Origin of the sequence: Gracilibacillus caseinilyticus, assembly GCF_022919115.1 — a bacterium.
In the GTDB taxonomy this organism is placed as follows: domain Bacteria; phylum Bacillota; class Bacilli; order Bacillales; family Amphibacillaceae; genus Gracilibacillus; species Gracilibacillus caseinilyticus.
On record NZ_CP095072.1, the window covers coordinates 2,247,770 to 2,305,440 of the forward strand.

At 40.2% G+C, this 57,671-nt stretch carries 45 protein-coding genes (2 of these 45 running past the window's edge); 29 read left to right on the plus strand and 16 right to left on the minus strand.

Going from position 1 to position 57,671, the window contains the following annotated elements; genetic code table 11:
* The 5 genes from MUN88_RS10625 to MUN88_RS10645 all read left to right on the plus strand — a co-directional run.
* On the plus strand, positions 1-493 hold the 3' end of the coding sequence (locus MUN88_RS10625; protein ID WP_244724226.1) for a peptide ABC transporter substrate-binding protein. Its footprint begins 1,211 nt before the window's first position; 493 of the gene's 1,704 nt are visible here — the last part of the coding sequence; the start codon falls outside the window, past its left edge; it ends in the stop codon at positions 491-493.
* Positions 494-783: 290 nt separating this feature from the next.
* Positions 784-1,719, plus strand: a complete 936-nt coding sequence (locus tag MUN88_RS10630; RefSeq protein ID WP_244724228.1) for an ABC transporter permease — start codon at positions 784-786, stop codon at positions 1,717-1,719.
* Positions 1,719-2,642 (plus strand): ABC transporter permease, encoded by a 924-nt coding sequence (locus MUN88_RS10635; protein ID WP_244724230.1) that lies wholly within the window; start codon positions 1,719-1,721, stop codon positions 2,640-2,642. Before MUN88_RS10630 ends, MUN88_RS10635 begins: the two co-directional genes overlap by 1 nt.
* Before the next feature lie 16 nt (positions 2,643-2,658).
* Positions 2,659-3,678, plus strand: a complete 1,020-nt coding sequence (locus MUN88_RS10640) for an ABC transporter ATP-binding protein (RefSeq protein ID WP_244724232.1) — start codon at positions 2,659-2,661, stop codon at positions 3,676-3,678.
* A complete protein-coding gene (locus MUN88_RS10645; RefSeq protein WP_244724235.1) occupies positions 3,671-4,654 on the plus strand; it encodes an ABC transporter ATP-binding protein in 984 nt (327 codons plus the stop codon). Before MUN88_RS10640 ends, MUN88_RS10645 begins: the two co-directional genes overlap by 8 nt.
* 384 nt (positions 4,655-5,038) lie before the next feature.
* Here MUN88_RS10645 and MUN88_RS10650 read toward each other — a convergent pair whose 3' ends face one another.
* The gene (locus MUN88_RS10650) at positions 5,039-5,905 is read right to left on the minus strand and encodes an AraC family transcriptional regulator (RefSeq protein WP_244724237.1); all 867 of its coding nucleotides are present in this window, start codon (positions 5,903-5,905) and stop codon (positions 5,039-5,041) included.
* 214 nt (positions 5,906-6,119) lie between these two features.
* Between MUN88_RS10650 and MUN88_RS10655 the strand changes: the two genes are divergently transcribed.
* The 6 genes from MUN88_RS10655 (at position 6,120) to MUN88_RS10680 (ending at position 12,856) form a co-directional block, all read left to right on the plus strand.
* Positions 6,120-7,262, plus strand: coding sequence for a DUF2264 domain-containing protein (locus MUN88_RS10655; protein WP_244724240.1), 1,143 nt, complete (start codon positions 6,120-6,122; stop codon positions 7,260-7,262).
* A gap of 81 nt (positions 7,263-7,343) precedes the next feature.
* A complete protein-coding gene (locus MUN88_RS10660; protein ID WP_244714825.1) occupies positions 7,344-8,255 on the plus strand; it encodes an AraC family transcriptional regulator in 912 nt (303 codons plus the stop codon).
* 228 nt (positions 8,256-8,483) lie between these two features.
* Positions 8,484-9,404: a carbohydrate ABC transporter permease gene (locus MUN88_RS10665; protein ID WP_244714826.1), complete on the plus strand. Its 921-nt coding sequence runs from the start codon at positions 8,484-8,486 to the stop codon at positions 9,402-9,404.
* A gap of 18 nt (positions 9,405-9,422) precedes the next feature.
* The gene (locus MUN88_RS10670; protein WP_244714828.1) at positions 9,423-10,277 is read left to right on the plus strand and encodes a carbohydrate ABC transporter permease; all 855 of its coding nucleotides are present in this window, start codon (positions 9,423-9,425) and stop codon (positions 10,275-10,277) included.
* Between the two features lie 67 nt (positions 10,278-10,344).
* Positions 10,345-11,742 carry an extracellular solute-binding protein gene (locus tag MUN88_RS10675; RefSeq protein ID WP_244714829.1) on the plus strand — a complete coding sequence of 466 codons (1,398 nt, stop codon included), beginning with the start codon at positions 10,345-10,347 and terminating at the stop codon, positions 11,740-11,742.
* Positions 11,743-11,857: 115 nt separating this feature from the next.
* Positions 11,858-12,856, plus strand: a complete 999-nt coding sequence (locus MUN88_RS10680) for a hydroxyacid dehydrogenase (protein WP_244714831.1) — start codon at positions 11,858-11,860, stop codon at positions 12,854-12,856.
* A gap of 465 nt (positions 12,857-13,321) precedes the next feature.
* Here the strand turns inward: MUN88_RS10680 and MUN88_RS10685 are convergent, their stop codons facing one another.
* The 9 genes from MUN88_RS10685 to MUN88_RS10725 all read right to left on the minus strand — a co-directional run bounded on the left by MUN88_RS10685 (position 13,322) and on the right by MUN88_RS10725 (position 24,252).
* A complete protein-coding gene (locus MUN88_RS10685; protein ID WP_244714832.1) occupies positions 13,322-14,779 on the minus strand; it encodes an APC family permease in 1,458 nt (485 codons plus the stop codon).
* 297 nt (positions 14,780-15,076) lie between these two features.
* On the minus strand, positions 15,077-16,681 hold the full coding sequence (locus MUN88_RS10690; RefSeq protein WP_244714834.1) for an amidohydrolase: 1,605 nt from the start codon (positions 16,679-16,681) through the stop codon (positions 15,077-15,079).
* Between the two features lie 521 nt (positions 16,682-17,202).
* Positions 17,203-17,412 carry a hypothetical protein gene (locus tag MUN88_RS10695; protein ID WP_244714835.1) on the minus strand — a complete coding sequence of 70 codons (210 nt, stop codon included), beginning with the start codon at positions 17,410-17,412 and terminating at the stop codon, positions 17,203-17,205.
* 344 nt (positions 17,413-17,756) lie between these two features.
* Positions 17,757-19,424: a glycoside hydrolase family 13 protein gene (locus tag MUN88_RS10700; protein ID WP_244714837.1), complete on the minus strand. Its 1,668-nt coding sequence runs from the start codon at positions 19,422-19,424 to the stop codon at positions 17,757-17,759.
* A gap of 32 nt (positions 19,425-19,456) precedes the next feature.
* Positions 19,457-20,116, minus strand: coding sequence for a YesL family protein (locus tag MUN88_RS10705; protein ID WP_244714838.1), 660 nt, complete (start codon positions 20,114-20,116; stop codon positions 19,457-19,459).
* A gap of 24 nt (positions 20,117-20,140) precedes the next feature.
* Positions 20,141-21,169, minus strand: coding sequence for a LacI family DNA-binding transcriptional regulator (locus MUN88_RS10710; protein WP_244714839.1), 1,029 nt, complete (start codon positions 21,167-21,169; stop codon positions 20,141-20,143).
* Between the two features lie 24 nt (positions 21,170-21,193).
* Positions 21,194-22,009: a carbohydrate ABC transporter permease gene (locus MUN88_RS10715; protein ID WP_244714841.1), complete on the minus strand. Its 816-nt coding sequence runs from the start codon at positions 22,007-22,009 to the stop codon at positions 21,194-21,196.
* A complete protein-coding gene (locus MUN88_RS10720) occupies positions 22,009-22,869 on the minus strand; it encodes a carbohydrate ABC transporter permease (RefSeq protein WP_244714843.1) in 861 nt (286 codons plus the stop codon). The genes MUN88_RS10715 and MUN88_RS10720 overlap by 1 nt, the downstream gene beginning before the upstream one ends.
* A 78-nt stretch (positions 22,870-22,947) precedes the next feature.
* Positions 22,948-24,252: an ABC transporter substrate-binding protein gene (locus tag MUN88_RS10725; RefSeq protein ID WP_244714845.1), complete on the minus strand. Its 1,305-nt coding sequence runs from the start codon at positions 24,250-24,252 to the stop codon at positions 22,948-22,950.
* Between the two features lie 796 nt (positions 24,253-25,048).
* On the opposite strand from MUN88_RS10725, the gene MUN88_RS10730 reads away from it, so the two are divergent.
* Positions 25,049-25,264 carry an SGNH hydrolase domain-containing protein gene (locus MUN88_RS10730; protein WP_244714847.1) on the plus strand — a complete coding sequence of 72 codons (216 nt, stop codon included), beginning with the start codon at positions 25,049-25,051 and terminating at the stop codon, positions 25,262-25,264.
* Between the two features lie 133 nt (positions 25,265-25,397).
* Here the strand turns inward: MUN88_RS10730 and MUN88_RS10735 are convergent, their stop codons facing one another.
* From MUN88_RS10735 to MUN88_RS10755, 5 genes are all read right to left on the minus strand, one after another.
* Positions 25,398-26,486, minus strand: a complete 1,089-nt coding sequence (locus MUN88_RS10735) for a GntR family transcriptional regulator (protein WP_244714849.1) — start codon at positions 26,484-26,486, stop codon at positions 25,398-25,400.
* Between the two features lie 159 nt (positions 26,487-26,645).
* Positions 26,646-29,759, minus strand: coding sequence for an alpha-mannosidase (locus MUN88_RS10740; RefSeq protein WP_244714851.1), 3,114 nt, complete (start codon positions 29,757-29,759; stop codon positions 26,646-26,648).
* Between the two features lie 30 nt (positions 29,760-29,789).
* Positions 29,790-30,614, minus strand: a complete 825-nt coding sequence (locus tag MUN88_RS10745; RefSeq protein ID WP_244714853.1) for a carbohydrate ABC transporter permease — start codon at positions 30,612-30,614, stop codon at positions 29,790-29,792.
* A gap of 14 nt (positions 30,615-30,628) precedes the next feature.
* Positions 30,629-31,507 carry a carbohydrate ABC transporter permease gene (locus MUN88_RS10750; protein WP_244714855.1) on the minus strand — a complete coding sequence of 293 codons (879 nt, stop codon included), beginning with the start codon at positions 31,505-31,507 and terminating at the stop codon, positions 30,629-30,631.
* Positions 31,508-31,577: 70 nt separating this feature from the next.
* Positions 31,578-32,966, minus strand: coding sequence for an extracellular solute-binding protein (locus tag MUN88_RS10755; protein ID WP_244714857.1), 1,389 nt, complete (start codon positions 32,964-32,966; stop codon positions 31,578-31,580).
* A gap of 433 nt (positions 32,967-33,399) precedes the next feature.
* Between MUN88_RS10755 and MUN88_RS10760 the strand changes: the two genes are divergently transcribed.
* From MUN88_RS10760 to MUN88_RS10810, 11 genes are all read left to right on the plus strand, one after another.
* Entirely contained in the window at positions 33,400-38,184 is a 4,785-nt protein-coding gene (locus MUN88_RS10760; RefSeq protein WP_244714859.1) for a hypothetical protein, read from the plus strand.
* Positions 38,185-39,089: 905 nt separating this feature from the next.
* The gene (locus MUN88_RS10765) at positions 39,090-40,013 is read left to right on the plus strand and encodes an ArsR/SmtB family transcription factor (protein ID WP_244714861.1); all 924 of its coding nucleotides are present in this window, start codon (positions 39,090-39,092) and stop codon (positions 40,011-40,013) included.
* A gap of 229 nt (positions 40,014-40,242) precedes the next feature.
* The gene (locus MUN88_RS10770) at positions 40,243-41,550 is read left to right on the plus strand and encodes an extracellular solute-binding protein (protein WP_244714863.1); all 1,308 of its coding nucleotides are present in this window, start codon (positions 40,243-40,245) and stop codon (positions 41,548-41,550) included.
* 220 nt (positions 41,551-41,770) lie between these two features.
* Positions 41,771-42,646: a carbohydrate ABC transporter permease gene (locus tag MUN88_RS10775; RefSeq protein ID WP_244714865.1), complete on the plus strand. Its 876-nt coding sequence runs from the start codon at positions 41,771-41,773 to the stop codon at positions 42,644-42,646.
* Positions 42,647-43,546, plus strand: a complete 900-nt coding sequence (locus tag MUN88_RS10780; protein ID WP_244714867.1) for a carbohydrate ABC transporter permease — start codon at positions 42,647-42,649, stop codon at positions 43,544-43,546. It abuts the gene before it with no gap.
* Positions 43,547-43,563: 17 nt separating this feature from the next.
* Positions 43,564-45,348, plus strand: coding sequence for a glycoside hydrolase family 2 protein (locus tag MUN88_RS10785; RefSeq protein ID WP_244714869.1), 1,785 nt, complete (start codon positions 43,564-43,566; stop codon positions 45,346-45,348).
* Positions 45,349-45,480: 132 nt separating this feature from the next.
* Positions 45,481-47,634 carry a family 43 glycosylhydrolase gene (locus tag MUN88_RS10790; RefSeq protein ID WP_244714871.1) on the plus strand — a complete coding sequence of 718 codons (2,154 nt, stop codon included), beginning with the start codon at positions 45,481-45,483 and terminating at the stop codon, positions 47,632-47,634.
* Positions 47,635-47,779: 145 nt separating this feature from the next.
* On the plus strand, positions 47,780-48,724 hold the full coding sequence (locus MUN88_RS10795) for a hypothetical protein (protein ID WP_244714873.1): 945 nt from the start codon (positions 47,780-47,782) through the stop codon (positions 48,722-48,724).
* A 163-nt stretch (positions 48,725-48,887) separates the two neighbouring features.
* On the plus strand, positions 48,888-49,526 hold the full coding sequence (locus MUN88_RS10800; protein ID WP_244714875.1) for a nuclease-related domain-containing protein: 639 nt from the start codon (positions 48,888-48,890) through the stop codon (positions 49,524-49,526).
* 287 nt (positions 49,527-49,813) lie between these two features.
* A complete protein-coding gene (locus MUN88_RS10805; RefSeq protein WP_244714877.1) occupies positions 49,814-49,981 on the plus strand; it encodes a hypothetical protein in 168 nt (55 codons plus the stop codon).
* A 228-nt stretch (positions 49,982-50,209) separates the two neighbouring features.
* The gene (locus tag MUN88_RS10810) at positions 50,210-50,800 is read left to right on the plus strand and encodes a thioredoxin family protein (protein WP_244714879.1); all 591 of its coding nucleotides are present in this window, start codon (positions 50,210-50,212) and stop codon (positions 50,798-50,800) included.
* 35 nt (positions 50,801-50,835) lie between these two features.
* Here MUN88_RS10810 and MUN88_RS10815 read toward each other — a convergent pair whose 3' ends face one another.
* A complete protein-coding gene (locus MUN88_RS10815; protein WP_244714882.1) occupies positions 50,836-51,576 on the minus strand; it encodes an SDR family NAD(P)-dependent oxidoreductase in 741 nt (246 codons plus the stop codon).
* Between the two features lie 407 nt (positions 51,577-51,983).
* Between MUN88_RS10815 and MUN88_RS10820 the strand changes: the two genes are divergently transcribed.
* The 6 genes from MUN88_RS10820 to MUN88_RS10845 all read left to right on the plus strand — a co-directional run.
* The gene (locus MUN88_RS10820) at positions 51,984-52,763 is read left to right on the plus strand and encodes an ABC transporter ATP-binding protein (protein WP_244714884.1); all 780 of its coding nucleotides are present in this window, start codon (positions 51,984-51,986) and stop codon (positions 52,761-52,763) included.
* Positions 52,763-53,620 (plus strand): ABC transporter permease, encoded by an 858-nt coding sequence (locus tag MUN88_RS10825; RefSeq protein WP_244714886.1) that lies wholly within the window; start codon positions 52,763-52,765, stop codon positions 53,618-53,620. Before MUN88_RS10820 ends, MUN88_RS10825 begins: the two co-directional genes overlap by 1 nt.
* 22 nt (positions 53,621-53,642) lie before the next feature.
* Entirely contained in the window at positions 53,643-54,692 is a 1,050-nt protein-coding gene (locus MUN88_RS10830) for an ABC transporter substrate-binding protein (RefSeq protein ID WP_244714888.1), read from the plus strand.
* A 50-nt stretch (positions 54,693-54,742) separates the two neighbouring features.
* The gene (locus MUN88_RS10835) at positions 54,743-55,903 is read left to right on the plus strand and encodes an amidohydrolase family protein (RefSeq protein ID WP_244714890.1); all 1,161 of its coding nucleotides are present in this window, start codon (positions 54,743-54,745) and stop codon (positions 55,901-55,903) included.
* A gap of 134 nt (positions 55,904-56,037) precedes the next feature.
* Positions 56,038-56,742 carry a FadR/GntR family transcriptional regulator gene (locus MUN88_RS10840; protein ID WP_244714892.1) on the plus strand — a complete coding sequence of 235 codons (705 nt, stop codon included), beginning with the start codon at positions 56,038-56,040 and terminating at the stop codon, positions 56,740-56,742.
* Positions 56,743-56,801: 59 nt separating this feature from the next.
* Positions 56,802-57,671: the 5' portion of an amidohydrolase family protein gene (locus MUN88_RS10845; RefSeq protein WP_244714894.1), read on the plus strand. 354 nt of this gene lie beyond the right edge of the window; only the first 870 of its 1,224 coding nucleotides appear in the window; its start codon is at positions 56,802-56,804; its stop codon lies beyond the right edge, outside the window.

The following is a 57,671-nucleotide window of genomic DNA, read 5'->3' on the forward strand; positions in this document are numbered from 1 at the left end:
GGGATTAGAGGAATTGCCAGCAGTTGAGCTTTCTTATAACACAAGTGAAGCGCATGCAGCGATCGCGCAGGCGATTCAAGATATGTGGCGGGAAAATCTTGGTGTGGAAGTGACGCTTCGAAATGAAGAGTGGAATGTCTACCTTGACAGCATGGGCAGCGGTGATTTCCATGTCGGCCGTATGGGTTGGCTAGGCGACTTTAATGATGCGATTAACTTCCTGGAAATCTTCCGTGCAAAAGGTGGCAACAACTATACGAATTGGGAAGATCCTGAATATCAGGACTTGCTGGAGCAGTCCAGAACAGCGACAGATGAAGCAGAAAGAAAAGAAATTTTGCGTGAAGCAGAAGCGATCTTTATGGAAGACATGCCGATTGCGCCGATTTATTTCTACACAAGCGCTTGGTTAAACAAGGATTATGTTAGAGGTGTGGAAGTATCTGGATTAGGTGGCGTCCAGTTTAAGTGGGGTTATCTGACAGAAGAATAAGCATCTATATTTTTTCAATAGAAGGTATATGGGAAAACTGTATACCTTCTATTGATTCATCTTAATGACAGATAAGACTCCTAAGATAGAAAGAGGTGATAGGGAATTAGGAGTGATAGTCATTCACTTCTTTTTTTTACGGTAGGAAAGTATAAAATTTTAGCAATGAAGATGCACGAACCAGTGAAAATTTAGAATGTACCAAGTATAAGAAAAACTTCGGCACTCGCTAATAGATGAGGCGAATGCCGAGTTGTTCTAACGTAACCACGGTTTTTGGAGGTGTGAAGTTGATTACGTATATAGTAAAACGATTGGGATATATCATTCTATCTTTGTATTTCATTATTACGATTACCTTTTTTCTGATGCATGCTGCACCTGGTGGACCATTTGCGTCGGAACGGGCATTGACTCCTGCTATTGAGGAGCAGATGAACGAAGCGTATGGGTTAAATGATCCGATATTGGTGCAATATTTCGATTATCTGGTCAATGCTTTTACTTTTGATTTCGGTCCTTCGTTTAAATATGTCGGTCAAGAGGTGAACGATATTATTATCAGAGGACTCCCTTATTCACTGGTTTTAGGGTTGGAATCGATGTTTATTGCCCTTGCTGTAGGTGTCCTGCTGGGTGTGATTGCGGCAGTGAAACATAATAAATTCGGTGATTATACGGCAATGGTGATTGCGGTATTAGGGATTTCGGTACCAAGCTTTATTATGGCAGCTGGTTTGCAGTATATTTTTTCGATTCAGATGCAAGTATTACCGATTGCCAGATTCACCTCTTTTGCCCATACGATCTTACCAGCAATCGCCCTTGCTTCCACACCGCTCGCGTTTATCGCGCGGTTGATGCGGTCCAGTATGCTTGACGTATTAAGTATGGATTATATTAAGACGGCGAAAGCGAAAGGGATTGGTCAGCGAGTAGTGACCTATCGACATGGGCTCCGGAATGCAATTCTTCCGGTAATTTCATATATTGGCCCCTTAATTGCATCGATTTTGACAGGAAGTTTTGTCATTGAAAAAATATTTGGCATTCCCGGGTTAGGGAACGAATTCGTCGTCAGTGTGACCAATCGGGATTATACCGTAATTATGGGCACGACAGTATTTTACAGTGTACTGTTACTCGTATCGATTTTAATAGTGGATCTGATCTACGGTTTCGTGGATCCGAGGATTAAGCTAGGCACTAAAGGAGGCAATGGCTAATGGCACAACCACAACTAACACAGGAAGATTTCGAACCGCTTACGATGGAGCCTTCTGAGTCAGAAAAGGTGTCTGGCAAAAGTACGTCTTACTGGAAAGATGCCTTCAGGAGGTTTCGTAAAAATAAATTGGCGATCGCAGGCATTGTTGTCATCGTATTCCTCGCGATTATGGCAGGAATTGGTGGACCGATTTCCGGACAGAATTACTTCCAGAATGATTTGATGAATGCCAATAAAGCAGCGTCTTCTGAGCATTGGTTCGGAACGGATAATCTTGGACGTGATGTCTTCGCGCGAACTTGGTATGGGGCACAGATCTCCTTATTTATTGGACTGATGGCAGCTTTAATCGATATCGTGATTGGCGTGATTTGGGGCGCCATTGCCGGTTATTTCGGTGGAAAAGTAGACGAAATTATGATGCGTATTGCTGACATTTTATATGGATTGCCTTATTTACTTGTCGTCATTTTATTGCTTGTGGTTTTACCGCAAAAGCTTTTTACACTGATTATTGCGATGACGATAACTGGCTGGATTAATATGGCTCGTATTGTACGTGGTCAGGTGATGCAGCTGAAATCGCAGGAATTTATTATGGCGTCTAAATCACTAGGGGCAAGTAATAGTCGATTGCTAACCAAGCATCTGATTCCGAACACGATCGGTCAGATTCTCGTGACATTGACACTGACGATTCCGACGGCGATTTTCACCGAATCGTTTCTAAGTTTTATCGGCATCGGGGTGCAGGCTCCGCTCGCAAGTTGGGGAACGATGGCCAATGATGGTTTGCCTGCCTTGCAATATTACCCGTATCAGCTTTTCTTCCCGGCAATATTTATCTGTATCACGATGCTAGCCTTCAACGTAATTGGTGACGGAATGAGAGATGCATTGGATCCGAAAGAGCGCAGATAATGGGGAGGGAAATGAAATGCGTAAATTACTTGAAGTGAAAGATTTAACTATTTCATTTGATAGCTATGGTAAAGAAGTACAGGCTGTGAGAGGGGTGAGCTTTGACCTTGATAAAAAGGAGATACTGGCGATTGTAGGTGAATCTGGTTCTGGAAAAAGTGTGACCGCACAGTCCGTGATGCGGTTAATCGAGATGCCCCCGGGGAAATTTGTTGATGGATCGATCTTGTTTAATGGTGATGATTTGGTACAGAAGTCGGAAAAACAGATGGAGAGCATCCGCGGAAGGGAAATCGGGATGATTTTTCAAGATCCGATGACATCGTTGAATCCGACGATGACGATTGGTAAGCAAATTGCAGAAGGATTAAGGAAGCATCGCAAAATGTCTAAAAAGGAAGCCCATCATAAAGGGATTGAATTGTTACGGCTAGTGGGAATTCCGACGGCAGAAGTGCGAATCAGTCAATATCCTCATCAGTATTCCGGCGGGATGCGGCAGCGTGCGATGATTGCTGTTGCGTTAGCCTGTAATCCGAAGTTGTTAATTGCGGATGAGCCAACGACTGCTTTGGATGTTACCATACAAGCGCAAATTCTTGATCTAATGCGCGGTCTGCAGGAGGAAACAGGTACGGCGATCATGATGATTACCCATGACTTAGGTGTTGTGGCCAATATGGCGAGCCGGGTAGCTGTTATGTATGGTGGGAAAATTGTTGAAACAGGTACCGTTGATGAACTTTTTGAAAATCCGAAGCATCCTTACACCTGGGGGTTGTTAGGATCGATGCCGAAGCTTGATAGTGAAGAGGGAGAATTGCAGGTGATTGCAGGTTCGCCCCCTGATTTAGCTGATCCACCGCCAGGATGTCCGTTCGCTCCTCGCTGTCCATATGCAATGAAGGCTTGTCAGAAACAGATGCCTGCCTATACAAAGATTTCTGCAACGCAGCAAACGGCGTGCTGGTTATTGGATGAACGAGCGCCAGGAGTAGAGGTGCCAATAGAGGGAGGCGAAAGAATTAATGCTTAAAGAAAAATTGGTCGAAGTAAGGGATTTAAAGAAGCATTTTAAATTAGATCGAAAACATATCTTAAAGGCAGTCGACGGCATCACGTTCGATATCTATCGTGGGGAAACATTTGGATTAGTCGGTGAATCCGGATGCGGCAAGTCGACGGCTGGAAGAACGATTATGCGGATGTATGATGCGACAGATGGTGAGGTCGATTACGCAGGTGAAAATATCCATCAGCATTACTCGAAGGCAGATCTGATGCGGTTTAATAAGTCAATCCAGATGATTTTTCAAGACCCTTATGCCTCTCTAAATCCTCGAATGACGGTGAAGGATATCATTGCAGAAGGAGTCGACATCCATGGTCTGATCAAAACGCGAGCAGAGCGAATGGAGCGTGTTTATGAATTGTTGGATCTGGTCGGCTTAAACAAGGATCATGCATCACGATTTCCTCATGAATTCAGTGGTGGACAACGCCAGCGGATCGGAATTGCCCGTGCATTAGCCGTTAATCCCGATTTCATCGTAGCGGATGAACCGATCTCGGCACTTGATGTATCGATTCAGGCACAGATCGTCAACCTTTTGAAAAAATTGCAGCGTGAGCAGGGGTTAACTTACCTTTTTATCGCACATGATCTGTCGATGGTGAAGCATATCAGTGATCGCGTCGGTGTGATGTATTTAGGCAAAATGGTTGAAATCGCAAAGAGTGATGAGATGTATCGTGAACCGTTACATCCCTATACACAGGCATTGATCAGTGCGATTCCCGTACCAAATCCTTCAAGGGAACGAACGAGAGAGCGGATCATTCTCGAAGGAGACGTCCCAAGCCCGGTAGATCCCCCGAGCGGCTGCAGCTTCCGGACACGTTGCCCATTGGCGATGGATGTCTGTGTGGAAGTGGTACCGGAGTGGCGGGAGCATAAGGAGGATCATTGGGTGGCTTGTCATTTGTATGATGAGCGGTATCGTGAGGTGTAGTAATGATGGGAGCGGACTCTTCTTTTGAGAGAGTTCGCTTTTTGTTTAATGGGTGCATCACAATTACTTGTGAATAGCTTATCAATTAATCTGAAAGTCTAGTGACAACTATAACCGATAGAGTTAGTTACTAAACAAGTAACTTCGGGCGTAAGCTATTTGGAAAGGCGTTCAAACGCCTAAAGTAGGAGCAACTTTAGGAGTAAATGAGTTCCAGAAGAAGTTAAACGCATGAAGCAAGGTCAACTTCAAGCGCAAGCGAGTTCGAGAAGCGTTCAAATGTCTGAAGTAGGGACAACTTCAAGCGTAAGCAACTCCGAGAAAAGTTGAAACACTTGAAGTAAGCAAGATCCGATTTTACCACAAAAGTGAGTCTGATAGGTGCTAGTGTATGTTTTGATAGGAAAGTCTATATTGATGGGGGGTTGTACCTATCATTTTTTTGAATATTTGGATGAAATATGATACACTTCCAAATCCTACACTCTCGCCAATTAATTCAATAGATTGATGTGTCATCTGCAATAATTGACAGGCTTCCTTAATTCTCCGAATAGTAAGATATTCCGTTAAACTACTTCCGGTTTCTTGTTTGAATATTCTTGATACATATGACTTTGATAAATGAAGTTCATTTGATAATCGTTCCAAGTCAAATGGCTCCATATAATGTGCTTCTACCCATTGCATAATCCTCTCGGAATAATAGAGTGAACGGAATGCTTTATTAGCTGATGTATGGAGTTCTGCATGGTGAATATTAGATCGGATAGAAGAGAGCAATTGCATAAGAAAAAGCTGGCTGTCCTCCTCCCAATTATTTGTCTGTAACGATTGATTAAAAACTTCACATACCTCGAATATGTAGTGAAAAGATTTTTCTAAATCAAATGCTTGAGGTTCATTGACTCCATGTTGTAATTGTTTGAGCAGGTGTCTAAGTCCAGGAAATAAACGTAAATTTTTCTCGAGAGTTAGTGGATCGAAGTGCATAACGCTTCGCTCATATGGTGTGTCGGGCGATACTTCAACATTTACTCGATGCAACTGAAAAGGCTGAAAAAAGAAGAGCATTCCCTTTTTAATTTCGTAAGTCTGCTGGTTTACAATGACACGCCCCTTTCCTTCATATACAAATAATAATTCACAGCCTTGATGCCAGTGATAAAACCCTTGGAAATTATCTTCAGAAACTCTACGATAAATCCAACAAAACGGATCTAGATCAATTTGTTCAAATAGATTATCCATTCGATCACCTCCAGGAGTTATTAAATGAACATTTTATGCTGAAAAAACTCAACACACCATTTATTGGAAATTATGCAAAACAACAGAGCAATATTTTTAGTTATTATACAACAACTTTTAGGATATTTCCCAAGTTATAATATATTCACGAAGAGGAGTTTTCAAGCCAGTTTGATTCTAAGAATAACATAAAGTGGAATGAAGGAGTGAGCGTATGGTAACGACCAACGATCGAGAATATTGGCTAAAGGTGATGCTTAAGATTGCTGATCCAGTACTTACTTCCCTATCTAATCAACAATTAAAGCAACACATGCCTATAGAAAGCACGGGGGAAGATAGACACGATTACAGTCATTTGGAAGCGTTCTCCAGATTGGCAAGTGGTATGGCGCCATGGATTGAAAATGGACCAATTAAGGGAGAAGAAGGAAAGTTAAGAGAGCAATATGCGGAATATATCAGAACTGGCATAAAAGAGGCAACAGATCCGGAATCCCCGGATTATATGAATTTTTCCAATGGTTTACAACCTATTGTGGATACTGCCTTTCTTGCGCATGCATTAGTACGTGCGCCTAAGGAACTGATAGGAAAACTAGAACCATATGTGAAAAGGCAAGTTATTGCAGCATTTAAAGCAACACGTAACCGGAAGCCAATTTTCAGCAACTGGTTATTATTTTCTGCCATGATTGAAACAGCCTTATGTTTATTGGATGAGGATTGGGATCAAATGAGGATTGATTTTGCATTAAAGCAACATGATCAGTGGTATGTAGGTGATGGCGTATATGGAGATGGACCTGCTTACCATGCGGATTATTATAACAGCTTTGTTATCCAGCCGATGATTGTAGATATTATTGATCATGTAGCACACCATAATCCAGACTGGATGGATTTGAAGTCAAAAATTCATGAACGAGCTGTTAGATATGCTGTAATTTTAGAAAGAAGTATTTCGCCGGAGGGCACCTTTCCTGTTGTAGGAAGGTCCATAGCCTATCGATTTGGAGCATTCCAGCATTTAGCACAAATGGCACTTCAGCACAGATTAGATGATAGCCTTAAGCCAGCACAGGTTCGGTGTGCATTGACGGCTGTTATTCGAAGGTTAATAGAGATGCCAAATACCTTTGATGATGAGGGATGGCTACAAATAGGTCTATGTGGTCACCAACCGAATTTAGGAGAACCTTATATTTCGACCGGAAGTTTATATTTGTGTGCCACCGTGTTTCTTCCATTAGGTTTACCGTTGACTGACTCATTTTGGCAGGGGGAAGAAGAATGGACAACAAAAAAAGCTTGGTCAGGGAAGTTTATTTCCATTGATTCTGCTCTGAATGGATGATGCTGAAAGCTCCTGAGGTAAATTTCACACTGCGCGACAACTAAAAATGACTTATATCACATAAATAGGAGGGTAATCTCAATGTGTGAGAAAATTAGTTCCCATTATCGATATGTTGATGAAGTTCATTCCACCCAGTTTCTTGACTATCATTCACATGAAAGGTATGAGATATATTTGTTTCATAGCGGTAGTTGTCAGTTTATTATAGGTGATCATATTTATGACCTGCAAGAAAACGATATGATTATCATGAATGGGTTAACACTTCATCGTCCGTACCCAAAAAAAGGTACTTTATATGAAAGAAGTGTCATTGAGTTTTCTTCTGAATGGTTAAAACCAATCTTAAACAGGCTAAATGTAGCTGAATTGCTTGATCCATTTAATCTTTTATCCAATACATTATTCAGAGGTGTTGATCAAGAGGGATTAGCGGAAATAAAGGAATTGATGAGGAAGATAGATGTAGTTGATATCAAACTAACAGAAAGTAGCAAAAAATCTGTTGAAAATCGGTTGGAGGGGGAAGTTACCACGCTTCTCATCCAACTCTTATTTAAAATTTATGAAATTACCAAAATGAAACAAGTAGATATACCTCTAGTGAAGTCGGAGAAAGATATCCACGTGAATCGTATCATTTCATGGATTGATAATCATTTTGATAACAATCTTAATCTGGATTCGATTGCCAATGAGCTAAACATAAGTAAATATTATATGTCCAGAATTTTTAAAGATATTACAGGATACACGATTATGCAATATATGATGAGTTGTCGTATTAATCGAGCAAAATATTTATTGGAGGTTTATCCAGATAAAACCATTCTTGAGGTAGCACTTGAGTCAGGGTTCGAAAATTCATCACATTTTAGTCGTTTTTTTCGAAAACAAGTAAGTGTTACCCCGACAGAATACCGAAATAGCAGGGTCTTAACGCATACCCAGCATAGAGGTGACTGTCAATCATCCATACAATTAAATTAGAAGAGAGCAAGTATAGTCAAATTTTGTACAAAAGAACACAATCTCAAGCATGAGAACATATGAAGAATCTAATATGCTTAAGTTAGTCTTTTAAGTGGATAGTGAAGCAATAAGATGGGTATGGCTTTTTTAGATGAACCTACTAAACGAGTGAAATCATCATTATTCTATTTTTGAAATCGCTATCATTCTTAGTAAGGTTACTCTATTACAAGAAAGGAGAATAATATGGCTAAAAACAACATGGAAATAAATGCAACTTTGGGTTCTGTTTCGATTAAGCAAAAGAAAAAAACTTCCCAATGGACCTGGTACATTTTTTTGATTCCCAGTTTTTTAGGGATAATATTATTTATGGTGTACCCAATATTTGAATCGTTGAGGTTAAGCTTCTATCAATCAAATGGGACCATTGAGAACTTCATTGGTCTTGACAACTTTAAGACGGTTTTGACATCGGGTCCGTTTTGGAATTCAGTTTGGAACACTTTCTATATTGGGATATTCCAAATTTTGATCACCATTCCATTGGGTTTTATTTTTGCATCCTTAATAAACTCAACAGCGAGAGGGCAGAATTTTTTTAAAGTGATCTACTTTTTACCTAACGTTACATCTATTGTTGCTGCAGCAATGATATTTGCATTTGTATTACATCCTGAAATGGGGATTGTAAACTATGCCCTGGAAGCAATAGGATTACCAGCTCCAAAGTGGTTAGCAGATCCATCAACTTCCAAGTGGGCAGTAATATTGCTAGCAGTCTGGCATTGGATAGGTTTTGTTATTATTATTTGTCTCGCGAATTTGCAAGCAATATCTGCAGAGATGTACGAAGCTGCAAAGATTGATGGGGCTAGTGGTCTTCAGCAATGGCTGTTTATTACCATTCCAAATATGGGTGGAACATTCGCTTTCTTGTTAATAACTGGTTGGATTGGAGCTTTACAGCGGTTTAATGAAGTATATGTTCTCGGAGGGCCAAATGGGAGTCCTGCTAGATCGATTCAAACAATGGGCGCTTTTATTTATGAACGTGGCTTTACTGGTTTTGAATTTGGTGTTGCTTCAGCTGCGACGTACATTATGTTTATGATTATTCTTGTATTTACGTTTGTCAATTTAAAAGTTTCCAATATGAAGCTGTAAACGAAGGGAGGGGTAAAAATGATTAGTACTATGTCCCATAAGAAAGCTGATAAAATTACGACGTCCGTTAAATTTGTCATTTTGTTAATCTTCGGGGTGGTCCTGATGGCGCCGTTTGTCTGGATGGTTAGTGTTGGTTTTGATCGCACTGCAAACATATCGATGCCATTTCCGCCACGATTGATTCCTGAAGAACTATCGGGGTTTAACTATGGTATCGTTTTTGAGAATGGAAGATTAATACAATCCTACATTAATTCAGCGATCGTAACGATAACATCAGTAGCAATAGGTGTATCCTCTTCTCTTTTAGCAGGGTACGCATTTTCTAAAGGTAGATTCAAAGGAAAGAAACTATTATTTATCGTTGTACTTTGTACCTTGATGATTCCGATGGAACCTCGATTAATTCCATTGTACAAACTTTTTAATAGTGTAGATTTATTGAATACATTTTGGCCATTGATATTACCGCCACTTATTAATGGAATGTTGATCTTTCTATGTAAGCAGTTTTTTGACCAATTACCAGATTCCTTAAGAGAAGCAGCACAAATTGATGGAGCAGGAGAATTTAAGATTTTCTTTAGCGTTTACTTCCCTCTTGCTGGCCCAATTGCTGCTACGATGGTTATTTTAGCATTTATCTGGAGTTGGAATGATTTTCTGTGGCCATTAGTAGTTTTGAACAATCAGGACTTGCACACTGTACCGCTTTATTTAGCTAGTTTCTCCTTAGAGAATGGTACTAGTCTGGGGGGTCTTACAATGGCTCTAGCTACCGTAAGTGTCCTACCGATTATTGTTGTCTACTTATTTTTACAAAGGTATATTATCCAAAGTATTGCCCTTAGTGGTGTGAAAGGGGAATAGTGGAAATTTTAAGCATTTGCGTGGAAGCGGATTATTTATGTCATTTTAAATAATAGGGGGTAGTAGTATGAAAAAAGGATTATTTAATAAACACGCTTTTATTCTGTCTGGGTTATTATTGCTGTTAATCGCAGTGCTTGTAGCATGTAGTAACTCTAGCGATACTTCCAGTTCTGGTCAGGATTCTGGAAGCGATGGAGGAGAGACTGCAGAAGGTAGTAAATGGGACGGCAAAACACTTAAAGTGCAGTTAATAGGTGATTTTTCTATGGAGGATTCAACAGACCCGATTACAGGAGAAAAAACACCTGGGTTAGATACGTTAAAAGAAGAATTTGAAAAACAACATCCGGGTGCAACTGTCGAATTTATCCTTATGCCTTGGGAAGGGTATACAGAAAAAACACAGGCGATGTTAACTTCAGGTGAAGCAGATGTTTATCAAATGCCTGGTATTGCTGACTTTGCTGCACAAGGTTTATTAGAACCATTGCAGCCGTATATTGAAGAAGATAGTGAGTTTAGTACAGATATTTTTATAGATCAGCAAGTTGAGGGATGGAAAGCCTTAGGCCCTGACAGTGATGAATTAGAAATTTACGGTTTGCCATTCTTTGGTGATGCTCGTTTCATTACTTATGATAAGAAGTTATTTGATGATTGGGGAGTAGAATATCTTTCGGATCATCCAACAATGGAAGAAATAAAGGAGAAAGCTGAGAAGATGACTGGGACGAACCCGGTAACTGGTGAACAAAACTATGGTGTTTGGTTCCGAGGAGATTGGTCTTCAGCATTTACTCTACTGAATGCGGCTGAAGGTATTAATGGAAAGTGGGGGACAGGTTTTGCCTGGGATGAGGTTGAATTTGAATTTAATTCTCCTGAAATGGTTGAGGGTTTGAACTGGATGCTTGATATGCAAGAATTTGCTCCAGAAGGTATCGTAAGTAACCAAGGAAATGAGAAATGGATGACAAAAGATAACAATATTGCCATTATGTTAAACACAGGTCCTGCAAATTTGGTACAACAAACCTATGCGCAAGGCTTAGAAGATCGTATTGCAATTGCGCAAGAATTTAAGAACGATGAAGGTAAAGGTGGTTTGTTTGCGGGTAGTCCTATCACAATTGGTAAAGCAAGTGAAAATAAAGATTTGGCATGGGAATGGCTGAAGTTTGCAACAAGTGATTTTGCTCAGAAATATTTTTACGAAACTGGTGCATTTCCATCCATAAAATCAGCGCTTGAGTGGGAAAGTGTAAAGGAATATGAACATTTATTAGGGCCAGTTTTTGAAGCAATGAGCACTCCATACATGCCTAGGTATCATTGGGCAGCGGCACAACCACGTTTCATTTTAACTTCTGAAATTGAGGCTGCATTAACAGGTAAACGGAATGCTCAGGAAGCATTGGATAAGGCCCAAAAAGAAAGTACAGAGTGGTTAGAAAATAGATAAAAAAGATTGTTATTAAACAAATAGAAGGTGGATATTTATCCTCCTTCTTCTTCATTTAGCAAGTTAATTGGAAATAGGGTTTTAAAGAAAAAGCCCTTATTGGTGGAGAGTGATAATGATGGTAAAAGGATTGTATATTATGAATCAAGATACGTTTGAATTAGTATATCCAGAAAGCGTGAGAAGGGAAATTGGGGCATTAGCAGACATTTATCGGTCGCCTATGACAAGTCAGCAAATGAAGGAGGACCTTTCCGTTTTAAATGAAGCAGAAGTGATTTTTTCTGGATGGGGTGGACCAAGGCTTGACCACTCATTAATTCAAGCGGCACCAAATCTAAAAGCGTTTTTTTATGCTGCGGGATCTTTAAAAAATATTGCTACAGATGCATCTTGGGAACATGAAATGATCATTACGAATGCGGTTAAAGCAAATGCTGTGCCTGTTGCTGAATTTACGCTATCTCAAATTTTGTTTTGCTTGAAGAAAGGATGGGCGTTTACCAGAAGAATAAGAAACACAAAGCAATTCCCCGAAAAGCCATTTGATATTCCGGGAGCTTTTGGAAGTACAGTTGGGATCGTTTCTCTAAGTACAGTAGGAAGGATGGTATGTGAGCTTCTTAAGCCATTTGATATTCATGTAATTGGCTATGATCCGTACATAAACGAAGAAGAAGCAAAAAAGTTAGGGGTGGAGTTATGTAGTCTTGATGAATTATTTAGAAATGCTGATGTCGTTTCTTTACATACACCTTTATTAGAGGAGACGAAAGGCATGATCAGATACGAGCACTTTGCTCAAATGCCTGCTAACTCAAGTTTTATCAATACATCAAGAGGAGCTATCGTAAGAGAATCAGAAATGATTGAGGCGTTGAAGAAGAGGTCAGATATAACAGCTGTCTTAGATGTAACATTTCCTGAACCACCGAATCAAGACTCGCTTCTTTATCAGTTAGAAAATGTTGTATTAACACCACACTTGGCAGGAAGTGAGGGGCAGGAATGTGGCAGGATGGGCTATTATATGCTGGAAGAGTTCAAACGGTACGTAAATGGAGAATCGCTGCGATGGCAGGTTAAGAAAGAATACTTTGATATTTTAGCGTAGTGCAGGTCAACAGCACTACTTGTTTTTATATAATTGTTCCATTTGATTATCAGCTCTCCCGGCCACAACTAGACAGCAATAGATCACGAATGTATTAAATGAAAGTACGCCACCGACAATCCACCACATGCTGTTCGCTCCTTTTTAAATGTATTCGTGTTCTATTATTTACCTGAAATGAAAATTCATACCTAGTGACAGCTTTCAGTATACCTTAGCGAATATTTTTATTTTGGAATAAGATAATTGAAAAATCAATGAAAAAGGAAAATGACTTATTTCAGAGGGGGCATTAATGGATTTTCATCTGGTAAAAAGGTGTTTTTTTATAGTGTGTTATATATGGAAATGATTTTTTGGTAATTAGACGTTTACGATACTTCTTGCTATGATATGCACATCACGGATGAAGGTTCATCCCCAAGAAATGCAAAGAATCCCCACAATCATTTGTGGGGATCCAATCTAATCCTGCTTCAGCTTAATCTCCTTTGAACCAGTGATTAAATAATTTAATTCTTCTTCTGGTATTTTATTATACTCTTTTCGCTTGGCTAGGTAGAAAATTAAACCTAAGATGACCCATGCGGCCAATGCGATTCGAGATTCCAGTCCAAGGAATGCTGGTGAGCCTGGGAATAGCAGTAACACTAAGAAGGTAAGACTCGCTAACATGCCGAGAATAGAAATGACTTTCTTCACAGGTGAGTATAATTGTTTTCCGTTTCCTAAGCGGTTATCTGGCTGGAAAGTGAACATGGAAAACGCTGCATAGCATGTATAGAAATAAGCGATCGTTACACCAATGGATGACATGTCAACTACCCATAACAGTGCTTCGCGACCGAACCATGGTGAGAACATGGCTACGATCACTGTAAAAATAACGCCCCAGTATGGTGTGTTATATTTTGGGTGCAGCTTCGAGAATCCTTCTGGAATAATTTTTGCTCTGGACATTGCGAATAAAAGACGGCTGGAAGAAATAACGAAGCCGTTCAGCCCAGTAAAAATCCCCATCGTTAAGGCGATGACGAGTATAAGTAATCCGGCTGTGCCAAGTAGATCCTGCACAACTTGTCCCGTTCCCCAGATGTAGTTAGCATCTACGACACCTTGCCACGGTCGAATCATGGACGTGGTAATGATCATGAAACTGTAAAGAATGGCAGCTACTAAAATCGCAAAAACAATGAGTTTAAAGGCTTTATTTGAAGAAAAATCAAATTCTTCGGCCGTTTGCGGGATGTTATCGAACCCGACATATGCCCAAGGTGCGATGGCGACGATCGAGATGATTGCAGCAATCGCGTTCGTATCTGTCGGAAAGTACGGTTTGACGTTCGCTAAACCAGCTTCTGGCTGGATGCCGACCATCATCGTTAGTAATAGGATAGCCCCTACCATAACGAGACAAAAGATAAATTGAATTCTTCCTGAGATACTGCTTCCTCTAACATTAAAAAAGCCAAACACTATTAATACTAGTGAGGCAACGATAATTTCCGGTACGTATACTTCCCAGCCGGCAACATTATATAAATGCAAGTTTTCGATGAATTGTGGAAATACGAATTTAAACATCAATGCAAAGGCGGATGCGTTCAAGGCGACTATACATATATAGCCTAGTGTTAAGAACCACCCGGAAATAAATGCATGCGTTCTTCCGAGGCTGATGTAGGTATAAGCAAATTCCCCTCCTGATACCGGGAAACTCTTAATTAAGAAGCCATAGCTGACGGCGATTAAAATCATTAATAATGCACCAATAAAGAAGCCTGAAATAACTCCTAATGGACCTGCCGTAGCCATCCAATTAACAGGTTGTACAAATGCTCCCCAGCCAATTGCTGAGCCTAGAGCAATCGCCCATACCCAATGGGGCTTCAATGTTTTCTTCAATGTTGTACGTTTCTCCATCTGTTCTTCTCCTTTAGACACCATGATTCACGTTAACAAAATCAACATGGTTAAAATGTCCGTATCCGTTAGGTTATTATAATTAGCGTTTAATAGCAAATTTTTTAAAAAAACACGACATTCGCCTCGTCTTTTAGCGAGTAGTGAACGAATTTTTACTTGTGTATTTTTTGCTATTACGAGTTACTTCATCGCTAAAATGTAAAAAAGGATACATGTCCGTATACCCGTTTTACAATATAGCTAAACATACAATTAGCATAACCAAAAGCGGGAGTTAAAACCCCCGCTTCGGCTCTATTGCTGATATAATGTTTCTCCTTCCTTCATCGTCGCTAACACTTGAATGTCTTTGATTGATTGTTGATCTATTTTTAGTGGATTTTGATCCAGGAGTACTAGATCTGCTAGTTTTCCAGGGACGATACTTCCTTTCTTATCTTCTTCAAAATATTGATAAGCAGCATTTATTGTCACTGCTTGCAATGCTTCATATACGGTGACTTTTTCGGATTCTCCGATTATTTCACCGCTTCTTGTTTCGCGATTAACTGCACACCAGACAGCATGCAGCATATCTGGCTTAACAACAGGGGAGTCCTGGTGGAAATTCACCTTCAAGTCTTTGTCAAAAGCGGTTCTGGCAGGACTGATTCTACTGCCGCGTTCTTTGCCTAGATTTTTCAAATGTACATCTCCCCAATAATAGGTATGTACATTGAAAATGGAAGGAATCATTGATAAATCTGCCATTTTTTCTAACTGATCATCCCGTACCGTTTGACAGTGAATCATGACGGGACGTAGCTGATGTTTATTCGGATTCATCGATTCATCCAATGCTGTTTCGTAGCAACGCAGTAATTGTTCGGAAGCGGCATCGCCATTGCTGTGTATCAGCAATTGGACATCATTGTTAATCGCCGTTCTTGCAAATTGCGTCACTTGTTCATCATTAAACCAAGGATATCCGCGGTATTCTGCTTCCCCTTCATATGGTTCTGATAGCCAGGCGGTTTTTCCTTGTGGAGAACCATCGAGAAACAGTTTGAATCCGCCGAGCTTGAAGCGATTGTGATACATTTTGGCGTACTGTTTGTATTCGTTTAACAGTTTTGTCGGTGTTTCCATCACAAGTGGATAAGCAACAATATCCAACATTAGCTTGTCCTGTTCCGCTAAGGTGTGCAGAAGCTGCATGATTTCCTTGCTTGTTGCTCCGTCCTGGCATGTTGTGATGCCGTGCTCTAGGTAGATTTGCTGCCCTTTTTGCATCAATGCAGCATAATCAGTTTCCGTGTCACGGGTCAGCTGTTCACGAATTGCCATGATATTGGCTTCTTCCAAGTAGCCATTCGGTTCCATCGAGCCATCCACTCTACCGATTTTTCCGCCTTCAAGGTCCTCTGTGTTCTCGTCAATACCGGCTGCTTGCAATGCAGCATCGTTGACACATCCCATATGAGCAGATGTGTGCATGACAGCAACAATTCGGTCTGTTGATACTTTGTTTAATATTTCTTTGGTCGGATGCTTTTCTTCTTTTAATACATTATGGTCATAACCGAATCCAATCACGGGATCGGTATCGTTCAATTGATTTTTAACTATATAAGCTTTCAATGTTTCTACAATATTGTTAAAATCATCACAGTCACTAAGATCGCACAATGAGGCGACAGGCCCCACCATTGATACATGGCTATGTGGATCAATAAAGGCAGGCATTAACGTATGCCCTTCTAAATGTTCTTTTTGAGTATTTTCGTCATGTAACAAGGATACGAATTTGGATAAAGGACCAACGTCTGCAATGACGCCATTCTCCACCAATACGGCTTCCACATATTCGTTCTGTTCATCCATGGTGATAATTTCCCCGCCATAGTATAGCTTTTTCATTTATATCCCATCCTTTCGACACCACCTCGTTCATAGAAAAGAAGCGACGGTGTATTAACGTAAAATGATACGTATTTGGTTAGTAAATGAAAGAAAAAAAGGGGACAATTCTTCTGTGTCATTTACTAATTCCATTTTATGGCTCTTAGATAGTTGGCAGATGCTGAAACAGCAACGGTTAAACATGTGAGATGTTGTATCTTAATGGGCGATAGTTCTATTTTCAGAATCGTAATTAATCTAAAATGTAGTAACCAACAATGTATAGATTTTAGTGTATCCATCAACCTGATATATAGAGCATAGAGATGGTTCTTGTGTTCAGATTTTTATGAGTGATTATCCGTTTGAGTAAAGAATGTGTGAAATAGTATTTTCACAGCAAAGTCATCCAACTAGATGGATAGCTAAATAAAAGTAATCACACAACAGTGGGACAGGAGAACCATCCCACTGTTTACTTCATTCATTGCCGTTCTACCTTTGATGTCTTTTATCCATTTTTTATGGATATAAATCTGCTAGTCTTCCATATGTGAATCAATAAAGGCAGGCATGATAGTCTGCCCTTCTAAATGCTGTTTTTCGGTGTTTTTGTCATGTAACAAGGATACAAATTTGGATAACGGACCAACGTCTGCAATGACGCCATTTTCTACCAATACGGCTTCGACATATTTGTTGTGTTCATCCATGGTGATAATTTTTCCGCCATAGTAAAGCTTTCTCATTGGTATTTCCCATCCTTTCCATACCACCCTGTTCAAAGAAAAGAAGCACGATGGATTAACGTATATTGAATCATATCTGATGAGCTAATGAAAGGGAAAAGGGGGGACAAGCTATTTTTACTTATGTTATGAATGAACTCATAAGCGTTGGGAGATCTGGGTGTGTGGAGGTTTGTTAACAAATGTGTTTTTTTTGTGTAATGGGAAATAAAGCGCTACATTCAAGTTTTTTTATAATTTTCAGCGGAGATATTCACCAACATGGAATGACTATTCTGATGAAAATTTAATGCTTTTCTAACGTAAAAAAAGATCAGCCTCATTCAAAGGCTGATCCTGTATCATCACAACAACTGATAAACGCGTGCCTCATACGGTCGTAATGTTCCGCTAGAAAGCTGCTCATTCGATTCAACTTCATAGTTGCTTAAGCACAACGTTGATGAGAGCTTTTGCAACGATTCTGGTAATTCGTATGCTGCTTCATCCTCAAATAAATTGGTGATGATCAGCATGGTTACTTCGTCCAGTGTTCTGGTATAAGCATAGATCTCATTATGCCCCTCAAGAATTAATTCGTAATCACCATATAAGAGTGCGGTGTTACTTTTTCTTAAATCGATCAATTTTTTGTAATAATGATAGATGGAATCATGGTCATGGACAGATTGAGCGACGTTGATTTGCTGATAATTCGGATTGACTCCCAGCCACGATGTCCCTGAGGTGAACCCGGCCTGCGCATCTGTGTTCCACTGCATGGGAGTTCTGGAATTGTCGCGGCCGTTTTTCCAGATGATCTCCATCATTTCTTCATGTGACTTACCTGCTTCGATGCCTTCACGATAGCGGTTCTTGATTGCGATATCATTATAGTCATCAATCGAATCAAACTGGACATTCGTCATGCCAATTTCCTGTCCCTGGTAGATAAAAGGTGTTCCTTGCATCAAAAAGTATAAGGTTGCCAGGCATTTTGCCGATTTGTCCCGATAGGGGCCGTCATTTCCCCATGTCGAAACGGAACGGGGCTGATCATGATTCTCTAGGAATAAGGCATTCCATCCTTTTTCATGAAGGCCAGTTTGCCATTTCGTAAACGTGTCTTTCAAGGCGTGGATGTCGATACCGCCGCTTGCACTGGTGCCCCAGAGATCGAGGTGTTCGAACTGGAATATCATATCAAATTTGCCTTGATCCTCGCTGACCCATTCATCTGCCTGATCGACTGATACCCCATTAGCTTCTCCAACGGTCATGATATCATAGTGATCGAAGGTTTCCTGTTTCAATTCTTCTAAGAAAACTTGAATGCCATCACGATTCATATGGCCGTCAAAGGATGGTACATATTTTTTGTGATCGGGGTTTGGTAAGTCAGGAAATCCGGGTGTTTTCTTAATGTGCGAAATCGCATCAATCCGAAAACCATCAATTCCTTTGTCAAGCCACCAATTGACCATCTCATATAATTTTTCTCGTACTCGAGGATTTTCCCAATTTAAATCTGGCTGTTTGCGGGAAAAGACATGCATGTAATATTCGCCCGATTGCTTGTCATATTCCCATGCTGATCCTCCAAAAATGGATTCCCAATTGTTCGGTTCCTTACCATTGTTACCGGGGTGCCAGATGTAGAAATCGCGGTAGGGGTTATCAATAGAAGAGCTTGACTCCAAAAACCAAGGATGCTCATCCGAAGTGTGATTGATCACTAAATCCATAATTAATTTCATGCCACGTTCATGTACTTCGGTCAGCAGCTGGTCGAAATCTTCCATCGTACCAAAGTCATCCATGATCGCCTGGTAGTCGCTAATATCATACCCGTTATCGTCATTCGGAGATTCATAGATTGGCGAAACCCAAATGACGTCAATGCCTAAGTCTTGCAGATAATCTAATTTTTCGATAATGCCTGGAATATCTCCAATGCCGTCACCGTTCGAATCGTTAAAACTTCGTGGATAAATTTGATAGGCGACAGCTTCTTTCCACCATTTTTTGTTCATGATAATCCCCCTAGATGTTATATGTTTATTTTTTATATGAAGTTCAAGTACCACCTATAAAAGGCTGAAAAGGTTAGAAAAGCAATCAGTGAACCTGTAAAAAAAGGTATGAGAAATAATAAGCCGTTCATACTGACATAAAGAATAACGAAACTTATGAGCGAAATCACAACCGTCAGCAATGGTCGTCCGAATGTAAGAAGAAACGCATTCTTCCAAAGCATACGTAAATCCATCTCAAAATGTGCCAACATCGAAAAGAAATGAATCGTATACACAAATAAAATCAGCCCGAACATCAAGAAAGCGAATAATAGCACAACATTACGAGAGCTGAGATAGTAATAATCTATGCCCCAGATCGTCCAAACTGCTGTCAAAAGGATTCCACTGATACAGCTTTTCCGATAATTCCCTGTATAATAACGACAGAAGGATCTAACGATCGAATGCTGATCCCGATCTAACGTCCAGTCTCTTACACAGGCGAACAGGGCGGTGGTAGCGGGGAAAAAGATAAATGGCGTGAGTACCATCACCACTACCGATACGGCAAGATTTACTCCGTTCACCATCATATTCAATAAAAGGATCACGATAGGCAGGTTGAAGAGCAGCCAAAGTACATTAGCGACCGCCAGCCGGGCTATCCAATCCGTCACGCCAAATAACTTTCCTAAACCTTGTTGCACAGTGAACGCCTCCATGTTGTTTATTTATGCTTTCTGTGAGCTAGTTATACTTGATTCTCGTTCTTCAATAAAGGTTGGGATGATTACACTTCGTTTGACAACGGACGGTTCATGGATTTCGTCAATTAAACAACGCGCAGCTTCATAGCCGAGCTGATAGATCTGGGTATCGACGGATGTCAGCGGTGGGTTGGAAAACCTGCTGAAAATCGTATTGTTAAAGCTGATTACGCTCATTTCTTCCGGTACCTGGATCGCAAGTTCGCGTAAGACGAATAAAATATGCATCGCGAACAAATCATCCGTCACGACTAAAGCGGTCGGTGTCGTCGGTAACTGCATCAGTTCTTGCATCGAATCCCGTACTAACTCTGGTGATGCAGGATTTTTGATGAAACCGACCCGCTCTCTTAGCTGATGATTGCGAAGTGCGTCCTGGTAACCGTGGAGCCGGGCGTCTGTGACTTCAAACTTTTTATTGCCACTGATAAATCCAATTTCACGGTGACCTAAATCAATCAAGTGCTCTGTCGCTTCTTTAGCAGCTAAAACGTTATCATTATCTACGTATAAAATTTCATTGGGCCTGCCAAATGGTTTTCCAACCACTACAAATGGAATGCCAGATTCCTGCAAATAGGTGATGACCTGATCATCTTTTTTTGAATAAGAAACGATTAAACCGTCAACTTTTTTTCCTCTGACCATTTTGACCACATCTTTAAAAATCGCATCTTCCGATTCGCCAGTGGTGATCGAAATACTATAGTCCTGTTTATTGCAATAGGAGCTGATACCTCTTAATACCTCTGGAAAAAAAGGATCATGTAAAGATTCGCTCGCTGAATTCTTCATGACGATGCCGATTGTTTTCGTCGATTGCTGGACTAAATTTCTTGCATTTTCATTCAAATGATAGCCTAATTCCTCCATCACGCTACGGACTTTATTTTTTGTTTTCTCACTAATTTTGGGACTGTCTGATAATACACGCGAGACAGTAGACGCAGCCACTCCGGCTTTCTTGGCAACATCTTTAATCGTTACGGACATGAAATACACCTCGTTTACTACTGCTTATTTTACTGCGCCTTCGGAAACACCTTTGATAATTTGTTTCTGGGCGAAGAAGTATCCGACAATCACCGGAATGATCGCAATCGTTAATCCTGCTAATGCTAAATGCCACTGTTTCGTATATTGACCGAAGAAATAGAACATTTTCAGTGGAATGGTTGCATTATCTTCTCCAAGAATCAAGGATGGTAATAAGTAGTCATTCCAGATCCAGATCACATTCAAAATCCCGACTGTTACGGAGATCGGTTTTAATAATGGAAAAATGATATGGATAAAGGTTTGAAATTTGTTGGCTCCATCAATGATTGCTGCTTCGTCCAATGATTTCGAAATACCTGTCATAGCTCCATGATAAAGGAAAATCGATAAACTACAACCGAAACCTAAATACATAAAAATGAGCCCGGCGCGATTTAACATTTCCACTTGCCCGAATAAAGAGACGAGGGGGATCATTACGGATTGGAATGGGATCAACATTGCCGACACAAAAAGTAAAAGCAGTGCACCGCTTAACTTACTTTTGTTACGTGCAAGTGCATAGCCAGCCATTGATGAGCAGAAAATGATAATCCCGACACTGACAACTGTAATCAACACCGAGTTGAACAGCGATGCAGTGAAGTCCAAATCAATATAGGCTTCAACAAAATTGGCTGTCGTGAATGCTTCTGGCAGATCCAGGACACCACTAAAAATCTCTTTCTTTGTTTTAAAGGCATTGACGAGCATTAAATAAAACGGAGATAGCCACAATAATCCGAGCAGAACACCTACGATTTCAATGATGTATAATTTTCGTTTGCTCTCCATTACATGTCAACCTCCCGCTTCTTATTATAATATACTTGAGTCAGTGCAATAATCGATACGATAATAAAGAAAACGACTGCTTTTGCCTGACCATACGCCATTTCATTGGCGCTGAATGCTGTTTTGACAATTTCCATGGCGACCATTTGCGTGGATTCGAACGGCCCACCATTGGTTAGCGACAGGTTCTGGTCATAAATTTTGAAAGACGTTGACAGCGTTAGAAACATACTTACCGTAAAGGCAGGTGCCACTAACGGGAAAGTAATATTACGGAATCGTTGCCAGCTGTTCGCGCCATCTATTTTGGCTGCCTCGATCAGTTCGCTCGGAATATTCTGCAGGTAGGCAATGTAAATGATCATAATATATCCTGCCATTTGCCAACAGGTTAGAATGACTAATCCCCAGAATCCGGTACTTGTAGTGGATAGCCAGCCTTGCATCGCTTCTATTTGTAATGCTTCTCCAATGTCACCAAATACACTGATGAAAATAAATTGCCAGATAAAACCTAAGATCAGTCCACCAATAAGATTGGGCATAAAGAAGATCGTTCGTAACATGTTATTGGTTTTAATCTGCCGGGTTACGAGTATCGCCAAACTCAAACCTAGAAAGTTTAATAGAATGATGGAAACACCAGAGAATAGGATGGTGAAGACGATCGCATCAATGAACTCCTCGTCGTGCAAGAGGTTAAGGTAATGCTCGAAACCGACAAACGTCGTAGCGCTCAGTCCGTTCCAATCAGTAAATGAAAAGATCGTACCGTAAATAAGGGGAACGATCACGACAAGGATCAGTCCTAGTAACACAGGTGTTAAGAATAACCAGAATGATAGATCACGGTTACGCATGGTGGAATCCCTCCTATTGAAAATATAGAGCCAGCTAACGAAACAATTCGTGCTGCTTCGTCAGCTGTACAAAAATGTTTACTGTCTTTCTTCTTCCCACTTCGCAATGGCGTCAGCTTCTACTTCTTCCCAGCTCATTTCGCCAGCTAAATATTTCTGAATGTCCGGTCCGATAACGCCAGTGCCCCATGGATTGCTAGGATACCCGGAGAAAATCCAGCCAATCGTATTCCCGTTTGATGCATATTCATAGATTTCCTGCGATAATGGGTCAGATATTTTCGATGTATCATATCCTTCATATGCCGGGATAAATTTAAAATCATTTAATACCGCTTCTTTACCTGTTTCAGATGTATACATCCAGTCCAAAAAGTCTTTTGATGCTTGCACGACTTCTTCATCGAATTCATTGTTCACTGCCCAATAGTTAGGAACACCTACAGGGATGCTGCCTTCATATCCTTCTACTGGAATCGGAAGGACACCAATGTTTTGGGCGAATTCCGGATCCATTTGTTCAACAGAAGGGAAGATCCAGTTCCCTTGCTGAATCATGGCCACTTTTTGTAAGGAGAAATACTCTTCTACTTGTTGTGAATAGTCAAGGCTTAGTACAGGCTGGATCGAATAATCAAATTGTAAATCTACAAATTGTTTCATCTCGTCGCCTTTTTCAAACGTTACGGTATCAGCTTGAAACGCTTCCATGACATCGTGATTAAATTCTGGTGCTAAATAGGTATTTGCCAAGTGATCTCCTAGTACCCATGCTTCTTTGGCAGGGAGGGCAAAGACGGCTTCCAGCCCAAGTTCTTCTTTTTGCTGATCAATTGTTTGGACAGCAGCTTCGAGATCTTCCATTGACATTATTTCATCTGGGTTAATGCCAGCTTTTTCGAATACTGTTTTGTTATAAATAAGTCCATATCCTTCCTGGTTGAACGGAAGCCCGAGAATCTGCTCACCATCTGTCACAGTAGTCAGCGTGCCGTCTAATGCTGCGCCGGCAGCTTCGGTATCAGATAAATCTGTTAAATATTCTTTGTAATCGATTACATCCTGTGGTCCAGTAACGTTAAAAATATTGGGTGCGTCACCAGAGGAGAATGCGGATTTCAAGACAGGTCCATAATCGGTACCGCCACCAACTGTTTCGACATTAATTTCGACATTTGGATTTTCTTCTTCATACAGTGCAACAAGATCTTCGAATTGTTCTTTGAATTCTACTTTTCCTTGAAAAATATCAATCTGAATCTTATCGCCAGAAGCGGATTCACCATTTTCACTGTTGGAATCGTCGGATGAACAGCCTGCTAAAATCATACTGGATAGTGCTACGGCACTGGCCATTTTTGCAAAGAATTTGCTATTTTTCATAAAAAATCTCCCCTTACTTTTTTATTTCCGCACGTAAGGCGCCTGAAATTGAACGTGTGCGTATTAGAGAAAAAAGGCTTTGCATGATCAGTGCAAATTAGTGCAAACGTTTGCCTTCATGACTTGCATTAATGCTATCATATAAAAACGGAAAGGGCAAGAGCTTTTTTTGAAAAGCCAAAAAAGCATATCATTCCATCATTAAAGCATAATCAGCAAAATTTTCCGTCTAAGATTAGGATATAAAAGTAATGGTTTCAGTAATACGGATTGTAAAAGAAATGGAGCCAAAAGTGGGGAGCAGTAGGTCAAGATTTGTATCGTTTAGCAGGAAAGGAATCAAAAGTGATGAGCAGTAGGTCAAGATTTGTATCGTTTAGCAGGAAAGGAATCAAAAGTGATGAGCAGTAGGTCAAGATTTGTATCGTTTAGCAGGAAAGGAATCAAAAGTGATGAGCAGTAGGTCAAGATTTGTATCGTTTAGCAGGAAAGGAATCAAAAGTGATGAGCAGTAGGTCAAGATTTGTATCGTTTAGCAGGAAAGGAATCAAAAGTGATGAGCAGTAGGTCAAGATTTGTATCGTTTAGCAGGAAAGGAATCAAAAGTGATGAGCAGTAGGTCAAGATTTGTATCGTTTAGCAGGAAAGGAATCAAAAGTGATGAGCAGTAGGTCAAGATTTATATCGTTTCAGCAGGAAAGGAACCAAAAGTGATGAGTAGTTGATCAAGATTTGTATCGTTTAGAAGAAAAGGAGCTAAAAGTGGGGAGCGGAAGATCAAGCTCGTGAGGAAGTGTTGTCAGAATCAATACCATGGGAAAATACAGACAATATACCAGGTAACGTGTATTTTGCTAATTTATCGGACCAGTTTTGTGACGATGATACGTGTTACCCAGTGATTGGTAATGTCGTCGTGTACAAAGATCAGCATCATCTTACGGCGCTTTATGCAAAAAGTATGACGGATGTATTAGAAGAACACATAAAAGAAGCATTAGATGGAATTTAATATCGTTGAATAATCTTAATAATAGTGATCCCCCTTGTAAATACGACAATTAAGTGGCCACATGAGAACGGATGAAAAGATTCGTTCTCATGTGGTTTTTTAAATGGGAAAATAGCAAAAGGACGACAGAACGTCACGTCGTGCTACCTTTTACCAGTGTTGCTGGTACATATTCTTTGCGGATTTCATTATTCCCATTGTACATTTCTATCAATCGCAGAATGGTTTGTTTACCTAGTTCTGTTTCATTTTGTTTAATGTGTGTAAAATTATACTCCATATCATTAAATGGCGTACTATCGAAGCACATAATGGCAATGTCCTCCGGGACACGTAAGTTTAGTTCTGCTATTGCCTTTTTTGATAGAATGGCAATATTGTATTCCAAGGCGAAAATAGCTGTAATGTCAGGGTGGTCTTGGAGATGTTGTTTTATTCGTTGTACATCTTCGCTTCTCGTGCTGGCGGGCTGTGGTAAAGTGCTCTGTATATTAGAAAACCATAAGTCACGATTTACCATCAAATTATTTTCTGCATATGCGTGCACAATGCCGTTGATCCGATCTTCAATGGAGGTGGTTTTATAATTGGAAGGCATCAGTACGGCAATGTGCTCATGACCTAATTTCATTAAGTAGTGAACACCTTCTTGTGCAGCTGCTTGATTATTCGTAGAGACAGAGTTAACGCCAATTCCTTTAATGGAGCGATCTAGTAATACTAAAGGGAATTGATTGACTACTAATTTTAAAATCTCCTGACTGTAATGCTCAGAGTGAGCGGGAACAATCGATATGCCATGAACGCCTATATCTAATAATTCTTCTATTATTTTGGATTCATTTTCCGGACTGCCAGAGGAGACTCTGACAATGACAGATGCATTGTTTTTTGTTTTTTCAATGAGAGAACTGACTAATTCGTTTCCAAAACTAGCATCAAGACTGGTCATGATCAATCCAAAAGTTGGTTGAAGGAACCTTGATTTTACTACATCTTGCGTAGGCTGTTTCATCTCAGAGACGAAGGTTCCTCTACCACGCTGCCGGTAGACGAGACCTTCGTTCATCAGTTTTTCCAATGCTTTTTTACTAGTTATTCTGCTCACTTGAAATTGTTCTGCTAGACTGGTTTCTGAAGGAATACGGTCACCTACTTGAAACTTGCCATCAGTTATATCTGCTTTTAAGGATTGGTACATTTGTTCATATAAGGACGTCATTTTGGTCTACTCCTTCAACGAGTCATTTGGTTTAAGTAAAGAAAATATAAAAGAACAACGAGGGCATAATCAAATCTCAGTCCGAACAACAGATTTTGTCAGCTAAGCGATTCACTGATCACATATTGCCTGAGTTCCGACGATACACCCCGCCGTGGCCTATGATTCAAATTCGATCATAAATGCTTTAATTTCATATGGTTTTATCTCGAATTGACAAGGTGCACTTGATGAATGCTTATCACCGATTGCTTCTTCCATCAGGTTGCATTCTTGCCACGATTTGATCGCGAACGGACTCTCTATGTGTATATTGGTTCTTGCCCCTGTATATTCGTGAAGGCGGAGGATCGCTTTATTATGATCTTCTGCCTTTTTAATCGCATCAACCATGACATTGTCTGCATCAATCGATACGATAGAAGGTGGAGAGAACTTTCCTTTCTCGGCTTGTAAAGGATTATTTAATGACCAGGCTTCCTGTACCGTCCTTCCAGCTCGCCAATCTCCATTATGTGGATACATGGAGTAAGTGAAATAGTGTGAGCCTTGGTCTTGCTCGATGTCTGGTGCAATCGCCGATTTGATTAAAGTTAACCGCATGATGTTATCCTTGATGTCATAGCCGTACTTACAATCATTCAAGAGACTGATGCCGTATCCTGTTTCAGATAAATCTGCCCATTGATGGCCAACTGTTTCAAAGCGGGCGAGATCCCAGCTCGTATTCCAATGCGTCGGTCTTTTTACATTACCGAATTGAATATCATAGGTGGCTTCTGTTGCACGAATATCTACAGGGAATGCTACTTTCAACAGTTGCTGCCGTTCATGCCAATCGACGAATGTGGCAAAATCGATTCTCGGGTTGTCAGGATAGACGATCATCTCTTGGGTGATCGTGGAATTTGCATATTGCCATTGGAATTGAACGACTGCTCGAACAGGTCCTTGCTCCACTAAGGAGATGGAGGTACAGTTACTGATTTCTTTCATCTTTTGCTGGTAATAGATATCAATGTCCCATGCATCATATTGCATTGGTTTGTCTTCGAACACTTGCAAGACGTTACCATTTGATTGCTGTGCTAATAGTTGCTTATAGGATCGAATATCCAGAATACTTGTGAGTTGGCCTTGTTCATTCCATGAAATAGCCAGGAATGGGGTGGTAATCCCGGTTTCTGCATAGGAAAAAGCGCTGTTATTTGTAACATTTCTCAATTGATAGTGGATGGTAGATGTGCCAAGTGCCGGGATATTGTTTACATGAACAACCCATTTCCCGTCCTTTGTTCGTTGTGCTTGTAATGGACGATCTTTATCATCGTACCATTGCAGCATATCAGCAGCTTCATTAATTTCGACAAGTTCGCTTCGAGTAAATGACCCAGAGTTAAAAATGGTATAGTGATTCGATTCTTTGTCCGTTACTAATGTCTTTGAGGCCTGATCGTAAGCAGAACTGGCTAATTGATGTGCTTCCTCGTATTCCAGCTGACTATCTTCATATACTTCCCTTATAGATGATCCGGGAATAATATCATGAAATTGGTTTCGTAAGACAATTTTCCAAGAATCATAAAGTTTATCTTGTGGATAATTATCCCAGTTTTGATGAATAACCGAATGAAGGACTTGAAGCCACTCAGCGTCGCGAAGTAACAGTTCCATTTTTCGATTCATTCTTTTGTTATAGGCTTGACTTGTATAGGTGCCACGATGGTATTCTAAATATAATTCTCCGTCCCATGTGTGTACATATTGGTCTGTTTGCTCGATCGTTTCGTGCAGTCTCCGGAAGTACTGATCGGCTCTTCCTGTTTTTATGTTTGGCAGGCCAGGCATTTGATCGTATCGTTCGATCATTTCAAGCATTTCGCGATTTACTCCGCCACCACCATCTCCGTAGCCGTAAGATAGAATCAATTCATTGTTCGCTTTTTTATCACGGTAAGATTCCCAGATCCCTTTGACCGTTCTCGGTGTGATCTTGCCATTATACGTATAAAACCAATGTTCATCTTCTGGTGTTGTAATAAAATGTGTCAGAATTTCCGTTCCATCTATTCCGCGCCACTTGAAGGTATCGTGCGGCATTTTGTTATACTGACTCCAGCTGATTTTCGTCGTCATAAAGGTGTTAATGCCAGATTTAACAAGTATTTGTGGCAAAGCCCAGCTATAGCCGAATACATCCGGCAGCCATAAGTATTCACAGTCTTTATCAAATTCTTTCTGGAAAAATTGCTTACCGTACAATAATTGCCGTACCATCGACTCACCTGATATGAGGTTGCAATCTGCTTCTAGCCACATTCCTCCTTCCGGTTCCCAACGTCCTTCTTTAATTCGCTCTTTCATTTGTTCATATATGTCTGGATAATCGTTTTTTATATACTCATATAATTGTGGTTGTGTTTGTAGAAAAATATAATCCGGATATCTTTCCATGAGCCTTAGAACCGTTGAAAAAGAGCGCGCAGCTTTTTCCCTGGTATGCTTTAATCGCCATAACCATGCTACATCAATGTGTGTATGGCCGATGGCGTTGACGGTCACCGGATAATGGTTTGGCAGGTGATGGAGATTATTTTTCAATAGGCTTAATGCTTGGTCGCAAGATTGATAAAAGGCCTCATCACCAGGATTTGCCCAATCGATTGCATGGAAGGATTGGTCTAATAGCTTTACTAGTTCCATTCTTTCTGGCTGATTTTTATCCAAATAGTTAATGGTCTCAATGGTAGCTTTTGCTGTGAAATAGAGGTCGTCGATAGCTGTGTCGAGTTGTGCCAAAAAGGCAGTTCGGAGTTGATGTTCCTGAATGGTTGGGGCACCGCCACCTTCTAGTCCGGACCACAATCGGAAACAAAGGGAAATCGTAGTACCTGCTAGAGTTGAATCGACGAAAACCTCCTGGTGATTGGTATCTACTCCCTGATAGGCTTTACCATTCAAGTACAGTAAGGATTCAAAGCCTGAGTTATGTCCGCCCCCGGTTTTCCCAAAATCAAATACGCCAACAATGGTAGATTGCTGCCATTCTTCCGGCAGCTCCATTTCCGTCTGGAGCCAAAGATATTTGTCTCTTCCTTCCCATCTGTCACCGATGCTCATCGGCAACCAATCCCCGTTTCGAGGCGGTTGGGCAGCGATTTCTCCCTGTTCGTCTAGCAAACTGCTAAATGAAGTAATAGGTTTCACGTTGCGATATCGATAAGATGCTAATTCTGTTATTTGCTTTTCTAACTTTTCCACCGTCCAAAACATGTATTTCCCTCCAATAAATTCTATAGATTGCTACCCCTTGGTTGCTCCACCGAAACTGAACCCTTTTGACATAAACTTCTGTGAGAATAAATAAAGAATGACAGCAGGCATCGTATAAATGACTGAGAATGCTGCTAATTTTCCGTATTCGACCATCCCGTATGTGCCAAAGAATTGATAGATGGTGACGGAAGCGGGGAATTTATCTGGTGACTGAATGAGAATGTATGGGACAAAAAAGTTTCCCCAACTCATTGAAAAAGTGAAAATCGCGACTGTACATATGCCGGGTATCATTAGTGGTGCTACTACTTTTCGTAAACAAGTCCAAATCGATGCACCATCTACCCACGCTGATTCTTCTAATTCGAGAGGAACGGCATCCATAAAGTTTTTTAACATCCAAATGCCATAAGGTAGACCAGATGCTGTTAAGAATAACATAGTGGCTACTAACGAATCTTGCAAGTTTAAGAACATAAACAACTGATAGACTGGTACCATTACTGCTGTGATTGGTAAAGACGTCATGAATAGAATGGTAAACATAAATGGCTTTTTATACTTTAAAGCATATCGTGACAGTGGATAAGCTGCAAGTACACCGACGATTACCACGAGTGTTGCTTGCCCGAGTGATAAAAACAAACCGATGATAAAGGCTCGAATATTCGTTGGATCTGACAAAATGGCGGAAAAATTACGCAGTGTAAACAACGATGGCATCGATAGCGCTTGCTTCGCATTGGCATCAAAAGAAGCAAAAATCACCCATAATAATGGCAAAAGGAATAAAGCGCCTATCATTGATAAGACGATATAAGGAACGGTTTTTTCTAATGTATATCGGTTCATAATGGACCTCCTTTCTACACTTGCACCTTCATGGAACGGATATAGAAAAGACTAGCTACAACCCCGATCAGTAAAAGAACCAGTGAGATAGCTGTTCCATAACCGAGCTGATAGTTGACAAATGCCTGGTTATACATAAAGATTGGTAAGGTTTGTGTCGCAGTACCAGGACCACCCCCGGTCATGGCATAGATTAAGGTGAAGACACCTAACGTCTGTAAGGTAACGAGGATCATGTTCGTTACAATCGATCCTTTGACAATCGGTACAATTAGACGGAACAAAATTTGCAATTTCGATGCGCCGTCCATTTTTGCTGCTTCTTCGATACTTTTTGGTACATCATCCAAGGAAGCTTGAAAGACCAGCATAGAAAAAGCAGTCCCATGCCAAATATTTGCGATACAGACGCTAATCAGTGGAAATGTGTACAGCCATGTGACCCCGTCCATTCCCAACGCATGGATGATGGCGTTTAATGTGCCGTTATCATTGAGGAAGGCTACCCAGCAGAATGCCACGACGATTTCAGGGGTCACCCAGCCGGCAATTACGATAATGCCAATGATTCTTCGGAAGGTTGTGTTCTTTTCTTTCATCAAAAAAGCTAGTAAAAAACCTAATAGCTGCTGACCGATGATAGCAGAGAGCAACAAGAAGAGAATCGTTTTTACCACACTGATTCGAAAGTTAGCATCCTGAAACATGGTGACAAAATTGTCAAAACCGACAAATTGCATCTGTTGTGCCTGTGCACCAGTAAGCGCCAGGTTGGTGAAAGAAAAATAGAATGTTAAAAGAATCGGTCCAATAAAAAAGATTAATAACAGGAACCATGAGGGTAATAGAAAGAAAATCGATCGGATGGTAAGCGTTCTAGAACTACTATTCATGTTATCACCTCACTATATCTAATCGTTGCTGGTCTGCCTCTCGTAACAGAGGAAGCAAACCAGCTCACGTTTATCTTTCGATCGTTTTATCTGCGCCGACAATGTCGGTTACTTGTTTTTGGTATTGTTCTACAGCTTGTTCCGGCGTGATTGCATCTGTTACCACTTGCTCCACAAGGGTCTGAATAACGGTGGAGACATTCGGATATTTATCGACAGCCGGACGGAAGTTAGTTGTTTCTACGAATGACGTTGCTTCTTCAAAAAATGGCAACTCCTGATATGCTGAATCTTCACTGGCAGATTGAAATGGTGTGATGTTGCGATCGTTTAATTGTAAATCAAGATTCATTTCTGGAGTGGATGCCATTTTGATAAACGCCCATGCCATATCCTTGTTATCTGATTTGGCTGGGATGGATAATGCCCAACCGCCGGACATCGAGGTGGATCCAGGTTCTTGCCCGTTTTCTGTTGGCATTGCGGCGTAACCTAATGTTTCTTCAAATTCTGGCCAAGGTGCCGGTCCGTTTTCATGCCAGTTACCTGTTTGCCACATACCATCCAAGCCAATGGCCAATTTGTTATTCGGCATTAACTCCTGATAAGCAATCGAACTGCCTTGGCCATTTAAGACTTGCGATAGATTAGGACCTAATTCACTTTCATAGACGTTGTCGATGAATTGAAACGCACTTAATAAGCCATCACTTTTGACGATCCATTTTTCTTCATCGAAATCATATAGCGGGTCATCTGTTCCATATAAAAGCATTTCAAATGTTTGCATGGAAGTAGCTTCTCCTGTAGCTTTACCTGAGTTCATCCATAAAGGAACAACCTCATCACCGAATGTCTCTTTTACTGCGATTGCCGCATTTAGAACATCTTCCCAATTTGCTGGCTCCCATGGAATGGTGATACCGGCTTCTTTCAGCAACTCTTTGTTATACCAAAGGCCTCTTGTGTCCGTGTTGTATGGAACACCGTAGATACTTCCATCTTCTGCTGTTACCCCTTTTTTTACGGTATCGGTAATCTCTCCCCAGCCTTCCCACGCTTCAATCCGGTCATCAAGCGGTTCGAGGTACCCAGCGCTTGCATCCGAATTCACCATAAATGTATCTTCTGTCACGATATCTGGAGCGGAATCTTCCGATTGCAGAAGTAGTGAAACCTTAGCAAAATAATCTCCTTCACTAACTTCTAATGGAACCAGGTTCACGGTGACATCTGGATGTTCTTCGTTAAATTTAGGTATAACCGTATCGTTTAACCAATTAATTAACCCTTGATTGGTCCCCCCACCAGTTCGGAACGTGATGCTGATTTCACTTTTTTCCGTCTTTTCTGAGTCTTTCTCATTGGTGGAGTCTGAAGAAGAAGGTTCATTATTGGAACAGGCCGATAGGAAGATGAGGAATAGCATACAAAAACCAGATAGTATCCATTTTTTCATTTTGTTAACTCCCCTTTAATGGTTAATAGTAAAGCAAACGCTTACAATGTATATGTGTATATCACACTCCTTGAGATGTTGATATAAAGAGTATATTTAATGGAGTTAAAAGATATGACAATATGTTTAATTTGGTATAGTGAAGGATCAGGGAGAGCTGAAAGGGATTTGATATTCCAATTCATCTAAGCAAAAATCGACAAAACCGTCCATAGACACATACCATTTTATGTGATACGTTTTTAGTTATAAATATTACGTTAAGTAACTCGGAGGTGAATGAAGATGAGTATATAGTCCTATTCATGAAATGTATTTACCTATGCATGAGAAGTGAAGAATGACATCATGAGGGAATCCATCGAAAATAGGGATTTCTTTTTTATTTCCAACCATTGAAAACGTTTTCAAATATAATTGGAGGGGTTGCGAAATGTCGAATAACCTTTTTAAATCAATTGTTGTCTTCATCAGTCTATTTATGATCTTTATTAGTCAAAACAAAGAGATAACAGCAGAGAATAGTGTATCAACTCCACAGAAATTTGATTTTGGATGTGAGTCCAGTCCAACTGCCGAAGGATACCTTCAGATATCAAATAAAACTATCTATAATCAGTCAAAAGGATATGGATTGGATAAAGAAACGGATTGCAGAGACAGGGGAGAACCCGATGATTTGCGCAGAGATTTTACCAATGGCGGAGCGTATACGATGAAAGTCGATCTTGCAAATGGTAATTATTTTGTCAAGGTGATATCTGGTGATCACATTGCTGCCAATAAAACAGATGTCACGATTGAAGGTGAACCAAAGGAAAGAATGCAGTCTGGCACAGATCAATATGCAACACCAATCTACCAGACAGAGGTTACCGACAATCAATTAAATATTCAGTTTGGTGAAGATGGCCGGGTGAACGGTGTCGAGATTTTCTCTGCTGATGAATCAACTCCTCCTGTCTGGCCGGAAGAAAGTGAGCTTCGTTTGTCCAATATTACAAAAAACACTGTCGATATGCATTGGACTACGCCGGAAGATAATGTAGCGGTCAGCCAGTACAAGATTTATAGCAATGATGCGTTACTGGCAGAAATCGATACAGAAGCGACACAAACTGTACATGGAGTAACTTCTTATCCATTAGAGCGTCCTAATGACGATTTAACAGATGTCACGTTACGGGTAGAGGCTGGTGACGCTTCAGATAACTGGTCAACAGATGGACCCTCCGCCAGCACGAAGCTTGTTCCGGAGTCCATCAATATTGATGGACCAGATAGAATAAGTGTACCTGCAGATGATGATGCGGAACAACCATATATGGCAGATGTAGTGGATCAGTATGGATTTCAACTTCCTGATGAAGAAGTGGTGTGGAAATTAGAGGGTAATGCACCAGATTGGCTCCATATCACGGATGAAGGGATTCTTACGACCGATCATTCGCCAGAGTCTCCACAGACAATTACGCTAAAGGCGATGGCGCAATCAAATCAAGAGGTATTCTTAGAGAAGGAAATTACCATTTATCGTCCTCAAGCATCCGAGATAACGATAATTGGTCAAAAAGGAATAGCAAAACCTGAACAGGGTACGGAGACATTTTCCTATCAAGCAAATGTAATGGATCAATTTGGGAGTATTATGCCAACTGCTTCAACCAATTGGGAAATAGTAAATGATTCCGTTAAAGGGGTAAATATCAATCAAGATGGAACGCTTACTATTTCAAGTTCTGCCTCAGAGCAAATGATTGCGCTAAAGGCAAGTTCAAAGAAAAATAATGAAGTTTTCGCGCAACAAAATATTTTGATTAATAAAAAAACGTACAAGTATTTACCGATTGAAGGTGGTTTTGCCGTGGAGAACGGTGAAGAATCCTACAATCGTCCGTTGTATGGCCAGCACAATTCTCCGAGAATAATAGCATTAGTTGGAGATAAACCGGACAGTCTGATCTTTCGTAACAGAGGGAATAGTGATCAAGAAAAGTTAGGTCATGTGTTTTTTGGTTTAAAAAATGGAAAATGGTTTGGAGACTTTGAAACAATTACTTCCAGATATGTTTCTGGTCATCAGGAATATGAGTTGCGAGATCCTTCCATCGAAGGGACGATCCTGTTAACCTATGTTCGCCCAGATGACTTTGAAGGATTACTAGTAAAAGTCACTTTGCCTGATGCCTACACAGATGAACTGGTTATTGCTTCGGGTGGTCGTGATTATGGAAGTTATGGTTCCCAGAATTACGACGCAATGAAATTCACCCCTTCCGATGCAGCTGGAACCGAAGTGAGAATTGAACAGAATTACTTTGCTATTGAGGGTGGCGGTCCCTCGCTTTATGGGACTTCCAATGTTCCACTTAAGCTTAAACGGGTTGATGCTGCCGGGTTTAGTGAAGGTCCGGAAGCGCTTCTTGCCGAGGAGGCAGGATCACAACCAATGGCAACAGGTACTACTGCTGGAAATTATGACAACGAAGTTTATTTTAATATAACAACTGGCGATGTAGCTTCGGATGAGATGAAGGATTATCTGTCTAAGCCAGCAAAAGTGTTTGAGAAGAGTGTCAACTACTATAAGGATTTGTCCGAGTCCGTTAAAATGGATACGCCTAATCCATATTTGAATGCTGCTCTTCCTGCAGCAAGCCTGGCACTGGATGCTTCCTGGAACAATCCTACCTTTCAGCATGGCCCTATTAACTGGTTTGTTCCATTGCCTGGATGGCGTTCAACCTATGGTGCGACAACAGCTGGCTGGGAGGATCGTGCTGCAGCACATGCGATAGCCTACTTTGAGAAGCAGGCATCCAATGGCAGAATTCCATCGAAACTTAATGGAGATTCTCATTACAATATGGGAGAAGTATTAGTGGATATGATGCTGTACAACTGGGAGTGGACAGGAGATCTGGAGATGATGGCCAATGGTGGATTTGATTTTATTGCCAATCATTTAAACTGGATGGATGAATACATGGAAACAAACAATGAAGGACTGTATGAGAGCCATTTGAATGCGTGGAATACAGATAATAAATGGAATAATGGCGGTGGGGCAACGATTGCCAGTGTATATACGTGGCGTGCCAATAAGGAAATGGCGGAAATCGCCAAACGTTTAGAAAAAGATCCGACCATTTTCCAACAACGTGTTGAAAAAATTGAACAGGCGATGAAAAACAAATTATGGGTAGCGGATAAAGGGGTTTTTGGAGAATATAAGGATGTGTATGGCTTGCAACGGGTACATGAATCTCCTGACCTGTCCAGTATTTACACGCCAATTGATTTAGGTTTCACTGACCTTTTTCAAAGCTACCAAATGCTGCGCTTTACGGAAACAGAGCTGGAAAATGTAACAGACAGCATACCACGTGATGGACGTGTGCCATGGACATCCAATTGGTTACCTAATGTGTATTCAAGCAGAGGGATGTATACAGCTGAGTCCGCCAACCTGATGCTTACCTACTATCGTCTTGGTCTGGTAGAAGAGGCGACAGAATTACAAGCTGGTATTGATGCCAATTTATTCACAGGACCTGGGCCTGGTGTCCTCTCCTATATTCAAAGGGAAGACGGCTCACAATCGGGCCATGTAGATTTCACAGATGTTACTTCCATGTATGTAAGAACTGCTGTAGAAGGACTGTTCGGTATTAAAATGGATGTCCCCCAAGAGCAGGCGACCATTCAGCCATCTTTTCCTCGTGAATGGAAACAGGCATCGATTGAAACAGAGTACCTGGCATATGACTATAGCATGTCGGATCATCAGGAAACGATTTCGATTACTAGCGGAAAAGATTTGGAATATCAGTTAAAGCTGATTGCGAGAGGTACGAACATCAAGTCTGTTAAGGTAAACGGGAAAAATGTTGATTACAGATTAGATCCAGGAATAGGTCACACATGGTTGGAAATAAATACACCTGAAAGTAATCAGGCAACAATTGAAGTAGAATATAACAAAGGAAAATCAAAAAATATGCCAGAAATAAAGGCAGCTTCTTCAGGTGCTGTCAACGAACCATATTCTTTTTCTGTTAAACATGGTGACATCGTTCGTCTTCATGATCCTCAAGGAATACTAGAGATGGATAGAGCCAAGATAAAGAAATCGAAGGCATCTGTTCAACTGAAAGATAAACAAGGAGCCCATACCTTCTTTGTCTTAGTTGAATCTGGCGAAAGTGAAATGTGGCTGCCTGTCAATGTCACGTTAAAACAGTCAATGGAAATCGTGGATGAAGATCTAGTGCTAAAAGGTGGTAAGGCTTATGCTCAGTTTGCTATCGAAAATAACAGCAGTAGAAACATGAATATAAAAGGAACAGCTTCTATTGCTGGAACTCACTATGGTATGCATACCCATATCAAAGCGAATGAAAAATCGGAAACTGTTATGTTTGAAATAAAAGATATATCAATGTTGACACCAGGTGAAAATTTGTTAACTTTAGATACAAAAGGTAAAGATAGATACGAGCTTAAGACGAATCTCACCAGTTGGGAATTAGATCAACAACTTTCCGGTGTTTATATGAATTCGTACAACATCCATAAGATTGATTTACGTCATTACGTCAATCAGGATTTAGCCAATTTACATCAAAATAAGTACACACCACAGCCTGAATTGTTTTACTGGGATAATATTCCTAGTACTGTTACAGAGTATGGGCTTAATTGGTGGCAATATCGCGATGGACAGGATAAGGTGAAACCAGATTTGACAAGATTGGACGATCTGGATGACGACTTTGAATCTGATATGGGGATTCCTTTTTCAATTCCTGACCAAGAGGAAAATGCGGTATTTACATCGCTTTATGATAATTTTCCTGATCATGTTGAGATCCCGGTAAATGTAACGGGAAACAAGCTATATTTCTTCTTAGCTGTGGCAACCAACCACATGCAAAGCAGGATAGAAAATGCAACCATTACAGTAAACTTGAGCAATGGAGAAGAAAGATCACTGCCTCTTGTTAATCCTGAAAATATCGATGACTGGCTAAGTGAGAATACGTCCAGTTCCTATGCACAAAGCGGATTTATCCAGGATCTTGGTGATGGTGCTCATGGCAACATATTGAGTGTTGATCTAGGATCATCAATAAAAATTGAAAGTGTGGAGATGGAGACGCTTAGTAACGAGGTTATGACGGGATTGTTAGGAATGACTGTATTGGAATCAAAATAAAAAAGAGAACTCCAGATAACCACTTCCTATGAATACGAGCCTTTAAGTCAAATCAATTACCAAACGTCACAACAGTTGGTTATATTCATTTTATGGTGATAAAATATGTAAAAGCAGATGGGCACGCTACCCATTCTGCTTTTTTCTTATGATACAGATTATGTCAACTAACAGCTTAGTGGTAATTTTGAAATATTTCATCTGCTTGGAGACCGCTCCGGCCAACCACTCCGCGTCCTGCGGGGCACGGCTGAAGCTAACTGTGAAGAAAGGCACTTCACAAAGTGGATCTTCAGCACCTGCACTTTCCGCGGGAGTCTACGTGGTTGGCCTGCGCTAGGATAGGTCCTCTACAACTTTTGTAAGAGCTAGCATTTGAAGCGCATCCCTAATTGTCATAAATAATAGCATTTGAATCAATAACATAATGCCTAGCACCACTGCTTTTTGCTGTTCCATCCGTTGTAGCACTTCTTCTAAGCGTAGGAAATATGCGGAGACTCCGCATGCGTCAGTGCAAGCTGAAGATCCGTTTTGTCTGTGCCCGTGTCTACAAGTATCGCTTCGAAGTGGGATTCCTCGGCACAAGGCAGCAATGAAGTAATTCAAGTAGTAGCCTAGCTGAAGCCGTGCCCCACAGGACTCGGAGCAATTTTTAGGAGCTTTGCTAAGCATATAAAATTGTCAAAATTACCATATAGACATACAGTTCCATTTGACATAATCCATATTACAGGTAGCTCTATATCAACCTGTAATGGATAAAACGTGGAATGTTTATTACAAAAAAACAACCAGGAATACAAAAAAATAATTTGATTTTTTGTATAATTACAGATATTATGTAGGTATAAGGTTATTTAATAAATATATTGATTAAATTAATAAAACGGGGGATGTTCACAATGTTGGAATTATCTTTGTCTGACGAGCATGGATTGCGCAAAGTCGCACATGCATTGTCATCAGAGGTTCGTCTAAAGGTTATAAGCTTGCTTAATAAAGGTAACCGAAACATTCATCAAATCGCAGATAGTTTGGAGATACCTGTATCTACTGCTGCTTCTCATGTTAAAGTATTGGAAGAATCGGGATTGATTCAGACCGAATTAAGACCAGCCAGCAGAGGCGCAATGAAGGTATGTACACGTCATTATGATGATATTCATATTTCTCTCAATGAACAGAAATCATTTACAGAAGAATATAAGTCATTTGAGTTTGAAATGCCGATTGGTCAATATGTGGACTTTGAAGTCGCGCCAACATGTGGAATGGTAAATCAGGAAGGCTTTCTGATACCCGAAGACGAACCGGTACATTTCTATCGCCCAGAACGTTCGCAAGCTCAATTGATTTGGACTCGAAAAGGTTTTTTTGAATATAGATTTCCTTTGGTGTTACCGAAAGATGTAAAAATAGAGAAGTTGCAATTTTCACTTGAAATATGTTCAGAAGCACCCAACCATGATCACAACTGGCCATCCGACATAACGGTATGGCTGAATAATGTGGACATTGGCACCTGGACTAGTCCGGGAGACTTCGGTGATCGTCCAGGTAAATTAAACCCTTCTTACTGGTCGGAGTCAACGAGTACACAGTATGGTACATTAAAAACGTGGAAGCTCACCAAAGAAAAAACGATGATTGATGACTTTTATCTTTCAGATGTAACGATAGATGATCTTGCTATGATGAATGCCAATTATTTATCATTAAAAATTGGCATTAAAGATGACGCGATACACAAAGGTGGGATTAATATTTTCGGCAAAGAATTTGGAGATTACCCACAAGATATTAAATTAAAAATCGATTTCTCTTAATTTTTTGTATAATTAAATAACTCTTAAAAATGGGGTGGAATGCTTGAAAGATTCATTTCACTTCTTTTTTTATGTCTAAAAAGCATTAAAAGACAAGAAAATTGTAACAAAACATAAATTGTTCAAAATAATCTTGACAAAAAATAATTGTAAGCGTATTCTTTTAATATAATTACAACAAACAAAGATTAATACATGTTTTTTGTAATAAACTAAAAGGGAGGAATCAATGGTGAAGAAATGGTTTAGTGGATTCATAGGATTGGTTTTATTATCTCTTGTATTAACGGCTTGCTCAGGTGGGTCAGAAAGAAGCGGTGGAGAATCAGATGTTGAAATTCCGGAAGGTGCTACGGAAGTGGTGATGTGGAACCTTTTTGCTGGTGGGGATGCGGAATATATGCAAAATATTGTGGATGCATTTAATGAGAGTCAATCGGAATACTTTGTGAATAACATTATGCAAGAAAATGCGGAGTATTATACAAAATTACTGACCAGTATAGGAGCGGGCAAAGGCCCTGATGTTGCGATAGCACATACGCATGTGTTGCCAGAGTTAGTTAGTCAAGGCTTAGTCCAAGACTTAGATACTATTGGCGAAGATGTTGGCGTGAAATGGGATGAATTTAATCAAAATATTCTAGATGCAACGATATATGAAGATAAGCACTATGCTGTACCAATGGATACACATGCGCAAATTATGTACATCAACAATAAGCTGGTTGCTGATGCAGACCTGCTTAATGATGATGGTACGATCAAAATGGAAAAAACGCCAGAAGGATATGTTGAATTCTATCAAACATTGAAAGATATATTACCTGAGGATAAAATACCTTTCGCTTTCGCCTCTTCAGGTTCAGATCCATATTGGACTTGGTGGACTTTCTACAGTCAAATGGGTGGAAGAGGTATTCTGACGGAGGATAGCCTGGAAAATCCTAAATATGATCTAGATGTGGATAAAGCAATTAAAGCAGCTTCTTTTGTGAATAGCTTATATCACGAAAATGAAATCATTCCATTAAATATCAGTGATTTCTATTCAGAATTCCAATCTGAGAATGCTGCTACGATGAATACTGGTGTTTGGGCAACCGGAACGTGGGAGTCTACGGAAGGACTTGAATTCACACCAATGCCAATTCCAACTATTTTTGGAGAAAATGCAGCCTGGGGAAGTTCCCATACCTTTGTTCTCCCTTACTCTCAGAAAGCAGATGAAGTGGCTCAAAAAGGTGCTGTGGAATTTATGAATTTTGCCGCTGATCATGGAGCGATGTGGGCAGAAGCAGGACATATCCCTGCAAAAACTACGGTTGTGGAATCAGAAGAATATCAAGAACTTCCGTATCGTAGCGAATATGCCGAGGTTGCTAACTATGTGAACTTTGTCGACCGAAACATTTATGCGCGTGGATTAGAAGAGATTGTGGTTCGGCATTTAGACACAATCTGGGCTGGAGAAGCTACTCCAGAAGAAGCCTTTGCAGCGATGGAGACAGAAGTAAAGGATTTAATCGGGGAATAGTTTCGTTCACTAACACGGTGTTCCAGAGCAGTGAGTGGCGGGTTTCTCCTCTCTGGAATATCTGATTATCATTTGTTGCACGTGAGAAAAGTATAAAATTTTAACGAATCAGAAACTTAGACATAGTGAATAGTTTGAGTGTACTAAGTATAAGAAAAACTACTGCACTCGCTAAAAGTCGAAGCGAATGCCGAGTTTTTCCAAGAAAGGAGCTGTTGAAATGAATAAAAAGTTATGGGCGCATGATTTTAAAGCGATTCCCTTTCTTTTGCCATTCTTTGTTGCGTATGTCATTTTCACGATTTTACCAATCTTTAAAGGCTTGGAAATGAGCCTGTATGATTGGACGTTAGTGCGAAAATTAGATTTTGTCGGATTAGCTAACTATAAGGAAATGTTCATCGATCCACATTTTTGGCGGACACTTTGGAATACGACGTTATTCGTTATTCTAACAACACCAACTATGGTATTACTCGCTTTAGGTCTAGCTTTATTAGCTAATATGAACACAAAATTGCAAACATTCTTTCGAGGCTCATTCTTTTTACCAAGCATCCTGTCTGTAGCAGTTATCTCTTTTTTGGCTATATTTATGCTTCAGCCATACAGTGGTTTGATAAATACGGTTCTTCACACGATAGGGATAGAAGCGGAGCCTTTTTGGATGGCGGATAAGACGCTTGCATGGGTAAGTATTGTCGTGGTTACGCTTTGGTGGACAGTCGGTTTTAATATGGTGTTATTTCTTGCTGGTTTGCAAGACATACCTGAATCATTATATGAGGCTAGTGAAATTGATGGAGCAACTCGGTGGAAGCAATTTCGGCATATTACGTTACCTCAGCTTATGCCAATCGGAAGAGTTGTATTATTACTGCAAATACTAGGCTCTTACAAGGTGTTCGCACAAATTTTATTAATTACCGGTGGGGGACCAGGTGGTGCTACAAGGCCGCTTATACAGTATATTTACGAAGTCGGTTTTACCCAGAATAATTTAGGCTATGCGGCAACGATGTCGTATGCGTTATTCTTCATTTTACTAATACTTTCTATCATTCAGCTTCGGAATCAAAGAATGGGGGAGAGCTAAATGAGCGATTCAAATTTACAAGGCGCGGATGTTTTGAAAGAGGTATCTTCGCAAAAAAGAAAATCGAAACTTTTAGAACGGAATCGTGACCCTTGGAGAAGGGTAAAGGTATCGATTGGTGTGATCGTCGCAATCCTTTTTATTTTCCCGATTATTTGGATGCTGTTTGTTTCGATTAAACCAAATGGCTTTTCGACAACAAATCCAATTGAATGGTTCACACCACCATTTACACTAGCGAATTATATCGACATTTTTATGAATAGTCTGATCTTACGCTGGTTGTTTAATAGTTTAATAGTAGCTTTGATTACAACTGTTCTAACACTAATTATCACATCATTAGCTGCTTTTGCTATTTCACAGATGAAGTTTCGCTATAAAAACTTTATATTTGTGTTCTTTTTATTAGGATTAATGATTCCCGGTGAAGCAACCATTATTCCTCTATATGAAATTGTCAAAAGTTTTAATATGATCGACAGCTATGCTGGATTAATTCTGCCGATGATTGCTTCTCCGCTGGGGGTTATTATTCTGAAAAGCTTCTTTGATGGGGTGCCAAAAGAAGTGATCGAGAGCGCGATTATGGATGGGTGTTCCTACTTTAAGCTTTTTTATAAGATTGTATTACCATTGGCGAAGCCTGCCATGGCAGCAATTGCGATATTTACGTTTATTGGTTCGTGGAATAACTTCTTGTGGCCATACTTATCCATTTTGTCAGAAAATTTATATACGTTACCAGTAGGATTGCCAGTATTTAATTCAACTTATTCGCAAGCATATGTACAACCGATGACAGCGAATGCAATTGCTTCGATACCGGTTATTATTGCCTTTTTTATGTTTGAAAAACAAATTGTCAAAGGCATTAGTTTCACCGGGATAAAAGGATAAAAAGGAGAGAGAAAAACATGGTGACAAAGACAAACGATAAAACAACAACCACAACAACAAATACTTACAAGCGTACGGAATACCCGCGTCCACAATTTAAAAGAGATGCCTGGATGAATTTAAATGGAACATGGAAATTCGCTTTCGATGATGACAACAAGGGTGAAAGAAATGGGTGGGCGAAGCACCCTAGCTTTGCCACTGACATTAATGTTCCTTTTACTTATGAAACAAAAGCGAGTGGTATAGGAGATGAAACCTTCCATCCGAATGTCTGGTATAACCGTACCTTTACGATTCCAGAAGAGGAAGTGGGCAAACGAATCATCTTAAGATTCCAGGCTTCCGATTATATGACGAAAGTTTGGGTGAATGGGACTTATATGGGGGATCATGTCGGTGGTAATGCAGCTTTTTCATTTGATATTACGAATGCAGTCGACTTAACCGGTAAAAATCAATTAGTGGTAAAGGCAGAAGATAGCCAAAGCTGTTACCAGCCGCGAGGCAAACAGCGCTGGAAAGAGGAGAATTTCGGCTGCTGGTATGTACAGAATACGGGGATTTGGCAAACGGTCTGGTTAGAATTCCTTCATCCAGAGCGGATAGAAAACGTTAAAATCACCCCGAATATCGATACAAACAGTGTGGCATTTGATTATAAATTGCATTCTTTTTCTGGTTGTAAGCTGGAGACGATTGTTAGCTTCGAAGGAAAACAGGTCAAGCAATTTTCCATTACACCGGATCGTGCCAATATGTCATTCGAAGTCGATTTGCTTTCGGACATAATGGAGTGGCGAGTGGCACACTGGTCACCTGAACATCCTCATTTGTATGATGTCACGTTCCGGCTAATTGCTAATGACGAGGTTGTCGATGAAGTTCACTCCTATTTTGGTATGCGCAAAGTATCGATTAAAGATGGTCAGGTGTTACTTAATAACAGACCGATTTACCAGAAGCTTTTACTCGATCAAGGTTATTGGGAAGAGACGATGCTGACACCACCTTCTGATGAAGCAATGCTGGAGGATATCGAGAAGACGTTAGCAATGGGTTTTAACGGCGTTCGAAAACACCAGAAATTAGAAGACGAACGATTCCTTTATTTGTGTGATAAAAAAGGTTTACTCGTTTGGTCTGAAATGGCAGCAACCTATGAATTCTCGGATGAGGCGATCGAGAATTTTACCAAAGAGTGGCTGGAGATTATGCAGCAGCATTATAATCACCCTTCTATTATCACGTGGGTACCTTTTAATGAATCTTGGGGAGTGCCGAATATTTTCAAAGATAAAAAACAACAAACATTTACCGAATCGATCTATTATTTATCCAAATCGATTGATGCAGAGCGTCCTGTTATTGTCAATGACGGGTGGGAGCACACGATTTCTGATATTATTGCGCTTCATGATTATGAAGAACTGGGGAACGTGTTATACGAGCGTTACAAGGATAAAGATCCGATTTTAAACAATGAAATTCCTCATAATAATCATAAATATGCGTTTGCGGATGGCTATTCGTATAAAGGTCAGCCAGTCATGATTACGGAGTATGGCGGCATTGCTTTTGACCATGAAAGTGGCTGGGGATATGGTAATCAGGTAAACACGGAAGAAGAGTTTTTGGAGCGTTATCGTAATATTACCGATGCGATTAAGGCCTTACCGTATGTCACCGGTTATGTTTATACACAGATTACCGATGTGCAGCAGGAGGTGAACGGTTTGTTGACAGAAGATCGCACGCCGAAAATTGCACTTGATAAGATTAAAGAGGTGAATGATGCGTAAGGAATGTACCTATCTAATCACGGTATATAACTGATCTGTAAACAAGGGGCCATTCAACTGAGTCCCTTTTTTTTCAGAGGATTAGCAGCTATTAATTATGACGAAAATGTAAAAGAATAAGGAGTGGCTTTGTTGAAAAAAATCTTTAGTTTAGGCTTTTTGTTTATTGTGATGTTAGTGATAGCTTGTGTGGAATCAACGGATAATTCAAGTTTACTCGCTATACAAGATCCTATTTTAATGGAGGGAAATGACAGGGCAGGGAATGAACAATTACCAACAGAACTAAAAGATCTTAAACCATTTAAGTTAGAATTAGATGGGGATTCGATTGATAGTGGCTTATACCTAAATGGAAAAATTAATATCCATTTTCAAAATCGGAAAACGTTCGATTGGCAGTCTGACATAGGTATAAAATATGTGTTTGTGAAAGGTGGCAATGCCGGAAATCTTTATCAATATAAGCAGGGGGATACAATGGATAAGTATTTAAAAGCGCCAAACAATAGAGGTGGAAAGCAACCAGAAATTGGACATATTACTTTCTATTATGAAGAAGAATCAACACAACTTTTTGAAAATCCAGTGATAGGTGATGGTGCAGATCCATGGATCATCAGGCATACAGATGGTTATTATTATTATACCAATACGACTGGGAATAACATTACCATATGGAAATCGAAAACAATCTCTGGCTTGCAAGATGCAGAAAATAAAGTTGTTTGGGAACCTGAAGCAGGTGCACCAAACAGTGCACACATCTGGGCGCCAGAAATTCACTTCATTGATGATAAATGGTATATCTACTTTGCTGCTTCTGGAGGTGACATGGAGAAACAACGGATGCATGTCCTTCAGTCAGAAACCTCGGACCCGTTTAGCGAATACTCCTATCCGGAAGGAACTACCTATGGAGAAATTACAACTCCATCGGATAAATGGGCGATTGATGGAACTATTCTGGAATGGAATGACAAGCATTATTTTGCGTGGTCTGGTTGGGAAGGTGATATCAATGTGCGTCAGAATATCTATATAGCACCAATGACAAATCCGTGGACAATAAGCGGTAAAAGAGTGGAGTTATCAAGACCAGAATTTGATTGGGAAACGATCGGAGAACCACATATTAATGAAGGACCTCAATTTTTACGAAATGACGATGGAGATCTTTTTCTCGTTTATTCTGCCAGTGGAAGTTGGACAGACGATTATAAATTAGGGATGTTAACCTTCACAGGATCAGACCCTCTTGATCCAGGCGCGTGGGAAAAGAGTACCGATCCTGTTTTTGAAAAAGATCCAGCAGTTGGCGTATACGGCCCGGGTCATAATGGATTTTTCCAATCTCCAGACGGAACGGAGGATTGGATCATTTATCATGCAGCTAAATTTCAAGGGGCTGGTTGGAACCGGAATGTCAGAATGCAAAAATTCACCTGGAATGAAGATGGTACACCGAACTTCGGTAAACCTGTCGCAACAGGATCACTCTTAGAAGCGCCATCGGGTGAACAGGCAGGAACATTAACTCCTAAAGTTCCTGTAGTTTATAGGTTTGAAGCGGAGGATGCCGATGTGCACCGTGCTAGAATTGTAGAAAATACGTCTGCATCTAATCAAGCAAAGATCGGATATATAGACTATGAGGATAGCTTTGTAAAATTTGATGTTGGCCTTCCAGGAGGAGATTATACGTTGAAGATTAGATATTCAAGTGGTAATGGAGAATCAGCTTCCCATCACGTTTTCATTAATGAAAAATCTATGGGAGAGATTAACTATAATGGTTACGGATATGATAGCTGGTATTTTGCAGAGAAAGATATTCATTTGGATGGTAAAGATAATAAAATAAAATTATCGAAAGGGGCTTCATTTGCAGAGCTCGATTTTATTGAACTAGTACCAAAAAAGCCAGCATACAAATATGAAGCAGAACATGCTGAAACAACAAAAGGACAGACGGTTAACACGTTTGATGCATCTAACAAACAAATGGTGACTGTTAATAAAGAGGATAGTGAAATGGCTTATCGTATTAAAGTTGAAAAATCAGGAACATACAATTTAGAGCTATCCTATAGAAATAGAACAGATAAAGTGAATAGACATATGGTTGTCATTAATGAGAATAACGTAAGTGAAATAACGTATCCGCCGACCAGTGAAAGTTTCGAAAGTGTTTCGATTCCGATAGAACTTGAAGCGGGAATACAAACTATTTTATTATCAAATGTACACGGTGAAATAGATGTAGATTATATCCAATTAAAATAGTACTTCTTTTGGATTTAACAACGGTAAACGTAGAGAAATAGATTGTTCTGTACAATTTTGGAACAATCCATTTTCTTGGAAGGAAGTGGTTCCGATAAACAGGGATCGGTCAATCGATTATGTTAAAGGTCTATTAGTTATAGGCATGGTATATGCACATGTGTTGCAATTTTTTAGCGATACAACTTTGTATCCTTCCACCTCTATCATTACGTCATTTTTTAATCTGATTACTTTTTCCGGTTTTGTCTTTTGCTTTGGCTATGTAGGGCAGCTTGCTTATTATCGAAAACCATTTGCCAGCGTGTATAAAAAGATGCTGATGACGGGTTTAAAAACTTTACTTGCTTTCTACCTATCGGGAATTGCCTTTCAATTATACGTAGGTGAGCAGCCATTAAATCTTGATACCATTTGGCCTATTGTTTTGTTGCAAGTAATACCGGGATGGTCTGAGTTTCTTATAGCTTTTGCGTTGATCATAGTATTTGGTGTGATCCTTTTTCATGGCTTTAGGTCGCTGTCCAAACGACCAGTATTATTATGGGCAACTGCTGCTATTCTGCTGTTGGCTACTTGGATTGATCATAGTGAGATTAAATCTGTTTATATGGGACTTTTAATTGGGACAGATCAATTTCCTACTTTTCCTGTACTACCATACATGCCGTTTTATTTGATAGGGATCTATTTTGCTAAATATAGAATTGGCTTCAGGTGGAAGTACTTATTGTTCTCAATGCTAGGAACCAGCTTGTTTGTGTATTATTTGGCTAGTCATGATTTTCAATTGCCAGACCGTTTTCCTCCAACGGTTTATTGGATTACAGGGTCGACTTTTTTTCTATATATCTATTATTTGATTTCAAAAAGCATGGACAAATGGAGTGTGAGGCTTAAGTACTTACGAATTATCGGAGAAAATACCCTGTTTTATCTATTGATCAGTAATATGTTTATATTTTCACTAGATCATGCAATGCCGTTATTGATGACAGGACCCTTGTCTGGTTTCTTTTTCGCAGTAGTAATTTTAGGAATTATCACTTTCATGGTTCGGATCGTGACAGTTTCGTCTGCCGAAAAGTGAAAATATTAATATGGTTCTGTGAGGCGTGAAATTATCTAAGTTTACCTGGGATATAATCGTTTTTTGGAAGGTCTGACTGGCGGAAAAATGGTAATTTCCTTTTTCCTGCCGGTTAGACCTTTTTTCTTATTCTTGATAATATGACATAAAGGAGGCGTGATAAATGCGCAGGAAACCGTTGGAGTTGCGAGTCTATGAATATATAAGTCGCAGAAAAAGTCTATCAGAGGCAGAATCAAATAAATACCGAAAGTTGCGAAGAGGTTATGAAGGGGAGGTGCAGTTTGAATCATATTTAACGGGATTATCCGATAAACTTATCTCGATAGGTGATATCTGGTTATCGCATAACGGCAAAGCTTTTCAAATTGATCATCTTCTATTCGGCAAGAACACCCTCTATCTGTATGAGATCAAAAACTTTCCCGGGGAATATTATTACAAAAACGACAAATTTTATGTCCGCTCTGGAAAGTTGATGGACGATCCTTTAACACAATTACAGCGATGTGAAACGTTATTTGTCCAATTGCTGGAGCAGATGCGTGTGAATGTTCCGATCCAAGCATCTGTAGTGTTTGTAAACCCTGAATGTACCTTGTTTCAAGCTCCTATCTCATCTCGAATTATATTACCTACCCAACTGAACTACTACTTCAAACAGTTTCAAGAACTGAATAAGCTCCATCCCACATTTTATAAATTGGCAGAAAAACTGAATACGGTCCGCCTGGCAGAACCGCCTTATCAACAGTTCCCCGTATGCCACTATCAAGAATTGAAAAAAAGGTATTCCCTGTAAATCGTGTCATCATTTTTGCATAAGAAAAGGTAAGTTCTGCCACTGTGCAAACTGTGGACAGCTGGAGACCATTCAATCGGCGATAATGAGGATGGTAACAGAATTTAAGACATTGTATCCCGAAAAACAAGTTACCAGAAGTAAATTGCTAGATTGGTGCGACAATATCGTCACCACAAAGCAAATAAGCTATACCTTACAAAAACATTTTAGCATCGAGGGTACAGGAAGGGGATCACATTACGTAGAATCACAAAAATAGCATGATAGACAGGAGTGGGGTTGAAATGGTTTCTTTAGAAGAAAAGGAGATGAAAGAGGTAGTAGCGAAACGAGATTTGTATCGTTTAGAAGGAAAGGGAACAAAAGAGGAGAGCAGCTCACCGAGATTTGAACCGTTTAGGAGAAAAGAGAACAAAAGTGAGGAGCAGTTCATCGAGATTTGTATCATTTAGGAGGAAAGAGAACAAAAGAGGGGAGCAACTCACCGAGATTTGTATCGTTTAGGAGAAAAGGGAACAAAAGAGGAGAGCAGTTCATCCAGATTTTGTATCGTTTAAAAAGAAAGGAGACAAAAGTATGGCGTTGCCTGGAAATTTTTGTCTCTTAAGCATTATAATTGAATTCTGATCATACATTTGATAGCGTTTGCACAAAGAGATACCAAGAGGAGGAAGATATTAATGGCTTTTACGTTAGAGCTTGGGCAAAAAGCACCGGATTTTTCATTGACGGCTACGGATGGCAAGACGTACAGTTTAGCTGATTTCGAAAATGCGAAAGTGTTAGTGGTTTTCTTTACGTGCAATCATTGTCCATTTGTGGTTGGGTCGGATGAGGTGACACGGAAAACGGCGGAGAAGTTTGCGGCGCAAGGTGTTCAGTTTGTCGGTATCAATGCGAATAGTGTGAAGACGAAGCCAAATGATTCATTCAAGGGTATGGTAGAACGCATGGAGGAAAAACAATTCCCATGGGTATATGTACGTGATGAATCCCAGGAAGTGGCGAAAAAATATGGTGCATTGCGCACGCCTCATTTTTTTGTGTTTGATGAAGATCGAAACTTGGTATACACAGGTCGTGGTCTGGATAATCCGCGTGAATCGGAAAAGGCTACTGTCAATGATCTGGAAAATGCGATAGCCGAACATTTAGCTGGTGAGAAAGTTAGTACACCTCTTACTAATCCACTAGGCTGTAATGTGAAATGGGATGGCAAGGATGAGCATTGGATGCCGGCGGAGGCATGTGACCTTGTTCCATCTAGGTAAAAGGAAATTCCCCCAACTAAGGGGGAGTTTCTTTTTTATTGCGCAGTATATCCACCATCGACCATAATCGTAGTTCCAGTTACAAAATCATTTTCTACCACAAAGGCGACAGCTGAGGCGATTTCTTCTGGACGTCCGAGTCGGCCAATTGGGTGTTTCGCCACTAATCCATCATAATAATCGCCAAGGCTTTCTTTGTTAACCATACCTGATTCCACATATCCCGGAGCGATGGCATTTACACGAATATTATCCTTCGCGTATTGCAGGGCGAGCGATTTGGTCATCAAGTTAACGGCGCCTTTTGAGGCATTATAGGCAAATGCAGTCGGCTCTCCAACACTACCGAGAATAGAAGCGGTATTGATGATCACTCCGCCACCTGTTTTCAGCATTTCCTGGACGGCATATTTTGAACCGAAGAACACTCCGTCCTGATTGATAGCGATGACTTTATGATAGTCTTCATATGACAGCTCATGCGTCATTCCCTGTACGCCGATTCCGGCATTGTTAAATATAATGTCCACTTGTCCAAATTGTTCGACTGCAGAGCGGATCATTTTCTTTACATCTTCTTCCTTCGATACATCTGCATCCACAAATATGGCTTCTGCACCGCTGTTCGCTATTTCCTGTTTGGCTGCTTCGCCAGCTTCATTGTTATAGTCGGCAACTACTACTTTGGCCCCTTTTTCCGCAAGTAGTTTGGCCGTTGCCAATCCAATTCCAGATGCTGCTCCTGTGATGACAGCTACTTTATCACTGATCTCCATCTCGTTCCCTCCTTATTATGTTATCGCTTTCACCATTAGTGTAGCTTCGTTTTCCTCAAATGATCAACGAAAGCGATTTTGACTGAACCGTTTTATATTATGTGCTCAAACAGATAAAGTATGTGGGACAACTCGGCAGTTCCTGAGCGCATTGTATACTAGCCATTTATGGAGCTTTTGTGGAAATTCGATGCTATGCTCCCGATTACTTCTTACACTGGTTGAATAAACACCTCGACAAACCACGTTAGATTATCTCACCTTAGGCAAGACTACCGTCATAACGGGGTGTTATCTTGTTAACAGGAAAAACAAACACTCTATCTGGTAAGACCAGTCATACCGGATAGATACCGCTTAAAATATCAGAATATTCAAATAACTTATAGATGAAGGAGGAGCTAGTAATGCAAGAAGCAGTGGTATTTCAACAGGTAGATAAAATTTTTCATAATGAAACAGTTGCACTGAGTAATTTTAACTTATCTGTCAATCAAGGAGAATTGGTTTGTTTCTTGGGGCCATCTGGTTGTGGTAAATCGACAGCACTCAGAATGGTAGCTGGCTTGGGAGAACCGACTAATGGTAGAGTACATGTATTTGGTTATTCTCCTAAACAACTGTTAGAAGAGACGAATGATATTGCCTTTGTCTTTCAGGATGCTAATCTTTTACCTTGGAAGAATGTTTTAGATAATGTGTTACTTCCCTTGCGATTAAGAGGTGGCAATAAGAAGGAGCAAAAGAAAGAAGCAATCCGAGTCTTGAAGATGGTTGGCTTGGGTGATTATTTGAAAGCTTATCCCCGTCAGTTATCTGGAGGTATGAAGATGAGGGTATCGATTGCTCGGGCCCTGGCGGCAAAACCGAAGCTGTTGTTAATGGATGAGCCTTTTGCAGCGCTTGATGAGATTACCAGACAAGCACTGCAGCTGGAGTTGCTTGATATTTGGCAAAAGGAGAAGATGACGATACTTTTTGTTACGCATAATGTTTATGAAGCAGTCCTGCTGTCGAACAGAATCGCAGTGATGTCCGCACGGCCGGGAAGGTTATCATCCCTAATGGACATTGATATCTCTTTTCCAAGGCCGTTAAGTATCCGAACGAATCCGAGATTTTCTGAATATGTCGATCTCGCATCAGCGAGATTAGAAGGTCGATCAGAACGTGAGGAGGTTCTTTAATGGCAATGTCATCAATGGAAGTAACCAGTAAAACCGTCAAGAAAAAAGTCCATCCCAAAAAAGGTGGCGTTGTGAAAAAGTTCAGAGCTGTATATCTTGGTCCGATTATTGCATTTATTGTGTTTATTGTAGCATGGCAGGTAATTCCGTCACTGTTAGCACTGCAGCCTTTTATTTTTCCGAAACCGACAGACGTAGTGAATGCGGTGATAGAAGATTGGCAGTTACTATGGCCAGCGATTCAAATCACAGTTGGTGAGTCTGTGCTTGGTTTTATTGTAAGTGGAGTAATAGGGATCATGGCATCTGTCTTACTGGCAAGCTCTAAAGTGTTAGAAAGGAGTATTTATCCGTATGCGATTGTTCTGCAGACGATTCCGGTAGTAGCGGTAGCACCAATTGTAGTGATCTGGTTTGGTGCTGGTTTTAATTCCATCATTGTAATATCTTTCTTAATAGGCTTTTTTCCGGTTATATCCAATACATTATTAGGTCTTAATTCCGTCGATAAAAACCTGGATGATTTGTTTACCCTTTACAATGCTTCGAAATGGCAACGGATGTGGCGATTACGAATGCCGTCTGCTCTGCCTTATATCATGGCAGGCTTGAAGATATCTTGTACGCTCTCCATTGTAGGGGCAATCGTTGGAGAATACATTGCAGGAATTGGTGGTGGAAAAGGGGGACTTGGATACTCCATTACTGTTGCAGCTGTACAAGTAAAAACACCTTATTTGTTTGCCTGCGGTATTTCGGCTGCTGTATTAGGAATTACTTTTTATCTATTAGTAAACCTGTTTTCTCACTTGCTGCTTCGATCGTGGCATGAGTCAGAGATGAAGGCAGAAAAATAAAATCAAAAGGAGAAGTGAAAAGATGAAAAATCTTGGGGGACTTTGGAAATGTAGTTTCTTGTTTGTGAGTGTAGCCGTGTTATTGGTTTTGGCGGCTTGTGGCAGTGATAAGGAAGGCAACGCGCAAACAGGCGAAGAAGTATCGGAAACAACGGTGACAAATGCAGGAGAAGAAGTAACAGAAACAGAATCTGTTAAAATCGTATTGAACTGGTTTGCACAAGCGGGACATGGTGGTATTTATACAGCAGATGGTCAAGGTTTCTTTCAAGATAACGGTTTGGAAGTAACGATTGAGCCTGGAGGACCACAAATTTCATCGGTGCAAATGGTTGCATCAGGTTCTGCACAGTTTGGCTTGGTGCATGGTGACCAATTATTAATGGCTAAAAATCAGGGCATAGACTTAGTGGCATTAGCAACCATCTATCAGAACAGTCCGCAAGCCATGATGACTCATAAAGGACATGAGATTGAAGATTTTGGTGACATTAATGGTCGAACTGCTTTTATTCAACCGGGTATTGCTTATTGGGAATATTTTAAAGGAAAATATGAATTAAGCGACGTAAACGAACTTGCTTTTACTGGAGATCATAGTAATTTTATTAATGATGAAGAATCTGTTAACCAAGTCTATGTCACAGGAGAACCTTTCTTTATGGAACAGCAAGGCATTGAAACAGAGACGAAGTTAATTTCCGAGTCAGGTTACAACCCGTATCAATATGTGTTATACGTAACAAAGGATTACCTGGCAGAAAATGAAGAGACAGTAGAAAAATTCGTATCTGCTTTTGTGGAGGGCTGGAATTACTTCCGAGAAACACCGGATGAAACTTTAGAAGCAATTCATGAAATGAATCCTGATAAATCAATGGAAGCCTTTGAATATGAAATGGAAGTTGGTAAAGACTTCATTTATGTAGACGATGCAGAGGATAAGGGGTTTGGTTATATGTCAGAGGAAAGATGGTCTGCATTAATTGATCAATTAACAGAAGCAGGGGTATTAGAAGTGGATATCGAAGCAGCGGATATCTTCACTAATGATTATCTGCCAGGTTCATAGGACAGTAAGGGAATATTCCCTTACTGTTTGATAAAGGAGGATGTTTTAGTTTGGTAAATGTAATAAAAAACGTCAAAATCGCAGGTGAATGGAAAGATTTAATCATTAAGGAAGGCATGATAAAGGAAATAAAAGCAGCATCCAACGTTGCTGATACAGATAGTTACGATGCAAGAGGTCTCCTTTATTTACCGGCATTTCAAGATATGCACTGTCATTTAGATAAGCATCTTGTGGGAGAACAATGGCGATCATTGCAACCATTTATCACGCTGCCGAAACAATTGCAGTTTGAAAAAAGCTTACTAGAAACAATGGAGAATGACGTTAATACCCGTGTACGATTGATGGCCGAGTTAATGTTACAACATGGTACGACAAAAATTCGTACTCATGTGGATATTGATCGAACGTTAGGTTTAAAACATCTTGAAGCAGTTGTCGAGCTTCGGAAGCAAATGAAAGGAATAATGGAAATCGAAATTGTTGCATTTCCTCAGCAAGGTTTATTGTTATCTGATTCGGTTGATGTGGCGAAAGATGCACTCCGTAATGGTGCAGATCTTATCGGTGGTGTTGATCCGGCTGGGCTGGAGAAACGTGTGGATGCCAGTCTGGAAACAATGTTCTCCTTAAGTAAAGAGTTTGCAAAAGGGATTGATTTGCATTTGCACGATCCTGGACATCTCGGGAAATACACGATTGACCGTGTTACAGAATTAACCAAGCAAGCGAAGCAGGAAGCAAATGTAGCTGTCAGTCATGCCTACTGTCTTGGCATGTTAAGTGACGATGAGTTACAAGATACTTATCAAGCATTGCGAGAAAACGATATTTCGATTATTTCCAGTGTACCAATTGATCGTCCGATGCCACGCTTACAATCGATGATCGATAACGAGATCTCCTTTTTAGTAGGAACAGATAATATTCAAGATGCATGGTCGCCTTTTGGAGACGGAGATATATTAAGAAGGGGATCGAGATTGGCTGAAAAAAATGGCTGGGTCACAGACGAACAGTTGATAGCTGCTTATTCCTATATTACCGGTCGTTCACTGGAACCTGTAATCGGGGAAAAAGCTGATTTTGTTTTGGTAGATGCGCAAAATATTCAACAGGCAATGGCGATTGTACCGAGAAGAGAAGCTGTTTTTGCAGGCGGAAATGTAATTGCCGAGAAAGGTGAATTACTGGATAATTGTCGTTAGAAAACGTTACGTACTGAAAGACATCTGAATGAAATCAGCGTAAGCTAAAAGCAACATAAGATGGTGTGATTTCCTTGCCTGTCTCCTATCTGGTAAGACCGGTCATACCATCAAACCAATCGGGAGGAACGACCATGATTGTAGTGAGTGAAACGGTATTAAAATTTTTGTTAGATTATATTCGTAAGAAAGAACTGGAAGTTGGAGATAAATTGCCTTCAGAGCGTGAGTTGGTGCAATTGCTGGAGGTTGGCAGATCTTCGGTCAGAGAAGCTTTGCAAACACTGGCGGAGCGCGGTATTGTGGAAAAACAGCCAGGTAAAGGAGCGTACTTAAAAACCACGATACATGATCAGGAACTGGAGGAGTTAACAACCTGGATCCCCTCACTTGACGTGAACAAATCTATGGATCTGCTAGAGTTTCGCAAAGGCGTGGAAGTGAAGATTACTTACTTGGCAGCAAAGAGAAGAAATGAGGATGACTTGAGCAGGTTGCAGCAAGCTATCGAAGATTTGTCACGTTGTATTTCGAATGGTACGTCGATTATCGTTCCCGATTTGGATTTTCATTCAGCATTAGCTTACGCTACTCATCATGATATTATTGTCCCCGTCTATCATTCGGTCGTAGACAATTTTAAGAAGGTAAGAATGGAAATGGCGATTAATGATGATGTCGAGAATGCTCTTTACTATCATCAGGAAATTTTAAAAGCCATAACAGAACATGATTCGGAAAGAGCGGGATTATTCATGCAGCGGCATTTAGAAGATGTTCAATTTAATTATCGTAACATGTTATCAGAGTTGAATAACAAAGTGTTGCAAGAACAATAGCTTTCCATCTCATCAGGTAGTTAGCGTGATAAATAGAATGGTGTGGAGGAGGATGCATAATGCTAGATCTGTTGTTTCATAATGTTACCATTCCTCACTCTTCAGAACGAATGGATGTAGGAATTAGCGATGGAATCATTACGTATTTAGCGAAAACAGAGGATGAAGTTGCACCTGCCAAAGAAGTAATAGAAGCGGATGGAAGAGTGCTTTTACCTGGCTTGGTTGAACCGCATATTCATTTAGATAAGGCCTATCTGTTAGATCAAATGGAGCAGGATGCTACTAATTTAACAGAAGCCATCCAATTTACAAGTGATCTAAAGAAATCTTTTACCAAAGAGGATATAAGACGGCGCTCAGTTAAAGTACTGGAGAAATGTGTTGGATACGGTGTAACGCATTTAAGATGTCATGTAGAAGTTGATCCGATTGTCGGTTTGAAGGGAATGGAAGTGTTATTAGAATTAAGGGAAACCTTTCGTGATCAAGTGGAGATCCAGTTAGTAGTCTTTCCTCAGGAAGGGATTTTTAAGCAGCCAGGGACTACTGACTTGATGGAGAAGGCAATGTTGCTCGGTGCAGATGTTGTTGGTGGAATACCTTACAATGATAACGATGCTGTGGAACATATTGATTTTGTGTTTGCGTTAGCAGCTAAATGTAATAAGCCAATTGATTTTCATGTTGATTTTTCAGATGATCCAACACAGCTGGCGATTCGAGATATTGTGAAGCGAACGTTAGCATACGGATATCAAGGCAAGGTATCTGTAGGTCATCTGACATCACTCGCTTCGGTTCCATATGATGAAGCCAAGCTGATTGCAGCGGATATAGCAAAAGCTGGTATCTCGGTTATGGCCTTACCGGCAACTGATTTATTTTTAAACGGCAGATCAGACCAAGAACGTGTCAGACGTGGTGTG

Bases quoted from the DNA above. Each gene is read 5' to 3' on its own strand.
- MUN88_RS10650 (WP_244724237.1), bottom strand. From the start codon at position 5,905: ATGGATAATCTATTTGAACAAATTGATCTAGATCCGTTTTGTTGGATT.
- MUN88_RS10715 (WP_244714841.1), bottom strand. From the start codon at position 22,009: ATGGAGAGCAAACGAAAATTATACATCATTGAAATCGTAGGTGTTCTG.
- MUN88_RS10640 (WP_244724232.1), top strand. From the start codon at position 2,659: ATGCGTAAATTACTTGAAGTGAAAGATTTAACTATTTCATTTGATAGC.
- MUN88_RS10755 (WP_244714857.1), bottom strand. From the start codon at position 32,966: ATGAAAAAATGGATACTATCTGGTTTTTGTATGCTATTCCTCATCTTC.
- MUN88_RS10725 (WP_244714845.1), bottom strand. From the start codon at position 24,252: ATGAAAAATAGCAAATTCTTTGCAAAAATGGCCAGTGCCGTAGCACTA.
- MUN88_RS10665 (WP_244714826.1), top strand. From the start codon at position 8,484: ATGGCTAAAAACAACATGGAAATAAATGCAACTTTGGGTTCTGTTTCG.
- MUN88_RS10710 (WP_244714839.1), bottom strand. From the start codon at position 21,169: ATGTCCGTAACGATTAAAGATGTTGCCAAGAAAGCCGGAGTGGCTGCG.
- MUN88_RS10770 (WP_244714863.1), top strand. From the start codon at position 40,243: ATGGTGAAGAAATGGTTTAGTGGATTCATAGGATTGGTTTTATTATCT.
- MUN88_RS10820 (WP_244714884.1), top strand. From the start codon at position 51,984: ATGCAAGAAGCAGTGGTATTTCAACAGGTAGATAAAATTTTTCATAAT.
- MUN88_RS10735 (WP_244714849.1), bottom strand. From the start codon at position 26,486: ATGACGTCCTTATATGAACAAATGTACCAATCCTTAAAAGCAGATATA.
- MUN88_RS10685 (WP_244714832.1), bottom strand. From the start codon at position 14,779: ATGGAGAAACGTACAACATTGAAGAAAACATTGAAGCCCCATTGGGTA.
- MUN88_RS10675 (WP_244714829.1), top strand. From the start codon at position 10,345: ATGAAAAAAGGATTATTTAATAAACACGCTTTTATTCTGTCTGGGTTA.
- MUN88_RS10740 (WP_244714851.1), bottom strand. From the start codon at position 29,759: ATGTTTTGGACGGTGGAAAAGTTAGAAAAGCAAATAACAGAATTAGCA.
- MUN88_RS10745 (WP_244714853.1), bottom strand. From the start codon at position 30,614: ATGAACCGATATACATTAGAAAAAACCGTTCCTTATATCGTCTTATCA.
- MUN88_RS10765 (WP_244714861.1), top strand. From the start codon at position 39,090: ATGTTGGAATTATCTTTGTCTGACGAGCATGGATTGCGCAAAGTCGCA.
- MUN88_RS10660 (WP_244714825.1), top strand. From the start codon at position 7,344: ATGTGTGAGAAAATTAGTTCCCATTATCGATATGTTGATGAAGTTCAT.
- MUN88_RS10690 (WP_244714834.1), bottom strand. From the start codon at position 16,681: ATGAAAAAGCTATACTATGGCGGGGAAATTATCACCATGGATGAACAG.
- MUN88_RS10840 (WP_244714892.1), top strand. From the start codon at position 56,038: ATGATTGTAGTGAGTGAAACGGTATTAAAATTTTTGTTAGATTATATT.
- MUN88_RS10825 (WP_244714886.1), top strand. From the start codon at position 52,763: ATGGCAATGTCATCAATGGAAGTAACCAGTAAAACCGTCAAGAAAAAA.
- MUN88_RS10780 (WP_244714867.1), top strand. From the start codon at position 42,647: ATGAGCGATTCAAATTTACAAGGCGCGGATGTTTTGAAAGAGGTATCT.
- MUN88_RS10785 (WP_244714869.1), top strand. From the start codon at position 43,564: ATGGTGACAAAGACAAACGATAAAACAACAACCACAACAACAAATACT.
- MUN88_RS10635 (WP_244724230.1), top strand. From the start codon at position 1,719: ATGGCACAACCACAACTAACACAGGAAGATTTCGAACCGCTTACGATG.
- MUN88_RS10670 (WP_244714828.1), top strand. From the start codon at position 9,423: ATGATTAGTACTATGTCCCATAAGAAAGCTGATAAAATTACGACGTCC.
- MUN88_RS10775 (WP_244714865.1), top strand. From the start codon at position 41,771: ATGAATAAAAAGTTATGGGCGCATGATTTTAAAGCGATTCCCTTTCTT.
- MUN88_RS10815 (WP_244714882.1), bottom strand. From the start codon at position 51,576: ATGGAGATCAGTGATAAAGTAGCTGTCATCACAGGAGCAGCATCTGGA.
- MUN88_RS10655 (WP_244724240.1), top strand. From the start codon at position 6,120: ATGGTAACGACCAACGATCGAGAATATTGGCTAAAGGTGATGCTTAAG.
- MUN88_RS10695 (WP_244714835.1), bottom strand. From the start codon at position 17,412: ATGAGAAAGCTTTACTATGGCGGAAAAATTATCACCATGGATGAACAC.
- MUN88_RS10830 (WP_244714888.1), top strand. From the start codon at position 53,643: ATGAAAAATCTTGGGGGACTTTGGAAATGTAGTTTCTTGTTTGTGAGT.
- MUN88_RS10810 (WP_244714879.1), top strand. From the start codon at position 50,210: ATGGCTTTTACGTTAGAGCTTGGGCAAAAAGCACCGGATTTTTCATTG.
- MUN88_RS10700 (WP_244714837.1), bottom strand. From the start codon at position 19,424: ATGAACAAAAAATGGTGGAAAGAAGCTGTCGCCTATCAAATTTATCCA.
- MUN88_RS10795 (WP_244714873.1), top strand. From the start codon at position 47,780: ATGGTATATGCACATGTGTTGCAATTTTTTAGCGATACAACTTTGTAT.
- MUN88_RS10800 (WP_244714875.1), top strand. From the start codon at position 48,888: ATGCGCAGGAAACCGTTGGAGTTGCGAGTCTATGAATATATAAGTCGC.
- MUN88_RS10680 (WP_244714831.1), top strand. From the start codon at position 11,858: ATGATGGTAAAAGGATTGTATATTATGAATCAAGATACGTTTGAATTA.
- MUN88_RS10760 (WP_244714859.1), top strand. From the start codon at position 33,400: ATGTCGAATAACCTTTTTAAATCAATTGTTGTCTTCATCAGTCTATTT.
- MUN88_RS10750 (WP_244714855.1), bottom strand. From the start codon at position 31,507: ATGAATAGTAGTTCTAGAACGCTTACCATCCGATCGATTTTCTTTCTA.
- MUN88_RS10645 (WP_244724235.1), top strand. From the start codon at position 3,671: ATGCTTAAAGAAAAATTGGTCGAAGTAAGGGATTTAAAGAAGCATTTT.
- MUN88_RS10720 (WP_244714843.1), bottom strand. From the start codon at position 22,869: ATGCGTAACCGTGATCTATCATTCTGGTTATTCTTAACACCTGTGTTA.
- MUN88_RS10805 (WP_244714877.1), top strand. From the start codon at position 49,814: ATGGTTTCTTTAGAAGAAAAGGAGATGAAAGAGGTAGTAGCGAAACGA.